Raw genomic sequence first — 57,671 nt, 5'->3', positions numbered from 1 at the left:
CAAGCAGTTGAAGCTCAAGGATGTGCGCAAGCTCGAAGCGGGTTACGGCGAGCTTCCCGATCTTTCCGCCGTCGATTTCGATCGTGACGTCGTCTTCACCTGGAACGGCACGACCTCGGGCGTGCGCGTGCCGAATGCCGATTTCATTCCTGCCGACCGCAAGGGTCTGACGATCTGCGACGCCACCTCGGCCGCTTTTGCGCAGGAACTCGATTTCGCCAAGCTTGATGTCGTCACCTTCTCCTGGCAGAAGGTGCTGGGCGGCGAGGGTGCCCACGGCGTCATCATTCTCTCGCCGCGCGCCGTCGAGCGTCTTACCACCTACGCGCCGGCGTGGCCGCTGCCGAAGATCTTCCGCATGACCTCGGGCGGCAAGCTGACGGAAGGCATCTTCCAGGGCGAGACGATCAACACGCCGTCGATGCTCTGCGTCGAGGACTATATCGATGCGCTGCTCTGGGCCAAGGAGCTCGGCGGTCTCCAGACGCTGATCGCGCGTGCCGATGCCAATGCCAAGGTCATCCACGATTTCGTCGCGGCAAACGACTGGATCGCCAATCTCGCCGTCAAGGCGGAAACGGCCTCCAACACCTCCGTCTGCCTGAAGATCGTCGACAAGGACATCACGGCTCTCGATGGCGACGGCCAGGCGAATTTCGCCAAGGGCCTGGTCGGCCTCCTGGAAAAGGAAGGTGTCGCCTATGACATCGGCCATTACCGCGACGCGCCGTCGGGCCTGCGAATCTGGGCCGGCGCCACGATCGAGGCATCCGACATGCAGAAGCTGATGCCTTGGCTTTCCTGGGCTTTCGAAACGCAGAAGGCGCAGCTCGCTCAGGCGGCCGCTTAACGTGATCGCATCCGGCTCCGCCACGTCCGGCGGAGCCCAGCATTCCATTTTCATTCATCGCTGAACACTTTTGAAGGAGGCCTCAATGGCACCTCGCGTTCTCGTATCCGACGAATTGTCGGAAACCGCCGTCCAGATCTTCCGCGACCGCGGCGTCGAAGTCGATTTCGAACCGCAGCTCGGCAAGGACAAGGACCGTCTGCTCGAAGTCATCGGCAAGTATGATGGTCTGGCCATCCGCTCCGCCACTAAAGTGACGGAAAAGATCATCGAAGGGGCGAAGAACCTCAAGGTTGTCGGCCGCGCCGGCATCGGCGTCGACAATGTCGATATCCCGGCCGCCTCGCGCCGCGGCATCATCGTCATGAACACGCCTTTCGGCAATTCGATCACGACCGCCGAACACGCAATCGCCCTGATGCTCGCCGTCGCCCGCCAGCTTCCGGCTGCCGATGCCTCGACGCAGGCCGGCAAATGGGAGAAGTCGAAATTCATGGGCGTCGAGATCACCGGCAAGACGCTCGGCGTCATTGGCGCCGGCAATATCGGCTCGATCGTCTGCTCCCGCGCCATCGGCCTGAAGATGCATGTCGTCGCCTATGACCCGTTCCTTTCCAAGGAGCGCGCCGAGGAGATGGGCGTCACCAAGGTTGAGCTCGACGAGCTTTTCGCCCGCGCCGATTTCATCACGCTGCACGTACCGATGACCGACAAGACGCGCGGCATCCTCAATAAGGAAGCTCTGGCAAAGACGAAGCCCGGCGTGCGCATCATCAACTGCGCCCGCGGTGGCCTTGTCGATGAAGCGGCGCTTGCCGAAGCCATCAAGTCCGGCCATGTCGCCGGTGCTGCCTTCGACGTCTTCGAAGTCGAGCCCGCCAAGGAAAGCCCGCTCTTTGGCCTGCCGAACGTCGTCTGCACGCCGCATCTCGGCGCTTCGACGACCGAGGCGCAGGAAAACGTCGCGCTGCAGGTCGCCGAACAGATGTCGGATTACCTCGTCAAGGGCGCGGTCTCCAACGCCATCAACATGCCGTCGATCACCGCGGAAGAGGCGCCGATCCTGAAGCCGTTCATTCGTCTTGCCGACGTTCTCGGCGCCTTTGTCGGCCAGGTCACCGAAGAGCCGATCAAGGAAATCGAAATCCTCTATGACGGTGTGACCGCCAGCATGAACACGCGGGCACTGACGAGCGCGGTTCTTGCGGGCTTGATCCGCCCGCAGGTCGCCGACGTCAACATGGTTTCCGCGCCGATCATGATCAAGGAAAAGGGCATCGTGCTTTCCGAGGTCAAGCGCGACAAAACAGGCGTCTTCGACGGCTATATCAAGCTGACGGTCACGACCGAAAGCATGACGCGCTCCGTCGCCGGCACGGTGTTTTCGGATGGCAAGCCGCGCTTCATCCAGATCAAGGGCATCAATCTCGATGCCGATGTCGGTTCGCACATGATCTACATCACCAATACCGACGTCCCCGGCATGATCGGCTTCATCGGCATGACGCTCGGCACTGCCGGAGTCAACATCGCCAACTTCCAGCTCGGCCGAGATAAGCAGGGTGGCGACGCCATTGCGCTGCTCTACGTCGACGGCGAGGTGGATGACGGCGTGCTCACGCAGCTGACGGCGCACCAGGCGATCCGCCAGGCAAAGCTGCTGACCTTCAACATCGACTGAGTTTCCTTCCTCCCAAGGAAACAGGGGAAACCCGGCGCCGGAAACGGCGCCGGGTTTCTGCCTCAGCAATGGGTATATTTCAGTGGGGCAACCGCTTGCGGCGGACGATGTTGCCGAAGCGGGCTCTATCGTCCTCAGCCTTGGTGCGATGAAGGAAGGCGCGCCTGCTGCCGTCGAGACCCTGGAAGAATTCGTCCCAGGATATCTCCTCCTGCGTTTCCGAGGAAAAATCGACGCGGACAGTTTCGCTGTCGCTCGCGTCCTTGATGCGGGCGGGGTGGCCGCCGCGCGCCTCGATCCAGTGTCTGATCCTGGTGTAATCCGCCGTCGTGCCGAACCTTGCCATGAAACCCTCCGCAGCATTCGATTGCGACATTGATCACCCGCAACGCATGACCGACAGAATAGTTCCATAGGGCGAAATTATTTTTTTCACGGTTTCCAGTTGTGCCAGTCAAGCATTCGTTATTTTGAGAACGGCGCCCGCAGCCGCATAATTCGTATGGCTGGAAGGAGGATGTATATGAAACGCTATTCATTCTCGATAATCGGACTGGCGCTGATGACCGCCATCATCGCCAATCCAGGCATCGCATTCGCCTGCAACAAGCTGATCGGCACCTGAGCCGCACCCCCGCTTTCAAGGCGTGGCCTCGGCCGCGCCTTTCCTTTCTGACTGGCGAGACTCGGCCGCCCGAAAGCCGCCCCTTGCGTCCCGATACAATCCTTTCTATATCGATCGCTTATCGAAAGGCGGCCGATCCCGCCTGATACAGTAATCCGCCGTAATTGCAGCGCAAGGGCGGATGATGAGCGCGCAGAATTTGGCACCACCTTTGAACACACTGGATTTTGACAAGAAGCCGGAAGAAACCCGCGTCGTCGTCGCCATGTCGGGCGGCGTCGATTCCTCCGTCGTGGCCGGCCTTCTCAAACAGCAAGGTTACGACGTGCTCGGCATCACGCTGCAGCTTTACGATCATGGCGCCGCTGTTCACCGCGCCGGCTCCTGCTGCGCCGGCCAGGATATTGACGACGCCCGCCGCGTCTGCGAAACCCTCGGCATTCCGCATTACGTGCTCGATTACGAGAAGCGCTTTCGCGAGACGGTGATCAATCCTTTCGCCGAAAGCTATGTGGCGGGCGAAACACCGATCCCCTGCGTCTCCTGCAACCAGACCGTCAAGTTCGCCGACCTTCTGGCAACGGCGAAGGAGCTTGGCGCTGATGCGCTGGCGACTGGTCACTATATCCGCTCGCGGCCAAACCCCTCGTCTGAACATGCCGGCCGCCGCGCCCTTTTCCGCCCGGCCGACGCCGACCGCGACCAGAGCTATTTCCTGTTTGCCACGACGCAGGAGCAGATCGACTATCTCCGCTTTCCCTTAGGCGGCCTGCCAAAGGCCGAGACTCGCCGGCTCGCCGAAGAGATGGGCCTTGTCGTCGCGAAGAAGGCCGATAGCCAGGATATCTGCTTCGTGCCGCAGGGCAAATATTCCGACATCATCACCAAGCTGAAGCCGAATGCGGCGCTCGCCGGCGAGATCGTCCATCTTGACGGCCGCGTGTTGGGAACGCACGAAGGCATACTGCACTTCACCATCGGCCAGCGCCGCGGCATCGGCATCGCCACCGGCGAGCCGCTCTACGTCGTCTATCTCGACGCCCGCTCGCGCCGCGTCATCGTCGGGCCGAAGGAGGCGCTGGAAACGCATCGCGTCTATCTGCGCGACGTCAATTGGCTGGGCGACGTCCCGCTCGCAGAAGCCGCTGTCGGTGAAGGTTTCGCCTGCTACGCCAAGGTCCGTTCGACGCGGGCACCGGCGCCGGCCGTACTGCATGTCGATGCGACCGGCACCTATGTCGATCTGACGGTCGGTGAGGCAGGCATCGCGCCGGGGCAAGCCTGCGCGCTTTATTCTGCGCCCGGCGACGACGCCCGCGTCTTCGGCGGCGGTTTCATCGAGCGCTCCGAACGCGAACCTTCGGCCGAAGCCTCGCTCAGGGCTCTGCTGGCCGACCCCGTCGCCGCCTGAAACCAATCGGAAACGACGGGCGGCAAAGCTCAGCGTTTTTCTCCATCATGCGCTTGACACAAAGCCGAAGCGCACCTTATAAGCCGCTCATCCCACGAGCCCGCAGCGCTTCGCGAGCAGGTGTCGTTTGACCAGTGGCGGAGTAGCTCAGTAGGTCAGAGCAGAGGAATCATAATCCTTGTGTCGGGGGTTCAAATCCCTCCTCCGCTACCAGTCAAATTCTATCATAAAATTACTGGTTAGTTCAAAATTGCTCTGGGATTTCCGGGGCCTCATGTCGCACGAAAAACCTTGTTTTCCGGCACGTCCTTTTTCGTGCCGGCGCGTCAATGCGGCATAGATTGCGACATAGATGGCCCACAAATAAATCTGGGAATGAGGGTGCACGCGGGTCTTCTGGCGCTTTGCCTTTCAAGCTTCGACCCGCCCCCGCTACGCCGTTGGGTGAAAAGCCTACGCCAGATGGCGGAATGGAGATGGACAACCTTTGCGGATATTTTTATGCAATGAAGGTCATCCAACTTACTATGCGCTCAGTGCTAATCGTGACCTGTGGTTTCCTTCCGGGATGCTGGCAGCCGGAGTGTGATCCAGCGATGCCTGAGCTGCTGCGCAATTTACACGCTACGGTAGGCTGGTGGAGCGAGGGGTGCCCACCTCCGGAAGATTTCCGCCGTCAATCCTTGAAGGAAGCGGATTCGCCGCAGCTTTCGGGAAGATTGCGATCGCGGTTTCCGCTAGGGAGTGATGAGACGGCTATGGAGAGATATTTGCTGGCGGAAGGGTTCCAGATTTCCTCCCCCTGCGGCGAGCGCGCTCCAAGAGTGCGTCAAGCTCAATTTCATCAAGAAAGTTGCCCATATCCGATGAATGCCAAGATAGCTTGGGAAAGAGCGGAGGACGGTAAATTAGCCTGGATCAAAACTCACGTCTTTTACAAATATCCCTAACAACCAATCCACTGCGATAACCGAGGCCAGCGCTATCTGTAGAGCATAAAATGCAATATGGGCATTTTCATCGCCCAAAGATGGGATGCAGCAGCGATAATAATTGCCCATAAGGCCAGCGAGAACATGACCGCGGCTAACCTGATTCCCATTGACTGCATCAGTTCCTCCATCCCAGATAATCGTCCCTCCTCGGACGATCTATTGCTAGCAGGGCGCAGGTCGATCAGCTATCGCAAGAAATCGCTACTGGATCGTCGCTGCAGCGCGCGCTCGAAAAGATGCAATGTTTGGCGATGGGGCGCCCCTTTTCCTCTCTCTCAAACGACAAAGTGGAAGTTGTCGTATTGCGCACCATAATAGTCGGGGCCGCTCGTTTCGGTGATGACGGGCTCAGTGTCGAGCACGAGATAGTCAATCTGGCCATAGGCGCTGAGATCAATCACTTGCGGGTCATGAATGCTGTCGGCGGTCACGTTGACGGTAACCAAGAACACGGTATCGCCGTTCAGCCTACCTTCGATCGTTAGAACGTTGTCATAGTCTGATGTGCCATTTGCCACGCTGAATTGCTCGATCTGGAAGGTGCCGCCATCGGCGGCCTGGATGGGTGTCCAGAAGACGCCGCCTGACAGATAATGATTGCCGTCGGCTTCCTTTTGTATCGCTGCATCGTCACCATCGTGCCAGGCGCCCCAATCGATGCCCTTGTAGCCTGTGGGGAAATCATGTTTGCCGACATCCTCGAAATTGACGAAGATGTCGCCACGCTCCGGCAGGTCTACAGCGATATTGAGCAAGCCGAAGTCGGTGGCGCCTTTGCCGTCCGAGATCTTGAATTTGAACTGGTCGAGGAGTTGATCTCCCGGGCCGAGCGCTGATACCACGGGATTGGAGTGATCGAGTTCATAGGTGTAGTAGCCGTCGGAGTAGATGGTCAGCGTGCCGTATTTTCCCTCGATCGTCGTCGTCGGGGCCGGTCCGTCTTGATTGGCCGGTTGCGGAATTCGCTGCCCGTTCACGAAGTTGAGACGCACAAGATCTCCGTCGGCATCCGTGGAACCGTCCAGCATGTTGCCGTCAACCAGCTTGTCGACGTCGAAAATAGGCTGGTATACGTCACCTGCGATCGGCTTGTGGTTTGCCATTTCTACCTCCCGTGTGAAGTAGTGCTCAAATATGCAACCCTATCGGGCGCTTCGCAACGAAATTTGACGGAGCGTCAGATCAATTCAACCTGTCAAATCCAACAGGGGCAATTTTTCTGCAGCTCAAATATCCAAGTAGAGGCATCGGCTTCGACGTCTGCCAGCCTGATGATGACGTTATCCAGACGATATACTGCATTGATTGCTTCAATGCAGGCCGCCCACTCCGAGCAAGCTTTCTACTGCTTCGTGATCCCTCGACAAGTCCGACGGCGTTCCGGTCCAGGCCACTCTGCCGCGTTCGAGAATGATGACCCGATCGGCGAAGTCGAGCGCGCTTTGGATGCGTTGTTCGACCAGAAGGATTGTCATGTCGCCTGATTTGGCGAGTTCCGTGAAGGCCGCCATCAGTTCCTCGCAGATCACGGGCGCCAGGCCCTCCAACGGTTCGTCGAGCAGCAGCACGGACGGGCGGCCGAGAATGGTGCGGGCTGTTGAAAGCATCTGCTGCTCGCCGCCCGAGAGCTGGTTGCCGAGGTTGCGGCGGCGCTCCTTCAGGCGCGGGAACAGGGCATAGGCTTCCTCCAATGCCGTCTTCGGCCGCGCCTTCAGACCGACGAAAAGGTTCTCTTCGACGGTCAGCGTCGGAAAGATGCAGCGCGTCTGAGGCACATAGCCGAGGCCCTTATGGGCGCGTGTTGCGCTCGGTGCTGCGGTGACGTCCGAACCACCGAGGTGGATCTGGCCTTGATACCGCCTGGTCTGGCCGGCAAGTGTTGCCAGGAGCGTGGTCTTGCCCATGCCGTTGCGGCCGAGCACGGCAAGCCGGGCGCCTGCCGGCACGGTGAAGGAGATGCCTTCGAGCACCCGCGTCGGCCCGTATCCGGCCGACAGGTTTTCAACCTTAAGCGACAGGGCTGGCATTGGCATAACTCCCGAGATAGGCCTCGCGGACGCGCGCATTGCTGGTGACGTCTTCAGGCCGGCCGTCGAAGATGATTGTGCCTGATGCAAGCACGATGACACGTTTGGCAAAACGAAAGACGAGATCCATGTCGTGCTCGATCATCAGGACGGCGAGGTCGGCAGGCAGTTCTGCCAGCGCCTGCTCGATGCGGCCCGTATCGCTCTGCGGCACGCCGGCCGCCGGCTCATCGAGCAACAGCACTTTCGGCTTCAGCGCCAGCGCCACTGCGAGCTCCAGAAGCCGCTGCTGCCCATAGGCAATCTCGCTGACCATGCGATGCATCAGAGAGGCCAATCCGAGTTTTCCGAGGAGTTCATCGACCTCCGCCATGACATCCGGCATACGAAGGAAATTTCCGAACATATTGCCAGTCTTTCCGTCGCGCTGAAGCACGGCAAGTCCCAGATGTTCGGCCGGTGTCATATCCTGGAAAAGGCGCGTCACCTGAAAGGACCTGATAAGGCCGCGTTTGACCCTGCCGGCGGCATCGACCGCCGTCACCGTCTCGCCGCCGAGGCGGACCTCGCCGGAATCGGGGGACAGATTGCCGGTGACGAGATTGACGAAGGTGGTCTTGCCGGCGCCGTTCGGGCCAATCAGCGCAACACGGTCGCCGGGCGCCATCGCCAGCGAGACATCATTGGTCACGACAAGGCCGCCGAACGCTTTCCTGAGATTGGCGACTTCGAAGACGGGATTCATGAGCGCTCTTTTCTGCGACGGGCAATGAAGGTTGCGGCTGTTCCGTAAAGCCCCTTGGGCGCGAAGAGCACGACGGCGATCAGCAGCGCGCCGACCATGGTCAGCCAGTGAAAGGGATTGGCGGCCGAGACGGTGTCCTCGAAGAGCATGAAGATAACCGTGCCGGAGAGCGCTCCGAAAAGAGAGCCGGCGCCGCCGAGCACGAGCATGACGAGCGCCTCGGCCGACTGGGTGAAGGACAGGCTGTCCAGGCCGACGACCTGCGTTGAGATCGCGTTCAAGGCGCCGCCGACCCCGGCAACCGCGCCCGAGATGGCGTACATCCTGATGAGGGCGCCCTTCGGCGAACCACCCATGGCGCGGATACGCAATGGGTCCTGTTTGATGGCGCGGCAGAGCATGCCGAAGGGTGAACGCACCAGCAATCTCAGCAGCACGAAGACAATAAGCAGCAGCGCCATTCCGAAAAAGAAGGCGGTGCGGCCATAAAGATCGAATTCAAAAAAGCCGAGGACCGGGTCGGGCGCGATGCCGGAAAGTCCATCACTGCCTCCTGTCCATGAGGAGGCCTTGTTGGCGAATTCGTGGAAGAGGTGAATGAGGGCAATCGACAGCACGAGCTGCGGCAGGCCATGCGCGCGCAGAATGATCGCGCCGCTGAGCAGCCCGGAAGCTACGCCGCCGGCAATGCCGGCAAGCAGCATCAGCAGCGGATCATTGATGTTGTAATGCGCCGACAGGATGCCGGCGGCATAGGCGCCGGAGCCGAACAGGGCGGCATGGCCGAGCGTCGCTACGCCGCAATAACCGGTCACGAGATCGAGTGAGAGCACGAGCAGCGCGATGGTGATCATCCGCGTCAGAAGCGCGAGATTGTCGGGGAAGGCGAAATAGCCGATGGCGGCAACGGCGATGATCATGATAAGGCCGGCGAGATCGCGGCTGAGATAACCGCGCCGATGCTGTAGACGTCCGTTTTCGTTGTTCAACACAAGCGCCATCTCACTTCGCCCTCCCGGCAAGGCCGCGCGGGAAGACGCAGATGATCGCGATCACGGCAAGATAGAAGAAGAATTCCCCGAACTCTGGCATCAGATAGCGGCCCGTCGTATCGATCGCGCCGAGCAGCAGGCAGGCGATCAGCGCGCCGGGAATGGATCCGGCGCCGCCGACGGAGACGACGACCAGGAAGGTCACCATGTAGCGCAGCGCGTAATAGGGCTCGACCGGCAAGAGTTCGGCACCGACCACGCCGCCGAAGGCGGCAAGCCCGACGGCGATGGCAAAGCTCACCGCATAGATGATCTCTGTGCGCACGCCGAGTGCCGCCGCCATCGCAGCGTCATCGACGGAGGCGCGCAGCTTGACGCCGAAGCTGGTCCTTTCGATCGCAAACCAGAGCGCGAGCGCAACGGCGAGCCCGCAAAGGACGGCGAAAAGCCGGTGAACGGGAATAGTGCGAAAGCCGAGATCGGCCGAGCCCTGCAGCGCTCCGGCAAGCGGTATGGTCTTCAGCGTTGGTCCCATCAGGTAGTTCGCGATGCCGATGACGCAGAAGGTGATGCCGATCGTCATCAGCACCTGGGTCAGCTCCGGGGCGCCGTAGATCCGGCGGTAGAGGAAGCGCTCGAGCGGGATTGCGATGATGATCGTGGCGACCACGGCGGCGATGACTGCCACCGCATAACCAAGGCCGAGGTCACGTGCGGCATAGGAGGCGACATAGCCTCCGATCATCGCGAAGGCGCCGTGAGCGAGGTTGACGACACGCATCAGCCCCATGGTGACGGAAAGGCCGATCGATATCACGAAGAGCACCATGCCATAGGCTAGGGCGTCGACGGCTATGCTGAAGACTGTCTGCATGGAACTACCTGATTGAATGCGACGGGCCTGGAGTTGCAAGTCCGCCGCATGTTCTGACGCCCGATGTTACTTGGCCGCTGCCAGGCCCGGATCGCCCTGCTTCTCGAAGGTCTGGACCTCCTTGTTGATGTAGGTCCCGTCGTCGGCCTTGGCGACTTCGCGCAGATAGATGTTCTGCGTGATGTGGCGGCTTTCCGGATCGATCGAAACCGGGCCGCGCGGGCTCACCCAGGCAAGGCCCTTCACCGCATCGACAGCCTTTTCAGCATCCTGCTTGCCGCCCGTCGCCTCGATCATCTTGTAGATGACATACATGCCGTCATAGGCGCTGACTGCGGGGAAGGAGAGTTCGGCCTTGTTGCCGATCGCCTTGGTGGCCGCCTCGACGAAAGCCTTGTTCTCGGGAGAATCGTGCGACACGGCATAGTGGAAGGTCGTCTGGATGCCGAGCGCGGCGTCACCGAGCGCCGGCAGGTCGGATTCCTGCGTCAGGTCGCCCGGTGCGAAGAACCTGATGCCGGCGGCCTTCAAGCCATTCTCGTTATAAGCCTTGACGAAGCCAAGCGTCGTCGGACCCGACGGCAGGAAGGCGAAGACGCCCTCGGCTCCGGAATCCTTGATGCGCTGCATGATCGGGCTGAAGTCGTTGGTCGCAAGCGGCATGCGGATTGCCTCGACCACCTGACCGCCCGCCTTTTCGAAGCCGGCCTTGAAGGCATTCTCGGCGTCGATGCCGGGGCCGTAATCGCTGACGACCGAGATCACTTTCTTGACGCCTGCGTCGGAGGCGACCTTGGCGATCGGCGTCGAGGTCTGCCAAGTTGTAAACGAGGTGCGCACGACGAGCGGGCTCTTGGTGACGATCGCCGAGGTGGCGGCGTTCATGATGACCATCGGCACGTTGCCCTGCTTCAAGATCGGCGTCACCGCCATGGCGTCGGGGGTGAAATAGAAGCCGGCGAGATACTGGACCTTTTCCTTGACGATCAGTTCCTGCGCCAGCGCCTTGGATTGGGCCGGATCGGCCTGCGGCACGTCGCGGTAGACGATCTCGACCGTGTCGCTGCCGACCTTGCTGCCGTTGACAGCCATATAGGCGTCGATGCCGGCCTTGAAGTTCTTGCCCTGGAGCGCGAAGGGACCGGAGAACGGCCCGATGACGCCGACCTTGATGGTGTCGGCATAGGCGCTGGTGCCCATAACAATTGCCGCAGCGGCGGCCAGAAACAGCTTCCTCATTCTTCTCTCTCCCTTTTCGGCGTACTCCAGCGCCGTATTGAATTTCAGGTTAGCTTGTCATGCGAAATGGTGATGTAAAATGAAATAAATCCCCGAACACATGATTTGCTGGTTATGGTTCTGCGTCGTCGTGACTCGCTCTGTTCACCGGCGTATGCGCAGCTTTCATCCCTCGATCTTCGCGTCAGAACGGCAATCCCACGTAGTTTTCCGCGAGCACCGTGGAGGCCGCACGGGAATGTGTGAGATAGTCGAGTTCGGCTTCCTGAATCTTTTGATCGAAATCGCCGGTATCGGGAAACCGGTGCATTATCGTCGTCATCCACCAGGAAAACCGCACCGCTTTCCATACGCGGGCGAGCGCCGTCTGCGAATAGGCGACGATGCCGCTCTCGGAGCCTTCACGGTAATGCTCGAGGAGCCCGCAGAACAGGTAATGGACATCGCTTGCTGCAAGGTTCAGCCCTTTGGCACCGGTCGGCGGCACGATATGGGCGGCGTCGCCGACGAGGAAGAGCCGGCCGAAACGCATGGGCTCGGCGACGAAGGAGCGTAAAGGAGCGATCGATTTCTCGAAGGACGGGGCGGTCGTCAATGCCTCGGCGTGATGGGCCGGCAGGCGCCGCCTCAACTCGTCCCAGAAGCGATCGTCGCTCCAGTCTTCGATCTTCGCGTCGAGCGGGCATTGGATATAGTAGCGGCTGCGCGTGGCCGAGCGCATCGAACAGAGCGCGAAGCCCCTCGGGTGGTTGGCGTAGATCAGTTCATGGCTGACTGGCGCCACGTCGGCAAGCAGGCCCAGCCAGCCGAAGGGATAGACCTTCTCGAAACTTCGGATCGCCCGTTCGGGAATGGCTCTGCGGCTTGTTCCATGAAAGCCGTCGCAGCCGGCGATGAAATCGCAATCAATGCGGCAGCCGATACCATCCTTCGTGTAGGTAACGAAGGGCGAACCGCCGTCAATACCATGTGGAACCACATCGGCGGCATCATAGATCGAAAGGGCGCCACAAGCTTCCCGCCGCTCCATGAGATCGCGCGTCACCTCGGTTTGTCCGTAGACGGTCACGCGCCTGCCGCCGGTCAATTGGTGAAGATCGATGCGATGGTCGCGGCCGTCGAAGGCCAGCGAGAAGCCGTCATGCGGCAAGCCTTCGGCATGCAATCTTGCCCCGGCTTTGGCCTCGTCCAACAGCCCGACAGTACCTTCCTCCAGCACGCCGGCGCGGACGCGGCCGAGGATATAGTTCTTGCTCACGCGGTCGAGGATGACGTTGTCGATTCCAGCTTCGGTCAGAAGCTGACCGAGCAGCAGGCCGGATGGTCCCGAACCGATGATGGCGACCTGGGTTCGCAAATGCTTCCTCCCTTGCATTTTTTGCGTTTTGTCAGATTCTGCCCCGCCGCCATTGCCGCAACAATGGACATTCCGCCCCAAAAATTGCATTTATCGAACATTGGTACGGGAGGAAGCCGATGAGCGGGCATATACCTACCTACGAGCTCTATGGCGAAAATACCGGTCGTTCGCCGGAATTTTGGTTGCATAGCGAGACAATCCGCTCCCGCAGCAGCCTGCATCAATGGGAGATTCGGCTTCACCGCCACGAGAGCTTCTTTCAGATATTATACATCGGAGCCGGCTCGGGCGATGCGATCTTCGGCAAGAGGAGCCATGCCATCCGTCCGCCGGCGGTCATCACGGTACCCCCTGGACTCGATCACGGCTTTCGCTTCTCACGTGATATCGACGGCCTCGTGATCACTATATTGAGGTCACATCTCAGCCACCCGCCCGGCGAGCGAAGCCATCTCGGCGAGTGGTTGGCGATGCCGCGTCTGACGCCGCTCGATCCCGATAATGCCGAGGCTGCCTATGTCATGCAGACGCTGAGGCGGCTCGGCGACGAATTCGAAAACCGCCGCGGTGGCCGCAACGAGGTATTGGCTGCCTATGTCGGGCTGGCGTTGCGGCTGACGGCGCGGATTTCGCATGAGGGACATGCGCAGGAGCTTCCTTCAAACGAGAACGAGCGGCGGATGGTGATGCTGGACGAACTGATCCAGCAGCATTTCCGATCGCACAGACCGGCTTCCTTCTATGCCAAGGAACTCGGCGTTTCGTCGACGCATCTCACCCGTATCGTTCGCTCCATGACGGGAAACACCCCGCATGAGCTGATCGCCGGGAAACTGATCGAGGAGGCGAAGCGCCAGCTCGTCTTTACGATCGGCAGCGTTCAGGAGATCGGATTTCGCCTCGGCTTTGCCGATCCGGCCTATTTCTCGCGCTTCTTCCTGAAATATACCGGCGAAACGCCGCGGGTCTGGCGGATGAACGAAAAAGCTCGGCTTGAACGGGCATAGGTTCCGGCATTCGGCCATCCGACATCGCGTGCGTCAGTCGCAGATGTCTCACGCCGCCGGCCACGTCCAGTCCCGCACCTCCGGCATGTCCTCGCCGTATTCCCTGACATAGTCGTGATGCTCGGCGAGCTTGCCTTGGAAGGCGGCAAGCGCGTCTTTTGCCTTCTCCTTCAGGCCCGGCACGCGCTCGATGGCTTCGATGGCGAGATGGTAGCGGTCGAGTTCGTTGAGGACGGTCATGTCGAAAGGCGTGGTCGTAGTACCTTCCTCGATAAAGCCGCGGACGTGGATGTTCTCGTGGTTGGTGCGCTTATAGGTCAGGCGGTGAATGAGATAGGGATAGCCGTGATAGGCGAAAATGACCGGCTTGTCGGCGGTGAAGATCGCGTCGAAGGCCTCGTCGGAAAGGCCATGCGGATGCTGGTCCCTGGATTGCAGTGCCAGGAGGTCGACGACATTGACGGTGCGGATCTTCAGCTCGGGAATGGCCGTGCGCAGAAGATCGACGGCGGCGAGCGTTTCCATCGTCGGGACATCGCCGGCGCAGGCCATGACGAGATCAGGCGAGATCGTGTCCTCCTCGTTGCTTGCCCAGCGCCAGATGCCGATGCCGGCCTCGCAATGTTTCACCGCCTCGTCCATCGACAGCCATTGCGGCTCCGGCTGCTTGCCGGCGACGATGACGTTGACGCGATCATAGGTGCACAGGCAATGATCGCCGACCCAGAGCAGGGTGTTGGCGTCCGGCGGCAGGTAGATGCGGACGATGTCGGCCTTTTTGTTGGCGACGAGGTCGACGAAGCCGGGATCCTGGTGGCTGAAGCCGTTATGGTCCTGGCGCCAGACATGCGAGGTCAGCAGGTAGTTCAGCGATGAGATCGGCTTTCGCCATTCGAGCTCGCGTGTCACCTTCAGCCATTTGGCATGCTGGTTGAACATGGAATCGATGATGTGGATGAAGGCCTCATAGCAGGAAAAGAGGCCGTGCCGGCCGGTCAGCAGGTAACCCTCCAGCCATCCTTGGCAGAGATGTTCCGAAAGCACCTCCATGACATGCCCATCGCGAGAGAGGTGGACATCATAGGGTTCTATATCCTCCATCCAGACGCGGTCGGTGACGTCGAAGACGCTGCCGAGGCGGTTCGATTCTGTCTCGTCGGGGCCGAAGATGCGAAAGTTTGCCGCCTCCGTGTTGAGCTTCATTGTGTCGCGCAGGTAATGGCCGAGGATCTCGGTGGACTGCGCCGTGACGCTGCCGCGCCTGCCGACATCGACCGCATAATCCTCGATAGCGGGAACCACCAATTCCTTGCGCAGTAAGCCGCCATTGGCATGCGGATTGGCGCCCATGCGGCGTTTGCCGACAGGGGCGAGTGCGCGCAGTTCGGATTTAAGCCGACCGTCGGCGCCGAACAGGTCTTCGGGATCGTAGCTTTGCATCCAGTCCTCGAGAATCTTGCGATGGCCTTCATTCTCGCGGCAGTTGGAGACCGGCACCTGGTGGGCGCGCCAGAAACCTTCCACCTTCTGGCCGTCGACTTCTTTCGGACCGGTCCAGCCCTTGGGGCTGCGCAGCACGATCATTGGCCAGCGCGGGCAGCCCGCCGCAGCCTTGCCGCTGCGGGCTTGCTCCTGGATTTCGCGGATGCGGTCGAAGACTTGGTCCAGCGTCGCTGCCATCTGTTGATGCATGTCGCGCGGCTCATGGCCGTCGACGAAAAACGGCTCGTAGCCGTAGCCTTCGAAGAGACGTCGGAGGTCGTCGTCATTGGCCCGGCCGAGAATGGTCGGATTGGCGATCTTGTAGCCGTTCAGATGCAGGATGGGCAGAACGGCGCCGTCGCGGGCGGGATTGAGGAACTTGTTGGAATTCCAGCTGGCGGCGAGCGGCCCGGTTTCGGCCTCGCCGTCGCCGACGATGCAGGCGACGGTGAGGTCGGGATTGTCGAAGGCGGCGCCATAGGCATGGACGAGGGCGTAGCCGAGTTCGCCACCTTCATGGATCGATCCCGGTGTTTCCGGCGCCGCATGGCTCGGAATGCCGCCGGGAAAGGAGAATTGCCGGAAAAGCTTGCGCATACCTTCGGCATCCTCTGAGATATCGGGATAGATTTCGCTGTAGGTGCCTTCGAGATAGGTGTTGGCGACCATGCCCGGCCCGCCGTGACCGGGGCCGCAGATGTAGATGATGTCGAGATCGCGGGCGCGGATGAGGCGGTTCAGATGCGCATAGATGAAGTTGAGGCCAGGTGTCGTGCCCCAGTGGCCGAGCAGGCGGGGCTTGATGTGCTCTGACTTCAGCGGCTCGCGCAGCAGCGGATTGGCAAGCAGGTAGATCTGGCCGACTGAGAGATAGTTGGCCGCCCGCCAGTAGCGGTCGATCAGAGCGAGTTCAGCATCGGTCAGGGCGGCGGCGGTCGAGACATGCTTTTCCATGGGGCTTCTCCCGTTCGAAAACGCGTTCAATCTCAGTTCTAGCCGTTAGCGCCAGCGCGCCATTGATCTGGATCAGCGGGCGCGAAGAACGGACAGCGCCTCGTCGGCGATCACCTGTTCTTCGTCCGTGGCAACGACATGGGCGGCCATGCGGCTTTCCCCGGCGCTGATCGTGAAACTGTTGGCGGCGTTTGCCTTTTCATCAATCGAAAGGCCGAGCCAGGACAGGCGTTTCGCTACGCCGGCGCGGATTTCCGGCTGATGCTCGCCGATGCCGGCGGTGAAGACGACGGCATCGAGGCCGCCGAGCGTTACCGCCATGCGGCCGATCTCGCCGGCAATGCGCAGTGTGAACAGATCGATCGCCTGGCGCGCTTCCGGCCGTCCGTCCGTCAATAGATCGCGTGTGTCGGCGCTGATGCCGGAAACGCCGAGCAGGCCTGAGCGGTGATAGAGCAGATCCTCGATCTCACCCAGGGATCGTTTTCTCTCTCCCGCCAGATGCAGGATCACGCCGGGATCGAGCCAGCCCGGGCGTGTCGCCATCGGGATGCCGTCGAGGGTCGAAAAGCCCATGCTGCAATCGCGGCTGATGCCGTTTTCCATTGCACAGAGGCTGGCGCCGCTGCCGAGATGGGCGACCACAGCCTTTGCCGCACGTGGCGCCTTGCGAGCGAGTTCACCGGCGATGAACTTATAGGAAAGCCCGTGGAAGCCGTAACGCTTGATTCCCTCCTCATGCAGGGAACGGGGTATGGCGAGGCGGCGCACGAGATCGTCCTGTGTGGCATGAAAGGCCGTGTCGAAGGAGGCTGTCTGGACAAGATGCGGCTTCAGGTGACGGAGCGCGCGGATGAAGCGCAGCGCTTGCGGTTGGTGCAGAGGCGCGAGCGGGATCAGCGCTTCGATCCCATCGGTGGCGGCGTCATCAAGCGCGACGGCGCTCGTGAAGCGCTCGCCGCCATGGACGACGCGGTGGCCGGCTGCGGCGGCCGCTGCCATGTCGAAATGATCGGCGAGACGCGTGAAGGTCTCGTCGATGACCCCGTGCAGATCGTCCGTTACCTCCGCCTTCAGCGACATGTCGAATGTCTGCGATCCCTTGGTTAGGCCGAGCGAGAGCGGCTCGGCGCGGAGATCGATAACGCCCTTGCCGATGTGCCGTGCCTCGGCGCCATCGATCGAGAAGACACCGATCTTCACAGTCGATGAGCCGGCATTGAAGGTCAGGAGAAGGTCTGTGGATGACATGTCTTCAGAGACTCCGCACGGTCGTCACGATGACCGAACTTAGCGCCGAAACTCCCGCTGGAAAGGCATGGCCGCCCGTGCGCAACATGCTGACGGTGCTTGGCGGCCGACAGGGACGTCAAAGCTTGGGGCCGTTTTGTTGAATTACGCTAGGGTCAGGCCGTCGACGCCAGATTGACGTTGCGATCGCGGATGAAGATGCTGGCCTCGGCGGCGGGCATCGCCTTGCCGAAAAGATAGCCCTGGCCGATGTCGCAGCCGAGCTGCAGCAGGAAGGCAAGCTGGCCATGCTCCTCGACACCTTCCGCAGTCGTCTTGATATTGAGGCTTCTGCCGAGGCCAAGCATGGCGCGGACGATCTTTTCCTGGCGTTCGTCGTCGCGATAGGTGGCGATGAAGCTTTTGTCGATCTTGATCTTGTCGAAGCGGTAGCGGGCGAGCTGGGCGAGGCTCGAATAGCCTGTGCCGAAATCGTCGAGGGCGATCTGAATGCCGGCCGCATGCAGCTCTTCGAGAATGACGGCGGCGATAGCGGGATCTTGAATCAGCGCGTTTTCGGTAATCTCAACTTCCAGGCGTTGCGGCGGCAGCCCGCTTGCCGAAAGGACCTTGAGGATGCGGGACGTCAGCAGCCGGTCTTCCATCTGTACCGGCGAGACGTTGAAGGACAACGTGACATGCGCCGGCCAGGCGAGCGCATCGCTGCAGGCCTGCGCAAGGAGATCCTCGAACAAGGCGGTGATCATCCCGGTTTCCTCGGCAATGTCGATGAAGACAGCCGGCGGAATGTTGACGCCATCCTCGCCGATCCAGCGCGCGAGGGCTTCGAAACCGCAAAGCTGGCCGGTCTTCAGGTCGATCAGCGGTTGATAGAAAGGCTTGATCGCCTTGTTGGCGATTGCGGCGCGCAGTCTGGTTTCCAGGGAGGCGCGTTCGGTTACCTTGTCCTGCATCGAAGTTTCGAAGACGAGATAATGGTTGGGGCCGCGTGATTTGGCCTCATACATGGCGAGATCGGCACGGTGGGCGGCGTCTTCCAGCGGCTCGCTGTCTTCAACCCAGCGATCATAGCCGACGCTGGCGCCGACTTCGACGGCAAAGCCATCGATATGGATCGGCCGAGTGACGGCCTGGATCAGCAACTTGGCGAAACGCTCCTCGCGCTGCGTCGTCAGGGCGAAGGCGACGACGATGAATTCGTCACCGCCGAAGCGGTAGACGCAATCGGAATTGCCGAGCGCGCAGATGCGTTTGGCAACTTCGACCAACAACACGTCGCCGCCCTTGTGGCCGATGAGATCGTTGACTTTTTTGAAGCCGTCGAGGTCGATGGAGAAGATGGTGACGTTGTGGTCCCATTCCTCGATTTCCGCCTCGTCGCTTCTGACCGGCCGCGAGAGAATTTTGCGCTCGAAGGCGTAGCGATTCGGCAGCTTGGTCAGATGGTCGTGCGTTGCCGTCCAATCGGCCTTCGCTTGGGCGGCGGCGCGCAGTTCCATTTCCTTGCGCAGATCGGCAATACGCAGCACCGAGTAGATGAAGCTCATGGCGCCGGCGATGCCGAGTCCCAGAACGAGCTTGTCGGCGCCGTACTCGCCGAAGCCGGTCATGAAGGAAACCAGACTGTCGTCGAACTGGAGCAAGGTACCGAGGAGCCAGAAGGTAATCCCCAAACCGACGATCGACATGCATTGCCTTCCGGCTCTGCTCTGGAAAAACACCGGCATTGTGCCTTCTCCATCTCCACCCGCGCCGGGATATCACAAAAGTCTGAAATGTTCGTTGAAACCAGAAGGCGAATATTTACAGGGAGCAGTTTGCGGTGGGTCGTCGGCAGACGGATAGCGTTGCGATGCAGCCAGGATCGGCACTGCGGCTGTTTCGCCGGTTCCGTTCGGGAAGAGGATGTTGCTGCAGGTGATCAGGCCGAAAAGATGCCCCAGAAGAACGAAGGCGAGCGTGCTGACGCATCGCTCGCCTTTTTTCGTGCTTCAGGCGGTGACGATCAGCAGCGGAACGCTGAGGATGAGACCGGCCAAAACCGTGAACGTCGCGACGCGCATCAACCGCAGGCGCCGTGTACGCTCTCCACTCCAATCATATGTCATTCTTCCATCTCCTTGGGACAAGGAAGTAGTCCCCGCAAAACCGGGTTCAACAGGAATGACGCGATTTGCTTGTGTAAGGCTGGAGAAAATAAGGAACCTCTAATGCTGGAGGCGCAGAGACCAGCGGCTTCCGTTGCTGGTCATGCGAACGATGGCGAGTGGCTCGACGTCGCTCAGCCAGAAGGAGGAGGGCGGCGCCTGAAGCACATGCGCGACTGCAGCCCGGATGACGGCCGCGTGGCTGATGGCGATCACGTGACCGCTTTGGGCGGACTGGGCATCCATCCAGCCAGCGACGCGCTTTCGCAGGTCGAGGAGACTCTCGCCGCCGTGGGGGGCAACCCCCGGCTCGGTCATCCAGGCCATGAGATTTTCCGGCTCTTCCGCCTCAATCGCCTCGATCGATCTGCCAGCCCAGCGGCCATGGTCGCAATCTCGAAGCGACGGATCAATTTGCGCTTCGAGACGGAGCGCCTCAGCCGTCTGGCGGGCGCGCAAGGCGGGGCTTGTGACAATACGATCGGCGTAGGGCAGGGCGGCGATCCTGGCTGTTTCTTCCACGGCCTTTTCTTCCAGCGGTTCGTCGAGCGGAAACAGGGCCTTGCGGTTCGCCGCCGTCGCGCCGTGGCAGATCCAGGTGAGGCGCGTATTCACGGTTGTTCTGATCTCCGAGGACGGGGTGTGGACGGCCTTTGCGGGCTTCGTGAAGTTTCGTTGACAGTCTCTTCGGCGTGCAGATATAACCGTGCTGTTGCGGGTTTGGAAGCCGGTGGAAACCCGGCGCGGTCGCGCCACTGTGACCAGTGTGTCGAAAGCTCTTCACGCTGGAAGTCAGACCCTGCCGCACAACACTCTTTCGACTGAACGCGTCATTCCGGAGGAATACATGTCTGACACCACTTTCGCGCCCGTTGCGGCGCCGGCCCCGATCCCGGTTGGCGAGATCCTTCCGTGGGCGATCTTCGGCGGTCTGCTGATGCTCATCGTTCTTTATTTCGTCGGCACCGAGGAAGGCGCGATGGCGCTGTTCAACGGCATGTATGTGCACGAATTCGTGCATGACGGCCGCCATCTTCTCGGCTTTCCCTGCCACTAAGCGCATCGCGATCTTTCGGATTCGCTTCTCGCGCTTTAGGTCTTTGTTTTACGCATGTCGGTATCGCAAAACCGCTGCATACTTTGCGCGACATGCTTAGGGGGAATACTGACATGGTTGGAAAGCTCCTGCTTCGCGGCATGCTTGCGGGCCTGATTGCTGGCATCCTCGTTTTCGCTTTTGCGCATATCTTCGGCGAGCCGCTGGTCGATGCGGCAATCGCCTTCGAGGAGGCGAGCGCCCAGGCTGCGGGCGAAGCTGCCGAATCTGAAATCGTCAGCCGGGCCACGCAGGCCGGTCCCGGCCTTTTCACAGGCGTCATGGCCTACAGCATCGCCGTCGGCGGGCTTTTTTCGCTCGCCTTCGCCTTCGTGCACGGCCGCTTCAGCAGCCTATCGGCGCGCGGCACCTCGGCCGTCATCGCCATTGCCGCCTTCGTGGCGGTCGTTCTGGTTCCCGGCATCAAATATCCGGCCAACCCGCCGGCGGTCGGCAATCCCGATACGATCGGCGTCAGGACCGAACTATTCTTCCTGATGATCGTCGTTTCGCTCGCCTCGCTGGTTGCCGCGATCGCGCTGTCGCGCCGCCTTGGCGAGCGTTTTGGTCTCTGGAACGGCGCGATCATTGCCGGCATCGCCTATCTCGTCTTCATCGGCTCGGTTCTCTATCTGCTGCCGCCGATCAACGAGGTGCCGGAGAATTTCTCGGCGATGGTGCTCTGGCGGTTCCGCAGCACCACGCTCGGCATGCACGCGATCCTTTGGACAACGCTCGGTCTTGTTTTCGGAGTGCTGGCAGAAAGGCCTCTTGCCGCCAAAAGCGGACTGCTGCCGACGTTCCGGTGATGCGGCATATCGGCAGGCTTGCTTTTCTCGGTCTCATCGCGAGCCTATCGCCAATGTTTATCGGAAATTCCCTGGCCCATGGGAGCAGCTCTGGCGGCTCCCATGCCGGGCTCGATATTCCGGCAATTTCCCACGGCGAGATGGCGGTCATTTCGGAGTATCGCAGCAGCATCAGCATGCTGGCGTCACGGGCGGCCGATACGAACGAATCGTTCCGGCGTGTCCTGAACTACTCGGAAATCCAGTATTCCTATTGCCTCTGGGGACGGATGCCGGGCAGTGTGACGGACGAGGAGAGCCCGTTCAACGAATGCGCCCATGCCTATCTCGCGGCGACCAAAGCCGTGCTGATGGCGATGCGTGAGATGCCGCGGGAGGCAACCGCGGCGGGCGAAATCATTTCGGCCATCGACGCCGAGATGGCGGGCCGCGGACTTGCCTTCATCACCTGCCAGTTCAGTGGCGAGGCATTCAATACCGCCAATATCATCAAGCCGAATTGGAGCAAGGTGCCGCTTCATCCTGCCAGCATGGTCTCACTGGCGGGGTTGGCCGCTCTGTTCGGTCTTGCCGTTCTTGCACTACGCCGCTTCCTGCGGCCGAAGGCTCAGTCGTCGGAATAGCGCTGCTCGCGCCACGGATCACCATGCATATGGTATCCGTTCTTTTCCCAGAAGCCGGCCTCGTCGGCGGCGATCAGCTCGATGCGGCGCAGCCACTTGGCGCTTTTCCAGAAATAGAGATGAGGCACGACGAGCCGCATCGGCCCGCCATGCTCCGGTGTCAGCGGCAGGCCTTCCCAGGAGGTCGCCAGAATCGCATCCTCGGCGGCGAAATCGGCGAGCGGCAAATTGGTTGTATAGCCGTCGTAACTTGTCAGCATGACGAAGGCTGCTTCCGGCCTCGGCATGGCAAGGTCGAGCAGATCGCGCGTCGAAACGCCCTTCCATTTGTTATCGTAGCGCGACCAGGTGGTGACGCAGTGGATGTCGCTGCTCCTGATGCTCTGCTCGATCGCCTGGAATTCGGTCCAGGTGAGGGTGAGTGTCGTTTCGACCAGGCCGCGTACTTCAAGCCGCCAGCTCTCGGTTGAAATGACCGGTTGCTGGCCGAGATCGAGTACCGGCCAGTTCTTGACGAGGTGCTGGCCGGGCGGCAGGCGCTCGGCCTCGGGACGGCTGATGCGGCCGGTCAGGAACTTGCCCTCGGATGCCCAGCGGCGCTTGGAGCTGGTGAGCTTGCTATCGGCGGGCGTCTGATCATCGCTCATGAATGGGTCTCCTTGCGGTGCAGCAATAGGACATCCGTCCCTGCCGAGTGTCAAGTTTCGGCGAGCCCTTGGAAATCCTCGCTTGCCTCATTAAACTGAGCCGTCGGGCATGCCTTGCTGGGGAGTGAAGGCAGAAGGGAGGAGCCGGATCTGTCTTCGAGATATCGTGCCATCGCGGCGTTGTTGCTGGTGCCGCTCGTCATTTTCGCCTTCTTCACCTATGGAAGTGCGATTGCGACGCGCGCCTATATGCAGGAGGCTTCAGCCCAGGCGGGAACGGCGCTGCGCCTAGCCGTCTCGGCACTCAGCGGCCACCTCAACCGCTACGAGGCGCTGCCGGCGCTGATCGCCGATCACGACGATATCAAGGAACTGGTCAGCGCGCCCGAGGACATGGCGCTTCGCGATGCGGCCAATCTCTATCTCAAGGAAATCAACGGGCTTTTGAAATCCTCCGACATCTATGTGGTGAAGCCGGACGGGGAGACGATCGCGGCGAGCAATTACGATGGCCCGGGGAGCTTCGTCGGCCAGAATTTCAACTACCGGCCCTATTTCCAGGAAGCCATCGAAGGCCGGCAGGCGCGGTTTTATGCTCTCGGCACCACGTCGCTAAAGCGCGGCTACTATTTCTCTGCTCCGATCAGGGTCAGTGCGGATATTCGCGGTGTCATTGTCTTCAAGGTCGATATCGACATGATCGAATCTTCCTGGAGCGGCGGCGAATACAAGATCTTCGTCTCCGATCCCGAGGGCATCATCTTCATGTCCGGCAGCCCGGAATGGCTCTATGGCGCGATCCTGCCGCTGACGGCCGATCGTATTGCCCGGACCGAGGCGTCGCGGCGCTACGCCAATGCGAAGCTGACCGCTCTGCCGGTGACGCGCCATCGCTTGGAGCCGCATGATCTGATGACGCTTGCGAGCGATCGGGGCGCAAGCGAATATCTGGTGCTGTCGCATTACATGCCGGCCGAGGACTGGACGGTGAATGTGCTGATGGAAACGAGTTCGATCCGCGCCCAGGCGCGCACCGCGCTTGTCGCCATCTTTCTCATCCTTTGCATCGCCGGTCTCGCTGTAGCGGTCATTCGCCAGCGGCGGGCGCGGCTTGCCGAGCGCATGTTGATGCAGGCCGAAGCGCGGGGCGAACTGGAGCGGCGGGTGGAGCAGCGCACGGCCGATCTTGCCCGAGTCAACAGCCGCATCGAGGAGGAGATCGCCGAGCGGCGGATGACTGAGCAGCAGCTTCGCCAGACGCAGGCCGACCTCATCCAGGCGGGCAAACTCGCTGGTCTCGGGCAGATGTCGGCTGCGCTTTCGCATGAATTCAACCAGCCGCTTGCCGCTGCCAAGACCTATACGGATAGCGCTTCGGTGTTGATCGACCGCGGTCGGATGGAGGAGGCGCGCGACAATATAAGGCGGATCGGCGGGCTCATCGACCGCATGGCCTCGATCAGCCGGCACCTGCGCAACTTTGCCCGCAAGCCGAACGAGAAGCTCGGGCCGGTTTCACTCGACGAGGCGATGCGCGATACGCTCGAGATTATCGCTTGGCGGCTGAAGGCGGCGGACGCCGAGCTCCGGCTCGATCTCGGAACCCGGCCGCCGGTGGTGCGCGCCGGATCTGTGCGGCTGCAGCAGGTGCTGGTGAATGTGATCTCCAATGCCGCCGATGCGGTGGAAGGTCTGAGTGACAGGCGCATCGAGGTTTCGGCCTCCGAGGAGGCCGGCAAGGTGGTGCTGACGGTGCGTGACCATGGGCCTGGCGTGCCAGCGGCAATCGCCGAGCGCATCTTCGACCCCTTTTTCACAACCAAGGGTGTGGGCAAGGGGCTCGGCCTCGGACTGTCGATCTCCTACAACATCGTCAAGGATTTCGGCGGCAGCCTGACCGCCGCCAATCATCCCGAAGGGGGCGCGGTGTTCCGCATCGAGCTGCAATCGGCGGCAGGGTCGATGCCGGAGGCGGCGGAATGAACGAGGCCAAGATCCTGCTTGTCGACGACGAGGAGGAACTGCGCCGCTCGACGGCGCAGGCGCTGGAGCTTTCCGGCTTCAGCGTCGAGACCTTTTCGAGCGGCGACCATGTGCTGGAACTGATCGGCTACAGCTTTCCCGGCGTCGTCGTCAGCGATATCCGCATGCCCGGCATGGACGGCATGACCTTGATGCAGAAGATTCGTGAGATCGATCAGGAGGTGCCCGTTATCCTCGTCACCGGCCACGGCGACGTCCAGCTTGCGGTCAAGGCAATGCGTGAGGGCGCCTATGATTTCATCGAGAAGCCGTTCACGCCTGAAATGCTCGCCGGCGTTATCCGCCGGGCGATGGAGCGGCGCGGTCTCGTGCTCGAAAACCGGCTGCTGAAGGCGGTCGCCGGCAAACGCGACGATATCGAGGCGCGGCTGCCGGGGCGCACCCAGGTGATGGTGGATCTGCGCTACCGCATCCGCGCGATCGGCGCCAGCGATGCCGATACCCTCATCGTCGGCGAGACCGGGGCGGGCAAGGAGGTCGTGGCCCGTGCACTTCACGATATCAGCGCCCGGGCGAGCCGGCCATTCATTGCGATCAATTGTGCCGCCCTGCCGGCAAATCTGATCGAGAGCGAGCTCTTCGGCCATGAGGCCGGCGCCTTTCCCGGCGCCGTCAGGCCGCGTTACGGCAAGTTCGAACATGGCCGCGGCGGCACCATCCTGCTCGACGAGATCGGCTCCATGCCCTTCGACCTACAGGCGAAGTTCCTGCGGGTGCTGCAGGAGCGGGTGATCTCCAGGCTCGGATCGAACGAGGTCGTGCCGCTCGACGTGCGCTTCATCGCGACGAGCAAGGTCGATCTGGAGGCTGAGGTGGCCGCTGGCCGCTTCCGCGCCGATCTACTCTACCGACTGAACGTCGCAACGCTGCATGTGCCGTCGCTATCGCAGCGGCGGGCGGACGTTCCGCTGCTCTTCCTGCAGCTGGTGCGGGAAGCGGCCGCCCGCTACGGCCGCGACGAGGTGGCCGTGCCGCCGGAGGTGATCTCCGACATCGCCCAACGCGACTGGCCCGGCAATGTGCGCGAGTTGAGGAATGCCGCCGACCGTCTGGTCCTTGGGCTCGATAACGGCGGACGGCAGGCCGAAGAGGCAACTGGGCTTGCGGAGCGGGTCGCCGAATTCGAGCGAGGGATTATCGCCAGCGCGCTGGTGGCGCATGGCGGCAGCCTCAGGCCGGTTTACGAATCCCTCGGCATCTCCCGCAAGACCCTTTACGAAAAGATGCAAAAATACGGCCTCGACAAGCGGATGCTGACTACCGAAAGCTGACTTTGGGTCCCTGGTGCATTCTCCGGCAATGGTGCTGTAGCACTGGACCGTCGCGTGTTGGGTGGAAATCCACCCATCGCCTATGCCGTTTGTTTCCAAATCGACCCATGCTGCATTGCACTGCCGGAGAATCGTCTTGCGGAAGCGACGGTAATGATTGCGGCTCGATTTCTCCCGGCGGCAAATAGGTGATCGCCGGCGCGGAGGATGTGTCGGCGGGCTTGCTGTTTCATCAGGGAGGAAACGATGAAAATCCTGAGGGCCGTGCTCGGCCTGACCGCGGCTGCCGCGGTTTCTCTTCTCGCCGGTGTCGCTTCGGCGCAGACCTATCCCGAGCGCACCATCACCATGGTCGTCCCCTTTGCGGCGGGCGGCCCGACCGATACCGTCGCACGCCTGGTGGCTGAATCCATGTCGAAGGATCTCGGTCAGCAGATCGTCGTCGAAAATGTCGGCGGCGCCGGCGGCACGCTTGGCGCCGGCCGGGTGGCGAACGCTGACCCCGATGGCTACACCATTCTTTTGCACCATATCGGCATGGCGACCAGCGCCACGCTCTATCGCAAGCTCGCCTATGACACGCTCGGCGCCTTCGAATATGTCGGCCTCGTCACCGAGGTGCCGATGACGATCGTCGCGCGCAAGGATTTCGAGCCGACCGATCTCAAGGGACTGATCGATTATGTCAAGGCCAACAAGGACAAGGTGACCGTCGCCAATGCCGGCATCGGTGCGGCTTCGCATCTCTGCGGCATGATGTTCATGAGCGCCATCCAGACGCCGCTCACGACCGTTCCCTATAAAGGAACTGGCCCGGCGATGACGGATCTGCTCGGCGGCCAGGTTGATATCATGTGCGACCAGACCACCAACACCACGAAGCAGATTAAGGGCGGCACGATCAAGGCCTATGCGGTGACCTCACCGAAGCGCCTCGACGTGCTGAAGGATGTACCGACGGCTGTCGAAGCCGGCCTGCCGGGCTTCGAAGTCGGCATCTGGCACGGCATCTACACGCCGAAGGGTACGCCGGCCGCGATCAACGAACGCCTGTCGAAGTCGCTGCAGCTGGCGCTGAAGGATCCGAATGTCGGCGCCCGCTTCGCCGAACTCGGCACAGCGCCGTCTTCCGATGCAGATGCGACTCCTGCTGCTTTGAAAGCCAAGCTCGAAAGCGAGATTGCCCGCTGGAAGCCGGTGATCGAGGCTGCCGGGGAATATGCGGACTAGTGAGGGATGTGCCAGGAATAGCCCCTCACCCTAACCCTCTCCCCGTAAACGGGGAGAGGGGACCTGCCCTGAGCAATTGCGGAAAAGACGAAGGCTTGCGGCATGTTCCCTTCTCCCCGCAAGCGGGGAGAAGGTGCCGGCAGGCGGACGAGGGGCAATCGCTGCAGTAACGGCCTCTCGTGAACCATCTCCAACTCCAGGAGACACCATGAAATCCATCAGTTTCGATAGTACCAATGCGATCTGCGGCGCGCTGTTCGTCGCGACGGGCGCTTTCTTTGCCTATCAGTCGGTCGGGCTCGACCTGGGTACGGCATTGCGCATGGGTCCCGGCTATTTCCCGTTCATCCTTGCGTGCGCGCTGATACTTCTCGGCGCGATCATCTTCATTCAGGCGCTGCGTGTGGAGGGGGAGCCGGTCGATCCCTTCGCCTGGCGCGGCATGCTCTTCATTCTGCCGGCTCCCGTCTTCTTCGGATTGACGGTGCGCGGGCTTGGATTTGCGCCGGCGCTGTTCTTCACAGCCTTCATCGCCTGCTTTGCGTCGCGCAAGATGAACCTGGTGTTCGCGGTCGTCCTGTCGCTGCTGCTGACGATCTTTTCGGTCGCCGTCTTCAGCTATGGGCTCGGACTGCCGTTCGAACGCTTCGGCCCCTGGGTCCGGTTCTAGGAGGCTACGATGGATCTTTTCAGCAATCTGGCGCTCGGCTTTGCCACGGCGGCAACGTTCGACAATCTTCTCTTCTGCCTGATCGGCGTGCTGCTCGGCACGCTGATCGGCGTGCTGCCCGGCATCGGCGCCACGGCGACGATCGCCATGCTCTTGCCGATCACCTTCCAGCTCGAGCCGGTCTCCTCACTCATCATGCTCGCCGGCATCTATTACGGTGCGCAATATGGCGGCTCGACAACGGCGATCCTCATCAACATGCCGGGCGAATCCTCCTCTGCCGTCACCGCGATCGACGGCTATCAGATGGCGCGCAAGGGCAGGGCAGGGGCGGCGCTGGCGATCGCGGCCCTCGGCTCCTTCTTCGCCGGTACGGTCTCGACCTTTCTCGTTGCGGTCTTCGCGCCGCCGCTGACCGACATCGCGCTGCAATTCGGATCGGCTGAATATTTCTCGCTAATGATCGTCGGCCTCGTTTCCTCGATCGCGCTGGCGCACGGCTCAGTCGTCAAGGCGCTGGCGATGGTGGCGCTCGGGCTGCTGCTCGGCCTCGTCGGCACCGATATCTATACCGGCACGCCGCGTTTCACGCTCGGCATCCGCGAATATGCCGACGGGCTGAATTTCGTGGCGCTCGCCGTCGGCGTCTTCGGCGTCGCTGAAATCCTGCGCAATCTCGAGGGAGAGTCGACACGCACGGTGCTGATGGCCAAGGTATCGGGTCTCTTGCCTTCGCGCCAGGAATTCAAGGAGATGATCGCGCCCATCATCCGCGGCACCGCGATCGGTTCGGCGCTTGGCATCCTGCCCGGTGGCGGGGCGATCCTCGCTTCCTTCGCCTCCTATACGGTGGAAAAGCGCTTGTCGAAGACGCCGAAGGAATTCGGCCAAGGCGCGGTCGCCGGCGTCGCAGGGCCGGAATCGGCCAATAATGCCGGAGCGCAGACCTCGTTCATTCCGCTGCTGACGCTCGGTATTCCGGCCAATCCGGTGATGGCGCTGATGATCGGCGCGATGATCATCCAGGGCATCGTGCCGGGCCCGAACGTCGCCACCGAGCAGCCGGCGCTGTTCTGGGGCATCATCGCCTCGATGTGGATCGGCAATCTGATGCTCGTCATCCTCAACCTGCCGCTGATCGGACTCTGGGTGAAGCTTTTGACGGTGCCTTATTATGTGCTCTTCCCCATCATCATGGCCTTCTGCTCGATCGGGGTCTACAGCGTCAATTCCAACGTCTACGACCTCTACGCCGTCGCCTTCTTCGGTCTCATCGGGTACGTGCTGGCCAAGCTCCGCTGCGAGCCGGCGCCGCTGCTGCTCGGCTTCGTGCTCGGGCCGTTGCTGGAAGAGAATCTCAGACGTGCCATGATCCTGTCGCGCGGTGACCCCAGCACCTTCATCACGCGGCCGATCAGCGCCACGCTTCTGGCAATCGCGGTCGCCGTACTGATCGTCGTCTTCCTGCCGAGCGTCAGGAAGAAGCGCGAGGAGGTGTTCGTCGAAGAAGCTTGAGGGTTGAACTCGCGAGTTGTTTGATGAACAACGAATGATCTGACGCGGGCGCCGTTCGGGCGCCCGTTTCACATGGAGGGATATCCAGGCCCATGAGCATTCCTGCCCGGATCAAGGACGATCTGCTGTTCCTCACCGCCCTGCGCCGCGATCTGCACGCCCATCCGGAACTCGGTTTCGAGGAGGAGCGCACCGCCGGTATCGCCGCAAAGCTTCTCGAGGAGGCCGGCATCGCCGTGCATCGCGGGCTTGCCGGCACCGGCGTGGTCGGCACGCTGCAGGTCGGCAATGGCACGCGCAGGATCGGGCTGAGGGCTGATATGGATGCGCTCGCGATGCCTGAGATGGCGGAGCGGCCCTATAAATCGACAGTGCCGGGAAAGATGCATGCCTGCGGCCATGATGGCCACACGGCAATGTTGATCGCCGCCGCGCGGCACCTGGCGGCGACGCGGAATTTTTCCGGCACCGTGCATTTCATCTTCCAGCCGGCCGAAGAGGGCCGCGGCGGCGCGAAGCGCATGGTCGAGGAAGGGCTCTTCCGGCTTTTCCCCTGCGATGCCGTTTATGGCCTGCACAATATGCCGGGGCTTGCTGTCGACGAGATTGCCGTGGTCGAGGGGCCACAGCTCGCCTCCTCCGACAGCTGGCGCATCACCTTTCGCGGCATCGGCACGCACGGCGCCAAGCCGCACCTCGGCCGTGATCCGATCACGGCAGCCGGTACTTTCCTGTCATCGCTGCAAACGATCGTTGGCCGCGTTGTCGACCCGCTGCAACCGGCGGTCGTCAGCGCCTGCTTCCTGCAGGCGGGCAATGCCAAGGCGTTGAACGTCATTCCCGATATCGTCGAGATCGGCGGCACGGCACGGGCCTATTCGCCTGGGGTGCGCGACCAGCTGGAAACCGAAATCGGTCGGTTGGCGAGTGGGACGGCTTCGATGTACGGCGTATCAGCCGACTATCGTTTTGAGCGGCGGATACCGCCTGTCGTCAATGATGCGGATGCGGCATCACGGGCGCTTGCCGCCGCCGGCACCGTCTTTGGTGAAAAAGTACGGAGGAGTTTTCCGCCATCGACGGCCGGAGATGACTTTGCCTTCTTGGCTGAGAATGCGCCGGGTTGTTATGTCTGGCTGGGCAACGGGCCGGCGGTTGATGGGGCGCTGCATCACAACACGGCTTATGATTTCAACGATGAGGCGCTTGGATACGGGGCGGCTTACTGGGTAGCGTTGGTGGAGGGGGAGTTGAAGGTTTAAGCGGTGTCCATCGCTCCGTTTTCGAGCATCACCAGGATCGGTCCCTCAACCGATTTATAGACAGCCGCGAGTTGAACCGCTCGAAAAACGACCATGCCCAGCGCGGCTGCGAAGAAAGCCACCGAAACCGGCGCGAGGCAGCTCCTCCCAGCATCTAACATGTCAATGTCAACGCCCCGAAAAGCAGAGCCAGATTCATCACGATACGCATTCCACACCAATTTTTACGGTCCTCGAACCGGCGTATCGTCGGTTTGCTCCGCCTTCGGCGCGTCATTCAGTTTTGTACAAAGCTCGAAAATTGGCCGGACGCGAACACGACAGTCGATGATTCAGTTGTCGAGGACGCAATTTTTCCGGGAGAGATTCCTAATCTGCGCCGATAAACTCAACCTGCGGTGCAGCTCACCCATTTGGGTGATGGAACCAAATCGCTTAGCCGTGGTTCGGCGGGCTTTCACGGTTTCAAAGCATAAGGGAAATCCTTTGAACGAGCTGCATCACGAATTCCAGCTGCGAAGAGATTTTTTGCCGAGAGCCGACGAGGACGAGTGGTCTGGAGCTGAGCCCGCGGCATTGCCGGTGGACAGTCCACCGGACCTCCAAAAACCGCTGCCGCCCCGCCCGTTGGTGGTTGATCTTGACGGCACCCTGGTGCGATCGGACCTGCTGATCGAGACGGTCTTCTCTGAGCTTAGCCGCCGGCCCCATTCGATCGTCGATTTCATCAGGTCGCTGTCCGCCGGAAAAGCGTGTCTGAAGCACCGCCTTTCTCAACCAGCGGATTTCGATCCGGCTATCCTTCCTTATGACGCGGAAGTGCTGAACGTCATCAAGGCCGCACGGGAGGAGGGGCGTTCGGTTTATCTCGCTTCTGCAACCCACGAACGCCTGGTTTGCGCGGTTGCCGACCACCTCGGCCTCTTCACCGGCTGGTTTGCAACGAACGAGACGATGAACTGTGTCGCCGAGGTGAAGGCGGCAGAGCTCGTCGCCGCCTTCGGAGAGGGTGGTTTCGACTATATCGGCAATGACCCGGCCGACTTGCCAGTCTGGCGCCACGCCGCAAAATCCTATGCGATAAGGACATCGGCGGCAGTTGCGCGAGAGCTTTCGCGCCAATGCGACAACGTCGAGCATCTTAGCCACGACAGACCGACATGGCGGATTTGGACGCGCTCGTTGCGAGTGCATCAATACGTCAAGAATGGGTTGGTCTTTATCCCGTTACTGACAAATCAACTCTTTGACCTCCATAGCCTTGCGAATGCCGGCCTGGCTTTGGTGGCTTTTTCGCTTTGTGCCTCGGGCGTTTATCTCCTGAACGACCTGGTCGATCTGCAGGACGACCGCCGCCATAAAACCAAATGCCGCAGACCCCTTGCCTGTGGCGAGATCCCGCTGTCGCACGCTCTGCTGGCGATCCCGATCCTGCTTTTTCTGTCGTTTACGGTGGCCGCCGTAGTGTCCCCCGTCTTCGTGCTCGTACTCGCGGGATATTTCGCCTTGACCACGGCCTACTCATTCTTCCTCAAGCGGAAGATGATCCTGGACGTGGTGGCTCTCGCCTCTCTTTACACCACGCGGGTGATCGGCGGCGCTGCCGCCGTCTCGGTGTGGCCATCGCCCTGGCTGCTTGCCTTCATGATGAGCTGGTTCCTCTCGCTCGCTTTGGTGAAGCGATACACCGAGCTCATTTCACGCCGCGCCGCGCACCTGCCGGATTCCAAGAGCCGCGACTACAGGAAGGCGGATATTGGTATGGTGGGCGCCCTGGCGGCTGGAGCGGGAATGAACGCGCTGACGTTATTTGCCCTCTATGCCGCAAGCGACAGTGCCCAAGACATCTACACCCGGCCAGCGATGCTATGGTTGGCCGGACCAATCCTTGCCTGCTGGATTGCCCGCATCCTTATGCTCGCCCACCGGGGGCAGATGCATGACGATCCAGTCGTCTTCGCGATCAAGGACAAGGTCAGCCTCGTCACGCTCGGCGTCGCCGGCGCACTTGTCATTGCCGCAATGTGAGGTGGCCGAATGGGTCGTCAGTCCTCAGAGCGAAGCACTTCCGCGGGCCTCGCAACCCGCTACCTCGCCTTCGCCGTGCTCTCCACCGCCGCCAACTTCGCGGTCCAGGCTACTGTCATGCAGCTGGCGCCGTCGCCGAGCCTCGTGCCATCGATGCTCGCAGGGACCGCTGCCGGTTTCGGCTTGAAATACGTCCTCGACAAACGATGGATCTTCTTCGACGGCTACACGTCATACGGCGACGAGATGCTCAAGGTGGCGCTTTACGGCCTGTTCAGTGTCCTGACGACGCTCATATTCTGGGGGTTCGAAATTGCTTTTTGGACGGTCTGGAAGACGGAGCTCGCAAAATACACCGGCGGAGCGCTCGGATTGGCGATCGGCTACGTCTCCAAATACGCAATGGACCGGAAATTCGTCTTCAAACCAGAGGAGGCGTAACAAACTCATGGAGGGCTGGGGACGGTATCCGCGCCATGAGAGCCAGGCAATCGACTGCCAGCTGCCGCAAGCGCTTGCAGGCATCGTGGCCGATCGCGTGGGATTGATCGGGCGCGGAAATGGGCGCTCATATGGTGACGCGGCGATCGGCGAACACTCCACCTTGATGTGCCGTGGTTTGAGCCGGATGCGGAGCTTCGATCCCACCAACGCGACGCTGACCGTGGAAGGGGGCGTAATGCTCTCGGACATTCTGCGCTCGTTTGTCCCGAGAGGCTATTTTCCGCCTGTGGTACCGGGCACCAAATTCGTCACGGTCGGCGGGATGATCGCCTCTGACGTGCACGGCAAGAACCATCATCGCGACGGCGGGTTCGGCGATCATGTCAGCGAGCTCAAGCTGGCAGTCGCCGGCGGAGAGATCCTCACCTGTAGCCGCAGGCGCAATCCCGAGCTTTTCTTCGCGACGGTCGGTGGCATGGGCATGACCGGGATCATCGCGGAAGCGACCTTCCGCTTGAAACCGATCGAATCCGGCTGGATCGCGCAAAAGACGATCGTCACGGAAAACCTTGGCGAGGCGTTGAAGGCGCTGCAGCAGACCGAGGATGTCACTTATTCGGTCGCCTGGATCGATTGCCTTTCGCAAGGCGCTTCCCTTGGACGCTCGCTGATTTTCGCCGGCGAACACGCGACGCTGGACCAGGTCGGCGGCATGCCGGATGCCGATCTTTTTGCAGAGAAAAACGCGGGGAGATTTTCACTGCCATTCGATCTGCCGCAATGGGTGCTCAGCAAAACAGGCGTTGCAGCCTTCAACGAGCTTTATTTCAGGGCGGGAGCGCGAAAGGCGGCCAAGACGTCGCTGGTCCACTGGGATAAATACTTCTTTCCACTGGACGGTATCCTTGAATGGAACCGGCTTTATGGCAGGCGGGGCTTCCTGCAGCATCAGTGTGTGGTTCCAGCCGAGGACGCGCTTCCAGTCCTGAGCGGCATTCTCGAGCGCTTTGCGCGCTCGGGAAAAGGCTCCTTTCTTGCCGTTCTGAAGAAGCTGGGGGGCGGAAGCGGGCTGCTGTCCTTTCCTGCGCCGGGCTACACGCTCGCACTCGACCTTCCCGTCACGCAGGAGGTGTTCCGGCTGCTCGACGAAATCGACGAGCTGGTTGTCAAGGCAGGGGGTCGGCTCTATCTCGCCAAGGATGCACGACAGTCACGTCACACATTCGAAGCCGGTTACCCTCGGTTGGCTGCCTTCAAAGAGCTACGCAAAGTAACGGGCGCCGATCGTCACTTTAGTTCCCGCTTGGCAAAGAGGCTCGGCATATGACGGGGATCGGCAAGACACTGCTCCTGATAGGCGGGACGTCGGATATCGGTCGCGCTACGGCGCTGATCTATGCCGAGGCAGGATGGAACGTGCTTCTCACCGGACGAAAGCGCTCCGCCGTACAACGCGAAGCCGACGACATCAGCGCGCGGACCGGCGCTAAGGTCCTGGTTCACGAACTCGATATCCTCGCTACAAGCCGCTTCGAAGATTTCGTGGGCGTCGTTTCGCCTCTGCCTGACACGGTGGTCTGTGTCGTTGGCGAACTGGGCGAGCAGTCTCGCGCCGAACGGGAACTCGACCACGCCGCTATGATCATGCGGACAAACTTCGAAGGACCAGCTTTGCTTCTCGGTCTGCTGGCGGAACGTTTTGCGGCGAGAGGATCAGGTACCATCGTCGGCATAAGCTCCGTCGCCGGCGATCGTGGACGCGCGTCCAACTATGTCTATGGCGCCGCCAAAGCCGGGCTGACTGCATTCTTGTCCGGCCTGAGGAATAGGCTGTCGGGGTCCGGGGTGCGCGTGCTCACCGTGAAGCCGGGTTTCGTTCGGACACGCATGACGCATGGGATGAAACTCCTGCCGCTTCTCACCGCCGAACCTCGGGAGGTCGCGCAAAAGATCTTTACTGTCGCCGAGGGAAGCAGAGGCGGGGACGTCGTCTACGTCAGACGAATATGGCGACCGCTGATGACGGTGATCCGGTCAATCCCGGAGCCGATCTTCAAGAGGTTGCGGCTATGACGGAACCGGGCAATCACGCCGCCTATGCGACCATCGGAACGGGAGCCGGTGCCAGCAAGCGACCGGCGGCCAGGCTACGGCGGTTGCTGTCGGCGGAAGGTGCGATCGTCCTCGCAGCCTTGGCCTGCGCTGCCATGCTTGCCCTGCCTGAGAGGACCATCAACGCCGCCTTTATCAATGATGTGCTGGTCTTTATCGACGGTGCGCACCGCATCACGTTCGGTCAGGTGCCGAACCGCGATTTCCACACGGCGCTCGGGCCACTCGTCTTTTATCTCCCGGCGGCTGGATACCAACTGACGGGGAATTTCGGCGCTGCCATACCGGTCGGAATGGCTATCGTTGTCGTCGCCTTCATCCCGGCGATGATCCGCATCCTCGTGTCCCGCCTCAGCCCGTCATTGGCGGCCGCGCTCGGCATATTCCTCATTCTCATCCTCGCGGCGCCGATCAATCTCGGCAGTTCCATCTGGTATCCTTCCTTCGCGATGTTTTATAACCGCATCGGTTGGGTCGCGCTCGGCCTGCTGCTGGTGATGTATCTGACGCCGCAGCCCGCGCGCGGGCGAAGCGATGCCGCCGATGCCCTTGCCGCCGTCTTTCTTCTGCTCGTCTCGTTCTATACCAAGGCGACCTACGGGCTCGCCGGAACCGCCTTTCTCGTCGTCATGCTCTTGGATCGGCAGCAGCGCCGCTGGGCCGTGACCGCCCTGCTGCTGACGGGACTGGTCATGATCGCCATCGAGTTCTTCTGGCGCGGAACCGCTCAGCATATAGAGGATCTGCGGGCGGCGGCGCGTGTCAGCGGCGGCCATGATGTCGCCAGCATCCTGAAGAACCTGCGTGAGAACCTTTCCGACCTCGTCGTGTTCGCGACCTTCGCCTTGATCGCCATCTGGCAAACCCGCAGCTTCCGAGATCTTCTCTTCTCCGGGTTCTGCATAGGCGCCGGCCTGGCGATCATCAATCAGAACGCCCACAGCTGGGGCATCATCACGCTCTACTGTGGCGCAGTCGTTCTGGCGCAGAAAGCCGCCTGGTTTCAGAAAGGCGATGAAGGGAGAAGGGCGGGTGGCTTGGCTCTTCCTGCCGGCGCTCTTTCGCTGCTCGCGACCTTGTTCCTGTTGCCGCCGATCGTACACCACGCCGCAGCCCTCATTCTGCATACAGCGCTTGCGGCTGAGAAAGCCGGGCAATCTCTCGGGCTGCCGCGTTTTGACGATGTTCGCGAGATTGATCCGCCCGGCGGTGAACCGGACTTCATAAGGCGCTATCTCGACGACATCGTCACCGGCGGAGCGCTGCTGCAGGCGTTGCCCGTACCGCCCGAGCGTGTTTTTGTGCTTGATTTCGTCAATCCATTTTCAGCCGGCCTCGGAATTCGCCCGCCTGCCGGTGACACCGCCTGGTTTCACTGGAACCGTAATATCAACGAGAGAGCCTACATCCCACCGGAAGTGCTCTTTGCGGATGTAAAGATCGTCATGGTGCCTAAAACAGGAATCAATAGCCTGCCGCTGCAGGCGCTGTACGGCCCGTTTCTTTCGGCCCGGTTCGAGATCGTTCAGAAGACATCGGAGTGGACGGTCTACCAGTGGCGTCAGGCTAAGGCGCAAAGCGAGGTGCAGTGATTGAGACGGAAAGGTCGGTGCAAGCGGGAAACGGCGCATCGCGCCCGGCTTCACGGTTGAATTGGTCGCAGGCTGTCATCTTTGGCATGGGCTTCATTCTCGCTTGCCTTCTCGCTCTGCCTGGCCGAACGGCGACAACCAAATACGTCAACGACCTCTTCGTTTTCCTGGATGGTGCTCACCGCATCGCACGTGGCCAGGTGCCGAATGTCGACTTCCATTCGCCGCTCGGGCCGCTGACATTTTACATTCCCGCTGCTGGCTATGGCTTGTCGGGCAATATGGGCGGTGCGATGCCGGCTGGAATGGCGATAGTGGTTCTCCTACTCGCGGTTATTGCCGCGGAAATCGTGGGCAGCCGGATGCATAAGGCGTTCGGACTGCCGCTTGCGATCTTCCTGCTCCTGATAGCTGCGGCTCCCGCAAATCCGGGCGAGCGGATAGGGGAGCTGACCTTTGCCATGTTCTACAACCGGATTGGGTGGGCGTCGCTTGGCTTACTCCTGGTGATGTATCTGCCTCGGTTGCCGGCCGCCGGGAACAGCAAGGCAGTCGACGCCGCATGCGCCAGTCTCCTTGTGTTGCTGATGCTCTACACCAAGATCACCTATGGCGTCGTAGGGCTTGCCTTCCTGTTGTTCATGCTTTTCGATCGTCGCCAGATCGGTTGGGTGACGTTGGCGCTCGGCATGATCGCCTTCAGCATCATCACGATTGAAATCATCTGGCGCGGCGGGTTCAACTACCTTGCTGACCTTCACCTTTCAGCAAAAAACAGCGGCGGCGTTCTGACGTTGACCGCCCTCGGTCACTTGGTACGGAACAATCTCGCCGACCTTCTTGTCTATCTGACGGTCGCGCTCATCGTTCTCAACCTGACGCCGAGTTATCGGCATCTGCTCTTCGTTGCCTTCTGCGGCACAACCGGACTCCTCTTGATCGGGCAGAATTTCCAGACCGTCGGTATTCTGACACTGGGCGCAAGCGCCGCCATCATTACGGAAAGCCTCTTTCGCGCCAAGCTGCTCTCCCGATACGGGAAGCCGCGGTTCGCCCTGCCGCTACTCGTGGGCTTCCTGTTATTACCCGCTGCCGTCGGCAACACTGCATCGCTTGCAATTCATGCCTATTACGCTGCCGGCGGCCGAGGCAAACCGCTCCCGCTGCCGGCGTTTTCCGAGATCAGGCTCGTTGAGATGTGGAGCGCCGGCCAATACGAATATTTCGAGGGATACAACAGGACATTGGCTGATGCTTCGGTCGCCCTGTCGCAACTGATGTCTGCTGACGAGCGCGTCGCGGTTCTCGATTTCGTCAATCCCTTCTCCGCCGGCCTGGGGCTGACGCCGCCGGTGGGCGACAGCGTGTGGTATCATTGGGGGCGAACTCTTGGACCGGATGATCATCCGGCCGCGGAAGCGACGTTCGCCGACGTTGATCTTATCCTCGATCCGAAATGGCCGATCGAGATCTGGACGGGCAACGGGCTGCGCGACCTTTATGCCCACTATATCGCCCGCCACTATGTGCTGGTGCGGGAGACGGCCGATTGGCGCATTTATCGCAGAAAGGCTTCCTGAGCCGGTGCGGTCTGTTGTTTCAGCTCCGCAGTGATCAGGCCGATGAGCATTAGCACGAGCGCCCAGGCGTAAATGGATCCTGCCGTCAGCTGGCTCAGGCGGGAAGCCCCGAAGTAACCGAGTATGACGGGGACGGGAGTCACCAGGGCTGCTGCCGTCAGCCATGCCCACGGGCGCTGCCAATGGTGCAACAGCACGGGTAGCAGGAAGAGCGTGTAGTGGATCCATCCAAGAGGCGAAGCCAGCAGCGACGCCAACAGCGCGAAGCCACTCACTGCGACGACTGGCGGATGACGAAAAAAGGCCCAGCCTGCCAGTCCAAGCAACAACAGAGCGGCAAGCACCGTGCCCGCGGCCGGAAGGCCGGCGCGGGCCGCGATGCCTGCAAACGACGCGTTGGTCAGAAAAACAGCCCGGTCGCCGTCTGACGCGACGAGGCGCAGCCTATCGACGTAGATCTGCGGGCCGAAGACGACCAGCGGGATGGCGGCTATAACTGCCGCGATAGCCACCGACACAAGGCCGGGAAGGCGATGGCCGGCAAGAAGGAGCATCACCGGCCACACTGCAAAATTGGGCTTCATCGAGATCAGTAAACCAATCATGATGCCGGCGAGTACGCCATCACCCTTCTCCAGTTGGAGCCAAGCCACGACCGCGAACAGCACAAACGGCATATAGATCTGGCCGAGATAGAGCGTGTCCCAGAAGCCAGCCAATGCAAATGCCCAGATCGCCAGCAGCGGGAGCTCCAAGCCGCCGCTATAGCGTCGCAGCAGCAAAGCGACCGCGGCGACGTAGCTGGAGATTGAAATCATCCACCAGATACGAAGCGATTGCACCGGCTCGAGGAGGTCGAAGGTCTGGAACAGGAGTGCCGAAATCGGGGGATTGAGATTTGGGTTCCAGGATTCAAATCCGGGAAAGACGACATGCGGCGTAAGCGGCGGGCAAATGCCATAGGGATCCCATCCTGCAGCGGCTGCGCGACCCGACGCGACGAAGGCGCCGAAATCCCAAAGGCCGTGATCTGACACGACACGCAGAATTTCCCCCTTGATGATCCGCAAGGACATCAGGGCAAGACCTGCGGTCGCGGCCATCTTCAGCAGCCTCCACGGTTGTCGGTTGATGGCATCACTGTCCATTTTGACGCCCCGCTCGATGCCCCCGATCATGAGGAGCGGTGGCGCCATACGCTCTTGTTCTGTGTGCTCGCTGCGGCCTCGTCACCAACTACCGCCATTTGTCGTGCACGTTGCGGAATGGCCCTGCTGCGTCATCGCAATCCGATTGCTCCGTCTATCTCAGACGCTTGCTAACTCTCTCTTGATGCGGATGTTCCCGGTCGGTCTGCGGCAGCGCGGCCGGGCGCCGTCGCGACTTACGACAGCTTCCTGATGGTGCTGTAAATGATGTTGTGGTTGCATTTCCATGCAAGTCTGGCTCGACGACTTTGGCACAGGGTTCGCGGGGCTCTCGTGGCTTCGCCTTTGATCGGTGCGTCCCGGCCTAGAAAATCTCCAGTACAGGACTTTCCAGCACCTTCCCCGTCGCCACATCCGCAATCCCCCGGTCCGTCTGGTGCGGACCTGCATTGCAAGCCAGCGTTGCGCCGAAGCAGGCCTTGAAGACGCGGTAGGGCGGTTTCCAGTCGACGATTTTGTCCATGGCCTTGCGGATATCGGAAAAGGCCGAAGCCGTGTCTTTCAGCGATGCGTCGGTGACCAAGCCGGAGAGCGGCAGCGGCAGGATCGCCTGGATTGCGTCGTCCTTGGCGACTGCCATGCCGCCGCCGGCAGTTATGACGGCGTTGGCGGCGAGCGCCATGTCGCGCACATTACTGCCGAAGACGGTGAGGTTGTGGCTATCGTGCGAGACGGTGGTGCAGAAGGCGCCGCGCCATTCGCCCCAGCCGGTGAGAAAGCCGATGCGCGGGGTGCCCCCGGCCTTTCCGTGGCGGTGGGCGACGGCGATCATGGCGCTGCCGGCCGGCGGCACGACGAAGCCGTCTCGGATCTCGGTTTCGGCTTCGCCCCATTGCGTGAAGCGCGGACGGTCGATGGTGGCGACGCGGACGCGCGCGCCCTTCGCAGGGACGCGGAAATCATTCTCCGACAGCGGCGGTAGCTTGATGGAGTTGATGAGCGGCGCCGTATCGAGCGATTGAACGGCCGCCTCCATGCTGCCGTTGCGGGCGACGATGCGGCCGTCTGATATGACGAGGCGTGCCCGCAATTCCGTGAGATCCTCGAAGAGAACGAGATCGGCGCGGCGGCCGGAGGCGACAAGGCCGAGATCGGAACGCTTCAGCCGCTCAGCGGCGTTGAAGGTCGCGGCGCGCAGTGCCCATTCCGCTTTCATGCCGTAGCGCACCAGGCGGCGGGCGACCTCATCGAGGCCGCCGCTTTGGTAGAGTTCATCGGGAAAGACGTCGTCGGTGCAGAGCGTAACGGTGGAGGGTAGGTGGCCGAGACCGTTCAGCACCTCGACGAATTCCTGCAAGAGATGATCGTGAGAGCCGCGCAGCTCGATCGTCAGGCCGGCGGAAAGCTTGGCGGCGAGATCGGCGCCGGAGGTGATTTCGTGGTCCGAGGTGACGCCCGATGCCATGAAGGCGTTGAGGTCCGCGCCGGTGAGGCCGCGGGCATGGCCGCAGACGAGCTTGCCGGAGGCAAGGCCTGAGTTGACGATGGCGCTCATGCGCGGATCGCCGTCGATGACGCCGCGCATGTTCATGACTTCGGCAACGCCGCCGACGGCAGGCGAACGCAGCATTTCGGCGATGACGGCGGCATCGAAATCAGCGCCGGCAAGTTCCAGGCCCGGCGCCGATGGCACACAGGAGGGAGCAAGCAGGATCATGCGCAGAGGCAGGGTGCGCGCCGCCTCGATCGCCCAGCGTACGCCGTCGAGGCCGTGGACGTTGCCGAATTCATGCGGATCCCAGACGACCGTCGTGACGCCGTGCGGCAGCACGGCGCTTGCATATTCCGCCGGCGTCACCATCGAGCTTTCGATATGCATGTGCATGTCGATCAGGCCCGGCGTCAGGATGCCGCCGGTCGCATCGACAATTTCGACCGCGTCCGTGCGGCTCGCCGGGGCATGGATGCTGGCGATGAGCGCGCCGACGAGGCCGATGTCGGCTTCTCGGATCAAACCCGTCACCGCATCGAGCAGCCGGCCGCCGGTGATGAGCATATCGAATGGGGCATCGCCGCGGGCGGCGGCAACGGCCCGGGCGCGCAATTCGGGATCGTTGAGATCGAAAGGTTCTTGACGAGCGATGGCGTTCATCTGCGGGCCTCATTGATCAGGGCGGCGAGAATGATGGTACGCGCCTTCCCGACGTCGATATCGGCGGCGAATTGGGCGTTGAAGGTCGCATGCGTGGCGCGGACCTCGACGACGGTGCGGCCACGGGTGAGGGCGCCCTGCAGTTCGACGTCGATGCGCGCGGGGCGGAAGGTGACGATATCGGGGGCGACGAAGGCCACGGCGGCGGAGGGATCGTAGATCGCCATACCGGGACGGCCGCGGCTGGTGCCGATGCTGATATAACCGGCGAACATGTCGGCGATCAGTTCGGCATTATTGCCGCCGGCATTGCGCACCGGCTCGGCATCTTCGGGCCGCGCCAGCACCTTGCGGCAGAGGTCTAGATCGACCATGCGCAGCGGCAGGTCATGGGCGATGACGATTGCCAGCGCCTCGGGATCGGCGAGTGCGTTGAACTCGGCAGAGGCCGTGTGGTTGCCTGATGTGACGCCGCCGCCCATCCAGACGAGGTCGGTGATGCGGGCGGCAAGATCGGGGCGGGCGAGCGCTACGGCGGCGATATTGGTGAGTGGGCCAAGCGCCAGGATGCGGTGGGGTCCGTCGCCTTCGAGCCAGCAGCAGAGCGCAGTGAAGGCATCGCTCTCAGCAAGGGCAGGAGCTTTCGGCAGGCTCTTGCCTGACGTCGGGATGCCGGTTTCGCCGAGGATCGCCTGGGCGGTTTCGAGCTTGCCGAGAACAGGTGCTGCACGACCGGTATGGACGGGGAACGCCCAGCCGAAGGCGCTGACGGCGCCGGCGGCGTTCGCCAGCACCTGCGGCAGCGGCGCATTACCGAAGACCAGCGAGACGCCCTCGATTGCATATTCCGACTGCGCCACCACCAGAATGGCGGCGATGTCGTCGAAGCCCATGTCGGTATCGATCCACACACCCATGATGTCACCCGAAGCGCTTGAGGTTGGCCGCGCCGGCGACCGGCAGATCGAAGGCGAGCGCACTGCCGATCTCGTGCGACGGCAGGTTCGCGTCGATTTCAGCCTTGATAGGCCCAAGCGGAGTTTGGAGGAGGTATTCGCGTGTATTGCCTGCGAAAGACGTGCCGTGCACCGTACCCTGGAACGGACCGGAGCCGAGAGTCACCGTACGCGGGCGCCAGGCCAGGCCGGCCGCAGCTTGCGGCGGCGGATCGGAGAGTGCTGCCGGGCCGTGCGGCGTCACGAGTTTTCCGTCCTTCAGGGCGAAGACATTCTCGAAGCCGACGAAATCGGCGACGAAGGCGGAGGCGGGATTGTTATAGATCTCCTCAGGCGTGCCGATCTGTTCGATGCCGCCGTTCAGCATCACGACGATTCGGTCGGCGAGCGCCAAGGCCTCGACCTGGTCGTGAGTGACGAAGATCATGGTGATACCGGTCTCTTTTTGCACGCGCTGCAATTCCGCGCGCATTTCGAGACGAAGCCGGGCATCGAGATTGGAGAGCGGTTCGTCGAGCAACAGCACCTTTGGCTCCATCACCATGGAGCGCGCCAGTGCGACGCGCTGCTGCTGACCGCCGGAGAGTTCGGCGGGCTTTCGGCCAGCGAAGCTGGTCAGGCCGACGGATTTCAGGCCGGCGCCGACGCGGGCATCGAGGTCCGCGCCCGAAATGCCCTTGAGGCGAAGGCCGAAGGCGACGTTTTCGTAGACCGTCAGATGCGGGAAAAGCGCGTAGGACTGGAAGACGAGGCCGACGGCGCGCTTGTTGGCGGAGACGCGGGTTATATCGGCGCCGTCGAGACCGATGCGGCCGGAAGCCGGCTTCAGCAGGCCGGCAATGGCGCGCATCGTTGTCGTCTTGCCGCAGCCGGAGGGGCCGAGAAGAGCGACGAGCTCGCCCTTGGCGATCGCGAGGTCGAGATCCCTCACGGCGACCGTATCACCATAGCGAAGCGTCAGCTTATCGAGTTGGAGATAGGCATCAAACATAGCGCGAGAATCCCAGGAAGCGTTCGGCGAGGAAGACGATGCCGATCGAGAGGAAAGCGAGAAGGGCGGAGAGCGCCGCGATGGAAGGATCGTAGGTGGTTTCCATATAACCCAGCATATCGATCGGCAGGGTTCGGACACCCGGGCCGGAAAGGAAGAGCGAGACTGGCACCTGATTGAAACTGGTGACGAAGCCGAGGATGAAGGCGGCCAGGATGCCGCCGCGGATATTGGGCACCACCACGCGGAAAAAGGCGCCGAGCCTGGAGGAGCCGAGCAGGACGGCCGCCTCCTCAATATCCGAGCGCAGATTGTCGAGGCTCGCCGAAACGACGCGCACCGCATAAGGCAGCACGAGGGCCGCATGGGCGAAGAAGAGCGCGAGCGTGATGTTGAAGCCAAAGGGCACGACGAGATAACGCAGCAATGCCAGGCCGACGATGATGCCGGGAACGATGATCGGCAGCGAGACGATGGTGCGGACGGTCTCCGCCGCAGGCAGCCGGTAGCGCGACAGGGCGTAGGCGGCGGGGATGCCGAGGACGAGGGCTGCGAGCGTTCCGAAGACGGCAAGGAACATCGACATGGCGAAACTGTCGCGGAAGCTTTCGATGGTGAAGACCTTCATCACCCAGCGTAGCGACAGGCCCTGCGGCGGAAAGGCCAGCGTATCGCCCGCGGAAAGCGAGGCGGCGATGATGATCAGGAACGGACCGATCAGGAAGACGAGCAGCAGGAAGAGCACGACAGGCGAAAAGAGACGGATGCTCATCTGCGGCTCCTCGCGGTCGCTAGCCGTTTCAGCAGGATATTGGCGGCAAAGCTCATGACGATCAGAATGAAGGCGATGACGCTTGCCGAGACGAAATCATTGGCGACGGAAACCTGCTGGTACATCAGCGTTTCGAGCATCAGCACCTTGGAACCGCCAAGTACGGCGGGTGTGATATAAGCCGTCAATGAGCCGGTGAAGACGAGGGTACCGCCGACGACGAGCCCTTCACGCGTCAGCGGCAGGATGACCTTCCAGAAGACCTGGAACCAGTTGGCGCCAAGCACACGGGCGGCGGGGATCGCATCCTTCGGCATGTTTTCGAGGGCGCTAATCAGCGACAGGATCATCAGCGGCAGGAAGAGTTGCAGCAGGCCGATGAAGACTGCGGTTTCGGTGAAAAGCAGGCGCAGCGGGTCGGCGCTGAAACCGAGACCCGTTATTGCCTGGTTGACGATGCCGGTGCGGCCGAGAATGACGATCCACGCATAGGTGCGCGCCACCGGCGAGATCATCAGCGGCAGGGTGACCAAGCCGACCATGCGGCCTTTGCCGTTCGCCGGCAGGTTGACGATGGCAAAGGCTGCGGCGTAGCCGATGACGGCCGAGACGGCGGTGACTTCGATAGCGAGCCGAAAGGAGCGCAGGAAAACGGTGCGGTTCAGCGTCTCGGAAAGGAAGCCTGTATAGGCCGACAGCGTCCAGGCGCCGCCGGCACGAAAACCCTCCGACAGCAGGATTGCGACGGGCAGCAGGAAGACCACTGTCGCAAAGACGGCTGCCGGCAGGGCAAGCGCCAGGGCTTCCGCGCGGTTCTGGAACATGACGTGCCTTTCCGGGAGAGGAGATGGCCCCGGCGAGCGGCCGGGGCGGGTTCATGCGGGCTCTACTGGCCGACCTTCTCGTTCCAGGTCTTCAGCCAACCGGCGCGGTTGTCGAGGGCGATGGCGGAAGGGATCAGCTTGAGGCTCTTGGCCGTTTCCTCGCCATAGGTGAGGTTGCCGGCGGCAGCTTCGGAAAGCTTGACCTCGCTATTGGCGGGGCTATCGATCAGCTTTTCGGCGAGCTTGGTCTGGATCTCGGTCGAAAGCCAGAAATCCATGAACTGCATGGCGAGATCCTGGTTTTTCGAACCCTTGGTCAACACCAGCACGTTCATGCCGCCGGTCTGTCCCTCCTTCGGCGTTGCCCAGGCGACGGGAAGGTCGAGCTTGGTGAAGCCGGCCCAAGAGAAACGGCCGATGGGGGCTGCCCAGATTTCCTCCTGCTGCATGAGCTGCACGAGCTGCGAGGACTTTTCGTAGAAGGTGACGATGTCGTCCTTCTTCTCGCCCAGCGCCGCGATCGGGCCTTGCAGATCAGGCGTATCTTTGCCGAGCGACAGGCCCAGCATATAGAGCGCCGGCGGGCCCTGATTGGTGGTGACATTCGGGAAGGCGACATGGCCGACATATTCCGGCTTCAGAAGATCGGCCCAGGACTCGATCTTCATCTTGTCGGAACGATAGGCGATCGACGTGGCATAGAACGTATAGCCGACGCTCATGCCGTCGCCGTTGGGATCCTTGGCGACGTCGTAAAGCTTGTCGAAATTGGCAAGTTTCGTCCTATCGATCTTGTCGGTCAGGCCGGCGCGCGATGCCGCAAGCGCGTCCGCCATCGAAACGGCGGCGAGATCGACCACGGGATTGGCCTTGTTCGCCTCCATCTTGGCCAGCCGCTCGACGCTGTTGCCGGTCTCGACCACCAGCTTGCAGCCGCATTGGGCTTCGAACGGATCGTAGACCAGCGTCTTGAAGTCGTCCTGCGCGAAGGCATAGACGGAAATGGTCAGCGTCCGTTCGGCTGCGGAGGCGGCAAACGGCCACAGTGCGGCGAGCGCCGCCGACGCCATGAGAGCTTTCTTCATCTTACATGTTCTCCATCTCTGAGGTTTTTGGTGCCGGGCTCGCAGGCCCGGACGATTGGCGGACAATCAGCTGCATCGCGACGCGTTCGATGTCCGCGGTAACGAGCACGCCTTCCCGGGCGCGGTTTTTTCTGATGGTATCGGCCAGCGCCGACACGGCAATCCCGGCAATTCTATCCATGTCCATCCTGACCGTCGTCAGCGACGGTGTGACAACAGGCGACCAGATGAGGTCGTCGAAGCCGGTGACGCTGGCATCGCCGGGAACGCTGATGCCGGCCTGCTGCAGCTCGGTCAGCGCGCGCAATGCCTGCAGATCGGAAAGAGCCGCGAAAGCGGTAAAACCCTCCCGCACCTTTTCGGCAAGGCCGAGCGGACAGCCGCTGCCGCCATCCTGCTCCACCTTCCCGATCCACAGCGTTTCGGCATGCATACCCGCGTGCATACCGGCGCGAATCCCGTCGGCGCGGTCGTTCTGAACGCTGGATTCCTGGTTGTTGCCGATGATGAGGATGCGCTGGTGGCCGAGGTCCGCGAGATGGAGAGCGATTTCGCGGCCGCCCTGCCAATGGTCGGCGGAAACGGTGTTGCCTGGCGTCGAGGGGGTGTCGATGAGAGCGACTGGGCAGGCAGCGGACGAAATGCGGGTGGCGCGGCGGGGAATAATGACCATGCCGTCGACGCCGCGTTCGACGAGACGATTGATCGCCTCGGTCTGGGCGGCAGCATCGCCGCGGGAGTCGGCGATCAGCACGCCGTAACCGGCGGCGGAGGCGGCAAATTCGATCGCCTGTGCGATCTTCGGGAACAGAGGGTTGGCGATATCGGGCAAAACCAGGCCGAGCACGCCGCTGCGGCCGGTCCTGAGCGCGCGGCCGGCCTGGCTCGGGACATAGCCCAGTTCGGCGGCGTGTTCGCGGATCCGTTCGACCAGCTGCCCCGAGACCCGGCCTTTACCGGAAAGCGCATTCGAGACCGTGGCAATGGAGACGCCGAGCGAGGTCGCTATCCTGCTGAGGTTCGGTCCGGAGCGCGATGAAGCCATGGTCAGGAATATTCTGATTAATCGTTTAATCAGTCCTATAGCAGCCGTTTCTGCTTGTCGAATCCAAATTCGTTCGGTGTGCGATTATTCCGGGATTTGTCCGGCATGAAAAAACCCCGCGAGGCGATCGCGGGGTTTTGTATTTCCAGGAAGGCGAAATGCCGATCAGCTCTTGGCCTTTGCCGGCGCCGGCGTCACCGCTGCTGTGGTCTTGCCGCCGGGCGCGTAGCCGCCCCCGACCGCAATGTTCAGCGAGACGTAGTCCTTGGCCATCTGCTGGACGGCCTGGGCAAGGCTTGCCTGGGCAAGCGAGACCTGGCGCTGCGCATCGAGAACGTCGAGCAGCGAGGAGGCGCCGTCCTTGTAGGACGCGGTCGACAGTTCGAGGGTTTCCTGCGTGGTCTTCACCTGAGCCTGTAGGGCCGCGACCGTGCGGGCGTCGCGGCGGACAGCGGCGAGTGCGTTCTCGACCTGTTCGACAGCGGTCAGCACAGTCGACTTCCAGTTGAGATAGGCGGTTGCGGCAGTGGACTGCGCCGACTTGACGTTGGCGCGCAGACGGCCACCATCGAAGATCGGCAGGTTGAGGGTCGGGCCGAAGGACCAGGGGGTCAGGTCGCCATGGATGCCGCGCTGGTTGATGTAGGACGGCGAGATCGAGCCGCTGAGCGAAATGCTCGGATAGAGCTGCGCCTCGGCAACACCGATATTGGCCGTTGCGGCGGCGAGATCACGCTCGGCGACGCGAATGTCGGGACGGTTACGGATCAGGTCCGCCGGGATGCCCGAGTTGATGCCGCCACGGAAGACCGGCTGACCGCGACCCTTCAGCAGCTCGTCGACGAGGGCCGAGGCCGGCAGGCCAAGCAGCGTGGCGATGTGATGGGCTGATATACGGATGTTGGTTTCGAGGCCGGGAATTTCGGCGAGCGTCGACTGTACGAGGCCTTCGGCCTGCACGACGTCCAGGCGCGAGGCGGCGCCGGCTTCAAGCTGGAACTTGGTCAGTTCGTAGGTTTCCTGACGGGACTTCAGGTTGGCCTTCGAAAGCGCCAGGCGCTGCTGATAATAGCGAACATCGATATAGCTCGAGACGAGATCCTGCACGAGGGTCAGCTTGGCGACGTCAGCGGATGCGTATGCGGAATCAAGCGAGGCGAGAGCACTCTCGGTGCTGCGCTTGTAGAGGCCGAAGAGATCGAGCAGCCAGGTCAGCTGGACTTCGCCGGCACTGGTGTTGCGTGTGTCGAACTGCGAGCGCAGCTCGCCCTTCTGACCGCTGACCGTGTGCGAAGCGCCGACATTCAGGTTCGGCAGGGCGCCTGCGCCGGCGGTGGTGACGTTTGCAGAGGCCGCATTGATGCGTTCGATCGCCTGCTGAACCGTCAGGTTCTGATCGAGGCCGGCATGGACATAGCCATTCAGTTTGGGGTCGTTGAAGGCGGTCCACCAGGCTGCGGTAGCAACGTCACCTACACTTTTCGTGCCGCCTTCTCCGAATTTGGCGGGCAGCGGCATTTCAGGAGGAGCATGATCCGGGCCAACAACGCAGCCCGACAGTAATAACAATAATGCCGGTGTGGCAAAACGAAGAGATACCATTCATTTCATCCTGTACTCGAGCAAGTCAATTCTTGTCCGAAGCTTCATGCTTCACTATCGCAGCCGCGCCTCGTCCTACCACAAACACACACACCGAAGCAGTCGGGCGCAATGTAGCAATCGAAACAGCATTATCACAGTGCATTTATATCACACTCCTGCCGCATTTTTGTCGCGTGTGGCAAAGATGCGTCGAATGACGACGTAGAAGGACGGCACGAAGAAAATTCCGAGCATCGTTGCCGACAGCATGCCGCCGAGAACGCCGAGGCCGATGGCGTTCTGGGCTGCCGAGCCCGCGCCCGTAGCGATCGCCAGCGGCACGACGCCGAGAATGAAGGCAAGCGATGTCATGATGATCGGCCGCAGGCGCAGCCGCGCCGCCTCCAGTGTCGCTTCGAAAAGCCCCTTGCCGCTTTCCATGCGATCCTTGGCGAATTCGACGATCAGGATCGCGTTCTTCGCCGCCAGGCCGATCGTGGTGAGCAAGCCGACCTTGAAATAGACATCGTTGGCCTGGCCGAAGAGTGTTGCCGCCGCCAGAGCACCGAGGACGCCGACCGGCACTGCCATGATTACCGAGAAGGGGATCGACCAGCTCTCGTAAAGCGCTGCCAGGCAGAGGAAGACGACGAGAACCGAGATTGCATAGAGCATCGGCGCCTGTGAGCCGGAAAGGCGCTCCTGATAGGAAATGCCCTGCCAGGCGACCGTGTAACCGCCGCCGAGTTGCTCGGTCAGCGCTTCCATTTCGTTCATGGCATCGCCGGAGGACACGCCGGGCGCGGCAGCACCATCGAGCGGAATCGCGCTGACGGCGTTGAAGCGGGCAAGCGAAGGTGCGCCCTTGACCCATTCGGTTTTGGTAAAGGCGGAGAAGGGCACCATCTCGCCGGCCGTGTTGCGGGCATACCAGTGATTAAGATCGTCCGGCTGCATGCGGAAGGGCGCGTCGCCCTGGACATAGACCGGCTTGATCTCGCCGTTCAGCGTGAAGTCGTTGACGTCGCGGCCGGTGAAGATGATCGACAGCATCGAATTGACAGAGGCGATGTCGACGCCCATGGCGCCGATCTTTTCCTGATCGAGCACGATGCGCATTTGCGGCTCGACTTCCTTGTTGCTGCTGCGTAGCGCCACGATCTTACCCGAGCTGTTGCCCATCTGGATCAGGCGCTTGGAAGCCGCCGTCAGCGCGTCGTTGCCGTGGCCGCCGGTATCGACGAGATACATGGAAAAGCCGCTCGAAACGCCGAGGCCCTGAATCGCCGGCGGCAGGAGCGCGAAAACCTGTGCCTCGCGCATCGCAAAGAAGCTGCGAAGCGCCCGGTTGACAACCGACTGGGCGCTCAGATTTGGATCAGTGCGCAGCGAAAAATCCTTGAGCTTGGTGAAAACGATGGCGCTGTTCTGGCCGGAGCCGCTGAAGCCGAAGCCGAGTGCGCCGAAGACCGATTCGACGGCATCCTTCTCGTTCTCGCGATAGTAGTTTTCGACCTTCTCGACGACGGCCTGCGTCTGTTGCGTCGTCGAGCCCGGCGGTGTGGTGACGATGGTCAGCAGCACACCCTGATCTTCCTGCGGCAGGAATGAACTCGGCAGGCGGGTGAAGAGATAGGCACAGCCGGCGCCGACGAGCAGGAAGACCAGCATGACGCGGATCGGCCGCTTCAGGAGATAACCGATGGTCCTGACATAGCCGTTGGTCGAGCGGGTGAAATTGCGGTTGAACCAGTCGCCGACGCGGTGCTTCCTGTGCTCGCTGACCGGCTTCAGCATCGTGGCGCAGAGCGCCGGTGTCAGCACGATGGCGACGAGCGCCGACAACAGCATGGCAGAGACGATGGTGATCGAGAACTGGCGATAGATGATGCCGGTCGAACCGCCGAAGAAGGCCATCGGAATGAAGACGGCGGTCAGGACGAGCGCAATGCCGACGATGGCGCCGGTGATCTCGCCCATTGATTTTTCCGTCGCTTCGAGCGGCGAAAGCTTCTCTTCGGACATGATACGTTCGACGTTTTCGACGACGACGATCGCATCGTCGACGAGAAGGCCGATGGCCAAAACCATGGCGAACATCGTCAAGGTATTGATCGAATAGCCGGTGGCCGCCAGCACCCCGAAGGTGCCGAGCAATACCACGGGAACGGCGATGGTCGGGATCAGCGTTGCCCGCAGATTCTGCAGGAAGACGAGCAGCACCACGAAGACGAGCACAATCGCCTCTATCAGCGTATGCACGACCTTCTCGATCGACAATTCCACGAAGGGTGTCGTGTCATAGGGATAGGTGATCTTCACGCCTTCCGGCAGAGTGCGGCCGATGACATCGAGGGCGGACCGCACGCGGGCGGCGGTATCGATGGCGTTGGCGCCGATCGCGAGGTTGACGGCAAAACCGCTCGAAGGCTGGCCGTTGTAGCGTGAACTGCCGCCGTAGCTTTCCTGGCCGATCTCTATGCGCGAGACATCGCTCAGGCGCACGGTCGCGCCGTCCTTTTCGACCTTCAGGATGATGTGCTCGAAGTCGGCGACGGTGGTCAGCTGGCTTTGCGCGGTGATGGTGACGTTGAGTTGTTGACCTGGAATCGTCGGCTGGGCGCCGAGCGAGCCGACGGAGACCTGGGTGTTCTGCGCCTGGATCGCTGCCGTGACGTCGCTTGGCGTCAGCTGATATTTCAAGAGTTTGAAGGGATCGAGCCAGATACGCATGGCGTATCCGGAACCGAAGACGTTGATGCTGCCGACGCCTTCCAGGCGCTGGATCTGGTCCTCGATCGAGGTCGACATGATGTTGCCGAGATCGACCGAATTGCGCTTGCCGTCGGTTGAAACGAGCGAGCCGACGAGAAGGATGCTCGAGGTCGAGCGCGTCACACTGATGCCGGCATCGATGACGTCGCCGGGGAGCTGCGATTGAACCAGCTGCAGCTTGTTCTGCACCTGCACCTGGGCGATATCGGGATCGATGCTGGTTCCGAAGGTGAGCTGAATGCTGGCCGAACCGGTCGACGAGGTCGAGGTCATGTAGGTGAGGTCGTCGAGGCCGGTCATGCCGTCCTCGATGATCGTCGTCACTGATTTCTCGACAGTCTCGGCGCTGGCGCCGCGATAGGTGGCGTTGATGCGGACCGTCGTCGGGGCGATGTCGGGATATTGCGAAATCGACAGGGTGAAGATCGCCAGAAGGCCGGCGAGCATGATGGTGATCGCAATGACCCAGGCAAAAATCGGACGTCGGATGAAAAACTTGGCCATCGGTTGTTCCTGTGCGGCTGAGACGGTGACGATGCGGGCTCGCAGCGATTACTTCGCTGCGGGCTTCTCAGCGTCACCGGCCGCGGGCTGCTCGGCAGCCACGACCACGCCATTGTCGTTGATCTTCATCGGAACCGGCTTCACCGGCATGCCCGCCGCGACCGACTGCAGACCGGTGACGATCAGCTGATCGCCATCGTTGATGCCTTCGGTCACCAGCCAGGAATTGTTGGAGGGCGAGCTGTTCTCGAAGGCGCGGGTTTCGACCTTGCCGTCGGCGGAAACGAATTGCGCCGTCAGTCGGCCGTTGGCGTCACGGCTCGTCGCCAGCTGCGGCAGCGCATAACCGGTTTCGGCGCCGAGTTCGACGGTTGCGCGGACATACATGCCGGGCAGGACGATACGGTCGGGATTGGGAAAGAGCACACGGATGATGAAGGTGCCCGTGGTCTCGCTGACCACCTGCTTCGACATGTCGAGCTTGCCCTGCTGATTATATTCTTTGCCGTCTTCCAGGATCAGGTGAAAGGCGACGTTCTCCGCGCCCTTGATATCGCCGGCGGCCATCGCATCGCGCAGCCTCAGGAGGTTGGTGCTCGATTCCGTCAGGGAGATATAGACTGGATCGAGCTGACGGATCGTCGTCAGCGCCGTCGATTGGTTGGCCGAGACGACGTTTCCGACATTATAGGCGGTCTGGTCGATGACGCCGTCGAAGGGAACGACGATCTTCGTGTGGTCAAGGTCGATCTGCGCGGCGGAAAGGGCTGCCTTTGCCGACTCGACCTCGGCCTTCGCCTGGAGAAGCGTCGTTCTGGCCGTCTCATATTCGATCTGGGTGGCGCCGCTGCCCACGAGGCGCTGGTAGCGTTCGAGATTGCTTTCAGCGCTCGGCACGCTCGCCTCGGCCTTGGAGATGGCCGCCTTGGCCTGCTCGACGGCGGCGATATAGGGTGCATCCTCGATCTGATAAAGAAGGTCGCCCTTCTTGATCTCGCCGCCTTCCTTAAAGGCGATCTCGCGGATGATGCCGCTCACCTGCGGCCGGATGTCGGCCGTCTGGAAGGCTTCGGCGCGGCCAGGAAGGATCGTCGTGATCGGGAAACTTGCCTTAGTCAGGGCGATCACGCCAACGGGGGTCGCCTGCTGCGCCGCGCCCGCGCCGGCATTGCCCGCGGGCTTGCCGGCGTTGTCGCTGCAGGCGCCAACCAATACGCCGGCCAGCAGGGCCGAGGAGATGAGGACGGCACGCCGAATCATTCTGAATTCCCTCATGCGGTGGCAATCGCCGTTCGATCCACGGGCCCGGTCAGGCCGAGCGCAGGCTTATATAAGCGTCAGGACGAGCTTGGCCTCAAATGCCATAATCCCGAGTCTAACAAAAGCTTTACGAAGTGACGTAAGTCAGCAACCGTCACTTAGCAAGCGCTATTTTGCAGTGCGGCATCGACGAAGCCGACGATTTCCTCGGCACGATGCACCAGCGTCTCCTTGTCGTCGCGGACGATGAGGACAGGGTGCAGCACGCAGGCGAGCACATCGGCGACGGTCTGTGCCGCACGCTCGGGATCGCGGCAATGATAACGTCCTTCCACTATGCCTTTGCGGATGATCTCGCCGATTTTCTCCTCGATACGGGCGCGATAGCGATTGCCAGCTTCGAGTTTGGCTTCGATGGTCGAGAGCACCATTTCGAAGATGTAAGGGCTTTTCTGGATATCCTGCAGATGGCCCTCCAGCAGGCGCAGGACGAAGCGGAGCAATTGCTCTTTCGCGGGCATGTCTTGGTCGACAGGGACGAAACGCTCGGCGGCATTGTCGAGATGTCGTCCGGCGATGGCATCGACCAGCGCCACCTTTGAACGGAAATGCTTGAAGACGTTGGCGGGTGACATGTGCAGCGCGCCTGATATATCGGCGATCGACACCGCGGCGAAGCCACGTTCGCGAAACAGCATCTCCGCCATGGAGAGGATGTCCTGTCGCGTTTCCTCGGCCTTGCGTCTCGGCCTTCTTACCATCCGTCCCCCGCCGGGCCGCGCCCGGTATCCCTTTTTGCCGATGCTAGCGCTATTCAGCGAAAACTGCCAAGCCGATGCAAGGCCCGGCGGCTTTCGCACGTCGCCTGTTCAAGGGAAATAGGGGGCGAGGTTGCTGCGGACACGGGCAAGCGGCGTCTCGCCGCTATTGTCTGGAACAAAGCGCTCGCCGGTTATCGCCTCGTAGGCCCTGATATAGACGGCCGAGGTTTGCTCGATCAGTTCGGTGGGGATTTCTGGAATCTCGTCCTTATAAGGATCGCAGCGCTCCGCCACCCACGCACGGACGAAGTCCTTGTCGAAACTATCCGGGCGCTTGCCAGCGGCAAAACTTGCCGGATAGGTTTCGGCAAGCCAGTAGCGGCTGCTGTCCGGCGTGTGAATCTCGTCGGCGAGAATGATGTTGCCATCGCCATCGGTGCCGAATTCATATTTGGTATCGACGAGGATCAGGCCTTGCTTCGCGGCCATTTCCTGGCCGCGGGCAAAGAGCGCGAGTGCATATTTCGACAAGGTTTCCCACTGCCGGCTGGTCAGAAGGCCTCGCGTGACGATTTCGGCAGGCGTCAGCGGTTCGTCATGGCCTCCGTCGAATTCCTTGCTGGTCGGCGTGATGACCGGTTCCGGCAGGATCTGATTGTCGCGCATGCCGTCCGGCAGACGTATCCCGTACATCTCCCGCTCACCCTTCTTATAGAGGGTCAGGATCGAGGTGCCGGTGGTGCCGGCGAGATAACCGCGCACGACGATTTCGACCGGCAGGATGTCGAGCCGCTTGCCGATGACCACATTCGGATCGGGATAGTCGAGCACGTGGTTCGGGCAAATGTCCTTCGTCGCCTCGAACCAGTAACGCGCCGTCTGCGTCAGCACCTGGCCCTTATAGGGAATACAGGTGAGAATGCGGTCGAAAGCACTCAGCCGATCTGTGCTGATGATGATGCGGCGTCCGTCGGGAAGATCGTAATTCTCGCGCACCTTGCCGCGATAGTAGTTCGGCAGTTCCGGGAAATGGGCTTCGGAGAGGATTCGCACGGCGCTCGACTGTCCTTGTATTTGGCTGATGGCTTCCTGCTCTAGTTTCATTACCGGCGAAGTCAAGCCGAGCCGAAGTATCGCATCACAGCCAGAACAGAGCCAGAAGAAACAGAGCGAGGCCGTAAGTTGCAACGGCAAGCGGCCAGCCGGCCCGCAGGAAGTCGCTGAAGCGGTAGCCGCCGATGCCCATCGCCAGCGTGTTGTTGTGATGGCCGAAGGGCGTCAGAAAATCGAGCGAGGCTCCGATGGCGACCGCGATCAGGTAGGCGTCCGGTGTGTGCCGCCCGATCCTCGCAAATTCGAGTGCGATCGGGGCGAGCACGATTGCGACCGTCGCGTTGTTGACGAAGGGCGTCAGCGCCATCGCGAGGAAGAGGATGAGGGCGATGCCGGAAAGCGGATGGTTAACCGGCACGATGAAGCTCAGCCAGCCGGCAATCGCTTCGGCCGCCCCGGTGCCGGCCACTGCCTGGCCGATCGGAATCATCGCCGCGAGCATGATGATGATCGGCCAGTTGAGGTCGGCCATCGCCTGGCGGATGTTGAGATGATTGAGCAAAGCGAGGACGAGGACAACACCCGCAAAAGCGACCTCGGGATGCAGGCCCGCCGCCGATGCCGCGACGCCGCAGACAAATAATGCGAAAGGCCGCCAGGAGAGGAGGGCCGGTTCGGCTGAAGCTGTCGGAGCAAGCGGCAGGCACTCGCTTTCCTCCAGCGCTTCGGCGATTGCCGTACGCGGCCCTTCCAGCGTCAATATATCACCAATCGACAGTTGCAGATCGAGAAAGCGGCCTTCGATACGGGGTGCGCGCATGGAAAGAGCAGTGACTGCGATGCCGCGATGGTGGAAGACTTCGAGTGAGCTGACGCGTGAACCCACCAGTGTGCTTTCGGGCATGACGACGGTTTCGACCCGGGTGAAATCTGGCGGCCGACCATTCAGATGGGCATCGGCCACCAGGGCCTGTGTGGCGGCAAGGCCGGCAAAGATGTCATCGGCGCCTTCGGCAAGCAGCACGTCGCCCGCGCTGATCATCGACTGGTCGAGCGGGCCAAACACGAAATTGCCGTCACGGATCAGCGCGTGCGGTTTGATGCCGAAGCGGGTCAGACACTCGGAAAGCCGTGCGCCGATCAGCGGCGAAGCATTGGGAATGCGACGTTCGATGACGATGCGACGCGAGCCCTGGGCGAGCGTTGCCGGCACTGCGTCAGGTTCCGGGAACAGGTATCGGACCCGAACGGCGATGAGTAGGATGCCGGCGATTGCGACTGGCAGCCCGACATAGCTGAAATCGAAGAAATGAAAACCCGCACCGGACGTCCTGGCAAGCGCATCGCTGACGAGCAGGTTGGCCGGCGTGCCGATCAGCGAGACGAGGCCGCCGAGCAAGGCGGCAAACGAGATGGGCATGACGAGCTGACGGCGGGGGATTGAGAGCGCCACGCCGAGCCGCAGCGCCACCGGCAGGGTGATCGCAAAGGCGCCGATATTGTTCATGAAGATGGAAAGAAAGCCGGCAAGCGAGGAAGCGCCTGATATGACCTTGAAGTTCGATGACCTTGCGGCTGCGACATGCGCAGCGAGGTTGTCGAAGAGCTTGGCGCGTGCCAGCACCTGCACGATCAGCAGGATTTCGATGACGGTGATAACGACGGGGCTGGCGAAGCCCGCGAAGATTTGGTCGACCGGATAAAGTCCGAGCGCATAGCCGGCGAGCAGGCCGGCAATCGCCGTCACCTCGATGCGTATGCGCTCGAGCGAGAAGAGAACGAGCATCGCCAGCAGAAGGATCAGCAGGGATGCTTGCTCGAACGACATGGGCGGATCCGGTGTTTCATCGACGGAGGCATGTCGCGGTACCGGAACTGCTGCAGATTTCCGGATGACAGGCCTTGGGCGGACTGTAGTCGTTCCTCATCTGCTGTACAGAGGCGCCAGCCGGCAAAGATTGAACAATCTCATGTCTTCGGTCGGGCCGAAACCTGCCAGCGGCCCTCGGCATTCCGCTCCAGCACGGGCGTTGCGAAGACACCGCGGATGCGCGCGACCCATTGCGGCCCGGCGGCTGCGAGGCTGTCGCGCCAGCGCTCCGATTGCAGCATGGCCGCGCCGAGAACGACGGGTTGGATGCCGCAGGCCGTCAGCAGCTCAAGGCCCGAGACGATCGAGGCGCCGCTGGAAATGACGTC

Annotated in this window: 48 protein-coding genes and 1 tRNA gene (2 of these 49 only partly in view); 21 read left to right on the top strand and 28 right to left on the bottom strand. The window is 61.5% G+C overall.

Going from position 1 to position 57,671, the window contains the following annotated elements; translation table 11 throughout:
* Positions 1-850 carry the 3' portion of a phosphoserine transaminase gene (locus AMK02_RS17495; protein ID WP_064804762.1) on the top strand. Its footprint begins 329 nt before the window's first position, so the window shows 850 of its 1,179 coding nt (coding positions 330-1,179); its start codon lies beyond the left edge, outside the window; its stop codon occupies positions 848-850.
* Positions 851-935: 85 nt separating this feature from the next.
* Positions 936-2,531: a phosphoglycerate dehydrogenase gene (gene serA / locus AMK02_RS17490; protein ID WP_064804760.1), complete on the top strand. Its 1,596-nt coding sequence runs from the start codon at positions 936-938 to the stop codon at positions 2,529-2,531.
* A 79-nt stretch (positions 2,532-2,610) separates the two neighbouring features.
* On the opposite strand, the gene AMK02_RS17485 is transcribed toward serA, so the two are convergent.
* Positions 2,611-2,877, bottom strand: coding sequence for a hypothetical protein (locus tag AMK02_RS17485; RefSeq protein ID WP_064806313.1), 267 nt, complete (start codon positions 2,875-2,877; stop codon positions 2,611-2,613).
* A gap of 490 nt (positions 2,878-3,367) precedes the next feature.
* On the opposite strand from AMK02_RS17485, the gene mnmA reads away from it, so the two are divergent.
* The 3 genes from mnmA to AMK02_RS31270 all read left to right on the top strand — a co-directional run bounded on the left by mnmA (position 3,368) and on the right by AMK02_RS31270 (position 5,517).
* A complete protein-coding gene (gene mnmA, locus AMK02_RS17480) occupies positions 3,368-4,567 on the top strand; it encodes a tRNA 2-thiouridine(34) synthase MnmA (protein ID WP_064804758.1) in 1,200 nt (399 codons plus the stop codon).
* Between the two features lie 136 nt (positions 4,568-4,703).
* A tRNA-Met gene (locus AMK02_RS17475) sits at positions 4,704-4,780 on the top strand.
* Between the two features lie 257 nt (positions 4,781-5,037).
* Positions 5,038-5,517 carry a hypothetical protein gene (locus AMK02_RS31270; protein ID WP_145924234.1) on the top strand — a complete coding sequence of 160 codons (480 nt, stop codon included), beginning with the start codon at positions 5,038-5,040 and terminating at the stop codon, positions 5,515-5,517.
* A gap of 320 nt (positions 5,518-5,837) precedes the next feature.
* Here AMK02_RS31270 and AMK02_RS17470 read toward each other — a convergent pair whose 3' ends face one another.
* The 7 genes from AMK02_RS17470 to pobA form a co-directional block, all read right to left on the bottom strand.
* Positions 5,838-6,665 (bottom strand): VCBS domain-containing protein, encoded by an 828-nt coding sequence (locus AMK02_RS17470; RefSeq protein WP_064804756.1) that lies wholly within the window; start codon positions 6,663-6,665, stop codon positions 5,838-5,840.
* 207 nt (positions 6,666-6,872) lie between these two features.
* Positions 6,873-7,589 carry an ABC transporter ATP-binding protein gene (locus AMK02_RS17465; protein WP_064804755.1) on the bottom strand — a complete coding sequence of 239 codons (717 nt, stop codon included), beginning with the start codon at positions 7,587-7,589 and terminating at the stop codon, positions 6,873-6,875.
* Positions 7,570-8,334, bottom strand: coding sequence for an ABC transporter ATP-binding protein (locus tag AMK02_RS17460; RefSeq protein WP_064804754.1), 765 nt, complete (start codon positions 8,332-8,334; stop codon positions 7,570-7,572). Before AMK02_RS17460 ends, AMK02_RS17465 begins: the two co-directional genes overlap by 20 nt.
* Entirely contained in the window at positions 8,331-9,335 is a 1,005-nt protein-coding gene (locus AMK02_RS17455; protein WP_064804753.1) for a branched-chain amino acid ABC transporter permease, read from the bottom strand. Before AMK02_RS17455 ends, AMK02_RS17460 begins: the two co-directional genes overlap by 4 nt.
* A 1-nt stretch (position 9,336) precedes the next feature.
* Positions 9,337-10,200 (bottom strand): branched-chain amino acid ABC transporter permease, encoded by an 864-nt coding sequence (locus tag AMK02_RS17450; RefSeq protein ID WP_064804751.1) that lies wholly within the window; start codon positions 10,198-10,200, stop codon positions 9,337-9,339.
* A 66-nt stretch (positions 10,201-10,266) separates the two neighbouring features.
* Positions 10,267-11,439 (bottom strand): ABC transporter substrate-binding protein, encoded by a 1,173-nt coding sequence (locus AMK02_RS17445; protein ID WP_064804749.1) that lies wholly within the window; start codon positions 11,437-11,439, stop codon positions 10,267-10,269.
* A gap of 184 nt (positions 11,440-11,623) precedes the next feature.
* A complete protein-coding gene (gene pobA / locus AMK02_RS17440) occupies positions 11,624-12,796 on the bottom strand; it encodes a 4-hydroxybenzoate 3-monooxygenase (RefSeq protein WP_064804746.1) in 1,173 nt (390 codons plus the stop codon).
* 119 nt (positions 12,797-12,915) lie between these two features.
* Here pobA and AMK02_RS17435 point away from each other — a divergent pair, with 119 nt between their 5' ends.
* Positions 12,916-13,806, top strand: coding sequence for a helix-turn-helix domain-containing protein (locus AMK02_RS17435; RefSeq protein ID WP_064804744.1), 891 nt, complete (start codon positions 12,916-12,918; stop codon positions 13,804-13,806).
* A gap of 48 nt (positions 13,807-13,854) precedes the next feature.
* On the opposite strand, the gene AMK02_RS17430 is transcribed toward AMK02_RS17435, so the two are convergent.
* The 4 genes from AMK02_RS17430 to AMK02_RS17415 form a co-directional block, all read right to left on the bottom strand.
* A complete protein-coding gene (locus AMK02_RS17430; protein ID WP_064804742.1) occupies positions 13,855-16,242 on the bottom strand; it encodes a phosphoketolase family protein in 2,388 nt (795 codons plus the stop codon).
* A 72-nt stretch (positions 16,243-16,314) separates the two neighbouring features.
* Entirely contained in the window at positions 16,315-17,493 is a 1,179-nt protein-coding gene (locus tag AMK02_RS17425; RefSeq protein ID WP_064804740.1) for an acetate/propionate family kinase, read from the bottom strand.
* Positions 17,494-17,648: 155 nt separating this feature from the next.
* Positions 17,649-19,220 carry a putative bifunctional diguanylate cyclase/phosphodiesterase gene (locus AMK02_RS17420; RefSeq protein ID WP_064804738.1) on the bottom strand — a complete coding sequence of 524 codons (1,572 nt, stop codon included), beginning with the start codon at positions 19,218-19,220 and terminating at the stop codon, positions 17,649-17,651.
* Between the two features lie 480 nt (positions 19,221-19,700).
* Complete coding sequence (locus AMK02_RS17415) at positions 19,701-20,255, bottom strand: histidine phosphatase family protein (RefSeq protein WP_064804737.1); 555 nt, start codon at positions 20,253-20,255, stop codon at positions 19,701-19,703.
* A gap of 232 nt (positions 20,256-20,487) precedes the next feature.
* Here AMK02_RS17415 and AMK02_RS17410 point away from each other — a divergent pair, with 232 nt between their 5' ends.
* The 3 genes from AMK02_RS17410 to AMK02_RS17400 all read left to right on the top strand — a co-directional run bounded on the left by AMK02_RS17410 (position 20,488) and on the right by AMK02_RS17400 (position 22,168).
* Complete coding sequence (locus tag AMK02_RS17410; protein ID WP_011426664.1) at positions 20,488-20,697, top strand: CbtB domain-containing protein; 210 nt, start codon at positions 20,488-20,490, stop codon at positions 20,695-20,697.
* Between the two features lie 113 nt (positions 20,698-20,810).
* A complete protein-coding gene (locus tag AMK02_RS17405) occupies positions 20,811-21,545 on the top strand; it encodes a CbtA family protein (RefSeq protein WP_064804736.1) in 735 nt (244 codons plus the stop codon).
* Positions 21,546-21,598: 53 nt separating this feature from the next.
* On the top strand, positions 21,599-22,168 hold the full coding sequence (locus tag AMK02_RS17400) for a hypothetical protein (RefSeq protein ID WP_237358317.1): 570 nt from the start codon (positions 21,599-21,601) through the stop codon (positions 22,166-22,168).
* Here the strand turns inward: AMK02_RS17400 and AMK02_RS17395 are convergent.
* Entirely contained in the window at positions 22,153-22,815 is a 663-nt protein-coding gene (locus AMK02_RS17395; RefSeq protein WP_064804727.1) for a sulfite oxidase-like oxidoreductase, read from the bottom strand. The two genes, AMK02_RS17400 and AMK02_RS17395, sit on opposite strands and share 16 nt — an antisense overlap.
* 189 nt (positions 22,816-23,004) lie before the next feature.
* On the opposite strand from AMK02_RS17395, the gene AMK02_RS17390 reads away from it, so the two are divergent.
* The 12 genes from AMK02_RS17390 to AMK02_RS17330 all read left to right on the top strand — a co-directional run bounded on the left by AMK02_RS17390 (position 23,005) and on the right by AMK02_RS17330 (position 38,562).
* On the top strand, positions 23,005-24,798 hold the full coding sequence (locus AMK02_RS17390) for a sensor histidine kinase (protein WP_252997335.1): 1,794 nt from the start codon (positions 23,005-23,007) through the stop codon (positions 24,796-24,798).
* On the top strand, positions 24,795-26,129 hold the full coding sequence (locus AMK02_RS17385) for a sigma-54-dependent transcriptional regulator (RefSeq protein WP_064804725.1): 1,335 nt from the start codon (positions 24,795-24,797) through the stop codon (positions 26,127-26,129). The genes AMK02_RS17390 and AMK02_RS17385 overlap by 4 nt, the downstream gene beginning before the upstream one ends.
* Before the next feature lie 246 nt (positions 26,130-26,375).
* Positions 26,376-27,359: a tripartite tricarboxylate transporter substrate-binding protein gene (locus tag AMK02_RS17380; protein ID WP_064804724.1), complete on the top strand. Its 984-nt coding sequence runs from the start codon at positions 26,376-26,378 to the stop codon at positions 27,357-27,359.
* A 208-nt stretch (positions 27,360-27,567) separates the two neighbouring features.
* Positions 27,568-28,029: a tripartite tricarboxylate transporter TctB family protein gene (locus AMK02_RS17375; RefSeq protein WP_064804723.1), complete on the top strand. Its 462-nt coding sequence runs from the start codon at positions 27,568-27,570 to the stop codon at positions 28,027-28,029.
* 9 nt (positions 28,030-28,038) lie between these two features.
* Positions 28,039-29,544, top strand: coding sequence for a tripartite tricarboxylate transporter permease (locus AMK02_RS17370; RefSeq protein ID WP_064804722.1), 1,506 nt, complete (start codon positions 28,039-28,041; stop codon positions 29,542-29,544).
* Positions 29,545-29,636: 92 nt separating this feature from the next.
* Complete coding sequence (locus AMK02_RS17365) at positions 29,637-30,806, top strand: M20 aminoacylase family protein (protein ID WP_064804720.1); 1,170 nt, start codon at positions 29,637-29,639, stop codon at positions 30,804-30,806.
* Between the two features lie 582 nt (positions 30,807-31,388).
* Positions 31,389-32,834 carry a UbiA family prenyltransferase gene (locus tag AMK02_RS17355; protein ID WP_442966372.1) on the top strand — a complete coding sequence of 482 codons (1,446 nt, stop codon included), beginning with the start codon at positions 31,389-31,391 and terminating at the stop codon, positions 32,832-32,834.
* Positions 32,835-32,843: 9 nt separating this feature from the next.
* On the top strand, positions 32,844-33,275 hold the full coding sequence (locus AMK02_RS17350) for a GtrA family protein (protein ID WP_064804715.1): 432 nt from the start codon (positions 32,844-32,846) through the stop codon (positions 33,273-33,275).
* A 7-nt stretch (positions 33,276-33,282) separates the two neighbouring features.
* A complete protein-coding gene (locus AMK02_RS17345; protein ID WP_064804713.1) occupies positions 33,283-34,605 on the top strand; it encodes an FAD-binding protein in 1,323 nt (440 codons plus the stop codon).
* Positions 34,602-35,351 carry an SDR family oxidoreductase gene (locus AMK02_RS17340; protein WP_064804712.1) on the top strand — a complete coding sequence of 250 codons (750 nt, stop codon included), beginning with the start codon at positions 34,602-34,604 and terminating at the stop codon, positions 35,349-35,351. Before AMK02_RS17345 ends, AMK02_RS17340 begins: the two co-directional genes overlap by 4 nt.
* A complete protein-coding gene (locus AMK02_RS17335; protein ID WP_064804710.1) occupies positions 35,348-36,982 on the top strand; it encodes a hypothetical protein in 1,635 nt (544 codons plus the stop codon). The genes AMK02_RS17340 and AMK02_RS17335 overlap by 4 nt, the downstream gene beginning before the upstream one ends.
* A gap of 17 nt (positions 36,983-36,999) precedes the next feature.
* Positions 37,000-38,562 carry a hypothetical protein gene (locus AMK02_RS17330; protein ID WP_237358316.1) on the top strand — a complete coding sequence of 521 codons (1,563 nt, stop codon included), beginning with the start codon at positions 37,000-37,002 and terminating at the stop codon, positions 38,560-38,562.
* On the opposite strand, the gene AMK02_RS17325 is transcribed toward AMK02_RS17330, so the two are convergent.
* The 15 genes from AMK02_RS17325 to AMK02_RS17255 all read right to left on the bottom strand — a co-directional run.
* Positions 38,541-39,710, bottom strand: a complete 1,170-nt coding sequence (locus AMK02_RS17325) for a glycosyltransferase family 87 protein (RefSeq protein WP_189636977.1) — start codon at positions 39,708-39,710, stop codon at positions 38,541-38,543. The two genes, AMK02_RS17330 and AMK02_RS17325, sit on opposite strands and share 22 nt — an antisense overlap.
* Positions 39,711-40,074: 364 nt before the next feature.
* Positions 40,075-41,862, bottom strand: a complete 1,788-nt coding sequence (locus tag AMK02_RS17320) for an adenine deaminase (protein ID WP_064804706.1) — start codon at positions 41,860-41,862, stop codon at positions 40,075-40,077.
* Positions 41,859-42,779: a nucleoside hydrolase gene (locus tag AMK02_RS17315; RefSeq protein ID WP_064804704.1), complete on the bottom strand. Its 921-nt coding sequence runs from the start codon at positions 42,777-42,779 to the stop codon at positions 41,859-41,861. Before AMK02_RS17315 ends, AMK02_RS17320 begins: the two co-directional genes overlap by 4 nt.
* Positions 42,780-42,783: 4 nt before the next feature.
* Positions 42,784-43,809, bottom strand: coding sequence for an ABC transporter ATP-binding protein (locus AMK02_RS17310; RefSeq protein WP_064804702.1), 1,026 nt, complete (start codon positions 43,807-43,809; stop codon positions 42,784-42,786).
* Positions 43,802-44,581: an ABC transporter permease gene (locus AMK02_RS17305; RefSeq protein ID WP_064804700.1), complete on the bottom strand. Its 780-nt coding sequence runs from the start codon at positions 44,579-44,581 to the stop codon at positions 43,802-43,804. The genes AMK02_RS17310 and AMK02_RS17305 overlap by 8 nt, the downstream gene beginning before the upstream one ends.
* Positions 44,578-45,405: an ABC transporter permease gene (locus AMK02_RS17300; RefSeq protein ID WP_064804698.1), complete on the bottom strand. Its 828-nt coding sequence runs from the start codon at positions 45,403-45,405 to the stop codon at positions 44,578-44,580. The genes AMK02_RS17305 and AMK02_RS17300 overlap by 4 nt, the downstream gene beginning before the upstream one ends.
* Before the next feature lie 62 nt (positions 45,406-45,467).
* Positions 45,468-46,490, bottom strand: coding sequence for an ABC transporter substrate-binding protein (locus tag AMK02_RS17295; protein ID WP_064804696.1), 1,023 nt, complete (start codon positions 46,488-46,490; stop codon positions 45,468-45,470).
* A 1-nt stretch (position 46,491) separates the two neighbouring features.
* Complete coding sequence (locus AMK02_RS17290; protein ID WP_064804694.1) at positions 46,492-47,535, bottom strand: LacI family DNA-binding transcriptional regulator; 1,044 nt, start codon at positions 47,533-47,535, stop codon at positions 46,492-46,494.
* A 165-nt stretch (positions 47,536-47,700) separates the two neighbouring features.
* Positions 47,701-49,137 carry an efflux transporter outer membrane subunit gene (locus AMK02_RS17285; RefSeq protein WP_064804692.1) on the bottom strand — a complete coding sequence of 479 codons (1,437 nt, stop codon included), beginning with the start codon at positions 49,135-49,137 and terminating at the stop codon, positions 47,701-47,703.
* A gap of 150 nt (positions 49,138-49,287) precedes the next feature.
* Positions 49,288-52,398: an efflux RND transporter permease subunit gene (locus AMK02_RS17280; RefSeq protein WP_064804690.1), complete on the bottom strand. Its 3,111-nt coding sequence runs from the start codon at positions 52,396-52,398 to the stop codon at positions 49,288-49,290.
* 48 nt (positions 52,399-52,446) lie between these two features.
* The gene (locus AMK02_RS17275; RefSeq protein WP_064804688.1) at positions 52,447-53,658 is read right to left on the bottom strand and encodes an efflux RND transporter periplasmic adaptor subunit; all 1,212 of its coding nucleotides are present in this window, start codon (positions 53,656-53,658) and stop codon (positions 52,447-52,449) included.
* Between the two features lie 158 nt (positions 53,659-53,816).
* Positions 53,817-54,419, bottom strand: a complete 603-nt coding sequence (locus tag AMK02_RS17270) for a TetR family transcriptional regulator (protein WP_064804686.1) — start codon at positions 54,417-54,419, stop codon at positions 53,817-53,819.
* A 108-nt stretch (positions 54,420-54,527) separates the two neighbouring features.
* Positions 54,528-55,472, bottom strand: coding sequence for a phosphoribosylaminoimidazolesuccinocarboxamide synthase (locus tag AMK02_RS17265; RefSeq protein WP_064804684.1), 945 nt, complete (start codon positions 55,470-55,472; stop codon positions 54,528-54,530).
* 85 nt (positions 55,473-55,557) lie between these two features.
* Complete coding sequence (locus AMK02_RS17260) at positions 55,558-57,300, bottom strand: SLC13 family permease (protein ID WP_064804683.1); 1,743 nt, start codon at positions 57,298-57,300, stop codon at positions 55,558-55,560.
* A gap of 140 nt (positions 57,301-57,440) precedes the next feature.
* Positions 57,441-57,671: the 3' portion of a phosphoribosyltransferase gene (locus AMK02_RS17255; RefSeq protein WP_064806310.1), read on the bottom strand. 465 nt of this gene lie beyond the right edge of the window; 231 of the gene's 696 nt are visible here — the last part of the coding sequence; the start codon falls outside the window, past its right edge; the stop codon is at positions 57,441-57,443.

It is taken from the genome of Rhizobium sp. N731 (assembly GCF_001664145.1).
In the GTDB taxonomy this organism is placed as follows: Bacteria; Pseudomonadota; Alphaproteobacteria; order Rhizobiales; family Rhizobiaceae; genus Rhizobium; species Rhizobium esperanzae.
Note: the sequence above shows the minus strand (reverse complement) of the source record. Positions and strands in the feature narration are given on the sequence as shown.

Bases quoted from the DNA above. Each gene is read 5' to 3' on its own strand.
- serA (WP_064804760.1), top strand. From the start codon at position 936: ATGGCACCTCGCGTTCTCGTATCCGACGAATTGTCGGAAACCGCCGTC.
- AMK02_RS17485 (WP_064806313.1), bottom strand. From the start codon at position 2,877: ATGGCAAGGTTCGGCACGACGGCGGATTACACCAGGATCAGACACTGG.
- AMK02_RS31270 (WP_145924234.1), top strand. From the start codon at position 5,038: ATGGAGATGGACAACCTTTGCGGATATTTTTATGCAATGAAGGTCATC.
- AMK02_RS17470 (WP_064804756.1), bottom strand. From the start codon at position 6,665: ATGGCAAACCACAAGCCGATCGCAGGTGACGTATACCAGCCTATTTTC.
- AMK02_RS17465 (WP_064804755.1), bottom strand. From the start codon at position 7,589: ATGCCAGCCCTGTCGCTTAAGGTTGAAAACCTGTCGGCCGGATACGGG.
- AMK02_RS17460 (WP_064804754.1), bottom strand. From the start codon at position 8,334: ATGAATCCCGTCTTCGAAGTCGCCAATCTCAGGAAAGCGTTCGGCGGC.
- AMK02_RS17455 (WP_064804753.1), bottom strand. From the start codon at position 9,335: ATGGCGCTTGTGTTGAACAACGAAAACGGACGTCTACAGCATCGGCGC.
- AMK02_RS17450 (WP_064804751.1), bottom strand. From the start codon at position 10,200: ATGCAGACAGTCTTCAGCATAGCCGTCGACGCCCTAGCCTATGGCATG.
- AMK02_RS17445 (WP_064804749.1), bottom strand. From the start codon at position 11,439: ATGAGGAAGCTGTTTCTGGCCGCCGCTGCGGCAATTGTTATGGGCACC.
- AMK02_RS17435 (WP_064804744.1), top strand. From the start codon at position 12,916: ATGAGCGGGCATATACCTACCTACGAGCTCTATGGCGAAAATACCGGT.
- AMK02_RS17430 (WP_064804742.1), bottom strand. From the start codon at position 16,242: ATGGAAAAGCATGTCTCGACCGCCGCCGCCCTGACCGATGCTGAACTC.
- AMK02_RS17425 (WP_064804740.1), bottom strand. From the start codon at position 17,493: ATGTCATCCACAGACCTTCTCCTGACCTTCAATGCCGGCTCATCGACT.
- AMK02_RS17420 (WP_064804738.1), bottom strand. From the start codon at position 19,220: ATGCCGGTGTTTTTCCAGAGCAGAGCCGGAAGGCAATGCATGTCGATC.
- AMK02_RS17410 (WP_011426664.1), top strand. From the start codon at position 20,488: ATGTCTGACACCACTTTCGCGCCCGTTGCGGCGCCGGCCCCGATCCCG.
- AMK02_RS17405 (WP_064804736.1), top strand. From the start codon at position 20,811: ATGGTTGGAAAGCTCCTGCTTCGCGGCATGCTTGCGGGCCTGATTGCT.
- AMK02_RS17400 (WP_237358317.1), top strand. From the start codon at position 21,599: ATGTTTATCGGAAATTCCCTGGCCCATGGGAGCAGCTCTGGCGGCTCC.
- AMK02_RS17395 (WP_064804727.1), bottom strand. From the start codon at position 22,815: ATGAGCGATGATCAGACGCCCGCCGATAGCAAGCTCACCAGCTCCAAG.
- AMK02_RS17385 (WP_064804725.1), top strand. From the start codon at position 24,795: ATGAACGAGGCCAAGATCCTGCTTGTCGACGACGAGGAGGAACTGCGC.
- AMK02_RS17380 (WP_064804724.1), top strand. From the start codon at position 26,376: ATGAAAATCCTGAGGGCCGTGCTCGGCCTGACCGCGGCTGCCGCGGTT.
- AMK02_RS17375 (WP_064804723.1), top strand. From the start codon at position 27,568: ATGAAATCCATCAGTTTCGATAGTACCAATGCGATCTGCGGCGCGCTG.
- AMK02_RS17370 (WP_064804722.1), top strand. From the start codon at position 28,039: ATGGATCTTTTCAGCAATCTGGCGCTCGGCTTTGCCACGGCGGCAACG.
- AMK02_RS17365 (WP_064804720.1), top strand. From the start codon at position 29,637: ATGAGCATTCCTGCCCGGATCAAGGACGATCTGCTGTTCCTCACCGCC.
- AMK02_RS17350 (WP_064804715.1), top strand. From the start codon at position 32,844: ATGGGTCGTCAGTCCTCAGAGCGAAGCACTTCCGCGGGCCTCGCAACC.
- AMK02_RS17345 (WP_064804713.1), top strand. From the start codon at position 33,283: ATGGAGGGCTGGGGACGGTATCCGCGCCATGAGAGCCAGGCAATCGAC.
- AMK02_RS17340 (WP_064804712.1), top strand. From the start codon at position 34,602: ATGACGGGGATCGGCAAGACACTGCTCCTGATAGGCGGGACGTCGGAT.
- AMK02_RS17335 (WP_064804710.1), top strand. From the start codon at position 35,348: ATGACGGAACCGGGCAATCACGCCGCCTATGCGACCATCGGAACGGGA.
- AMK02_RS17325 (WP_189636977.1), bottom strand. From the start codon at position 39,710: ATGGACAGTGATGCCATCAACCGACAACCGTGGAGGCTGCTGAAGATG.
- AMK02_RS17320 (WP_064804706.1), bottom strand. From the start codon at position 41,862: ATGAACGCCATCGCTCGTCAAGAACCTTTCGATCTCAACGATCCCGAA.
- AMK02_RS17315 (WP_064804704.1), bottom strand. From the start codon at position 42,779: ATGGGTGTGTGGATCGATACCGACATGGGCTTCGACGACATCGCCGCC.
- AMK02_RS17310 (WP_064804702.1), bottom strand. From the start codon at position 43,809: ATGTTTGATGCCTATCTCCAACTCGATAAGCTGACGCTTCGCTATGGT.
- AMK02_RS17305 (WP_064804700.1), bottom strand. From the start codon at position 44,581: ATGAGCATCCGTCTCTTTTCGCCTGTCGTGCTCTTCCTGCTGCTCGTC.
- AMK02_RS17300 (WP_064804698.1), bottom strand. From the start codon at position 45,405: ATGTTCCAGAACCGCGCGGAAGCCCTGGCGCTTGCCCTGCCGGCAGCC.
- AMK02_RS17295 (WP_064804696.1), bottom strand. From the start codon at position 46,490: ATGAAGAAAGCTCTCATGGCGTCGGCGGCGCTCGCCGCACTGTGGCCG.
- AMK02_RS17290 (WP_064804694.1), bottom strand. From the start codon at position 47,535: ATGGCTTCATCGCGCTCCGGACCGAACCTCAGCAGGATAGCGACCTCG.
- AMK02_RS17285 (WP_064804692.1), bottom strand. From the start codon at position 49,137: ATGGTATCTCTTCGTTTTGCCACACCGGCATTATTGTTATTACTGTCG.
- AMK02_RS17280 (WP_064804690.1), bottom strand. From the start codon at position 52,398: ATGGCCAAGTTTTTCATCCGACGTCCGATTTTTGCCTGGGTCATTGCG.
- AMK02_RS17275 (WP_064804688.1), bottom strand. From the start codon at position 53,658: ATGATTCGGCGTGCCGTCCTCATCTCCTCGGCCCTGCTGGCCGGCGTA.
- AMK02_RS17270 (WP_064804686.1), bottom strand. From the start codon at position 54,419: ATGGTAAGAAGGCCGAGACGCAAGGCCGAGGAAACGCGACAGGACATC.
- AMK02_RS17260 (WP_064804683.1), bottom strand. From the start codon at position 57,300: ATGTCGTTCGAGCAAGCATCCCTGCTGATCCTTCTGCTGGCGATGCTC.